The sequence below is a fragment of the Pedobacter glucosidilyticus DSM 23534 genome (genome assembly GCF_000425145.1).
Taxonomy (GTDB): Bacteria; Bacteroidota; Bacteroidia; order Sphingobacteriales; family Sphingobacteriaceae; genus Pseudopedobacter; species Pseudopedobacter glucosidilyticus.
The window spans coordinates 57,672-106,752 of the sequence record NZ_AULF01000016.1 but is presented as its reverse complement, the minus strand read 5'-3'; the positions used below and the strand labels follow the sequence as shown (position 1 = coordinate 106,752).

Annotated in this window: 41 protein-coding genes, 1 tRNA gene and 1 pseudogene (1 of these 43 running past the window's edge); 15 read left to right on the top strand and 28 right to left on the bottom strand. The window is 34.3% G+C overall.

What is annotated here, in order from left to right; translation table 11 throughout:
• Positions 1-551: 551 nt before the first annotated feature.
• Positions 552-3,131, bottom strand: coding sequence for a DNA mismatch repair protein MutS (mutS, locus tag H510_RS0107090; RefSeq protein ID WP_425413796.1), 2,580 nt, complete (start codon positions 3,129-3,131; stop codon positions 552-554).
• 228 nt (positions 3,132-3,359) lie between these two features.
• Between mutS and H510_RS0107085 the strand changes: the two genes are divergently transcribed.
• Positions 3,360-4,250 carry a polysaccharide deacetylase family protein gene (locus H510_RS0107085; protein WP_026903690.1) on the top strand — a complete coding sequence of 297 codons (891 nt, stop codon included), beginning with the start codon at positions 3,360-3,362 and terminating at the stop codon, positions 4,248-4,250.
• A 198-nt stretch (positions 4,251-4,448) separates the two neighbouring features.
• Here the strand turns inward: H510_RS0107085 and H510_RS0107080 are convergent, their stop codons facing one another.
• From H510_RS0107080 to H510_RS0107045, 8 genes are all read right to left on the bottom strand, one after another.
• Positions 4,449-5,237, bottom strand: a complete 789-nt coding sequence (locus H510_RS0107080) for a DUF4249 domain-containing protein (RefSeq protein WP_051291099.1) — start codon at positions 5,235-5,237, stop codon at positions 4,449-4,451.
• Between the two features lie 4 nt (positions 5,238-5,241).
• Complete coding sequence (locus H510_RS0107075) at positions 5,242-7,563, bottom strand: TonB-dependent receptor (protein WP_026903688.1); 2,322 nt, start codon at positions 7,561-7,563, stop codon at positions 5,242-5,244.
• Positions 7,564-7,626: 63 nt separating this feature from the next.
• Positions 7,627-8,034: a DUF2721 domain-containing protein gene (locus H510_RS0107070; protein WP_026903687.1), complete on the bottom strand. Its 408-nt coding sequence runs from the start codon at positions 8,032-8,034 to the stop codon at positions 7,627-7,629.
• Positions 8,035-8,037: 3 nt separating this feature from the next.
• Entirely contained in the window at positions 8,038-8,493 is a 456-nt protein-coding gene (locus H510_RS0107065; RefSeq protein WP_051291098.1) for a hypothetical protein, read from the bottom strand.
• Positions 8,494-8,835: 342 nt separating this feature from the next.
• The gene (locus tag H510_RS0107060; protein WP_026903685.1) at positions 8,836-9,447 is read right to left on the bottom strand and encodes a hypothetical protein; all 612 of its coding nucleotides are present in this window, start codon (positions 9,445-9,447) and stop codon (positions 8,836-8,838) included.
• A 4-nt stretch (positions 9,448-9,451) separates the two neighbouring features.
• On the bottom strand, positions 9,452-10,720 hold the full coding sequence (bioA, locus tag H510_RS0107055; protein WP_036692204.1) for an adenosylmethionine--8-amino-7-oxononanoate transaminase: 1,269 nt from the start codon (positions 10,718-10,720) through the stop codon (positions 9,452-9,454).
• A complete protein-coding gene (locus tag H510_RS0107050; protein WP_026903683.1) occupies positions 10,717-11,160 on the bottom strand; it encodes an NUDIX domain-containing protein in 444 nt (147 codons plus the stop codon). Before H510_RS0107050 ends, bioA begins: the two co-directional genes overlap by 4 nt.
• 11 nt (positions 11,161-11,171) lie before the next feature.
• Complete coding sequence (locus H510_RS0107045) at positions 11,172-12,149, bottom strand: cation diffusion facilitator family transporter (protein ID WP_026903682.1); 978 nt, start codon at positions 12,147-12,149, stop codon at positions 11,172-11,174.
• Between the two features lie 84 nt (positions 12,150-12,233).
• On the opposite strand from H510_RS0107045, the gene H510_RS0107040 reads away from it, so the two are divergent.
• A complete protein-coding gene (locus H510_RS0107040) occupies positions 12,234-13,430 on the top strand; it encodes a pyridoxal phosphate-dependent aminotransferase (RefSeq protein ID WP_026903681.1) in 1,197 nt (398 codons plus the stop codon).
• A 457-nt stretch (positions 13,431-13,887) separates the two neighbouring features.
• Positions 13,888-15,432, top strand: a complete 1,545-nt coding sequence (locus tag H510_RS0107035; RefSeq protein ID WP_026903680.1) for an alpha-L-fucosidase — start codon at positions 13,888-13,890, stop codon at positions 15,430-15,432.
• 56 nt (positions 15,433-15,488) lie between these two features.
• Here the strand turns inward: H510_RS0107035 and H510_RS0107030 are convergent, their stop codons facing one another.
• Positions 15,489-16,418, bottom strand: a complete 930-nt coding sequence (locus H510_RS0107030) for a sulfite exporter TauE/SafE family protein (RefSeq protein WP_026903679.1) — start codon at positions 16,416-16,418, stop codon at positions 15,489-15,491.
• A gap of 82 nt (positions 16,419-16,500) precedes the next feature.
• Positions 16,501-19,425, bottom strand: a complete 2,925-nt coding sequence (locus H510_RS0107025) for a TonB-dependent receptor (RefSeq protein WP_026903678.1) — start codon at positions 19,423-19,425, stop codon at positions 16,501-16,503.
• A 225-nt stretch (positions 19,426-19,650) separates the two neighbouring features.
• Between H510_RS0107025 and H510_RS0107020 the strand changes: the two genes are divergently transcribed.
• From H510_RS0107020 to H510_RS18415, 3 genes and pseudogenes are all read left to right on the top strand, one after another.
• A complete protein-coding gene (locus H510_RS0107020) occupies positions 19,651-20,526 on the top strand; it encodes a chromate resistance protein ChrB domain-containing protein (protein ID WP_026903677.1) in 876 nt (291 codons plus the stop codon).
• Positions 20,527-20,565: 39 nt separating this feature from the next.
• The gene (locus H510_RS0107015; RefSeq protein ID WP_036692200.1) at positions 20,566-21,090 is read left to right on the top strand and encodes a hypothetical protein; all 525 of its coding nucleotides are present in this window, start codon (positions 20,566-20,568) and stop codon (positions 21,088-21,090) included.
• A gap of 9 nt (positions 21,091-21,099) precedes the next feature.
• A pseudogene (locus H510_RS18415) lies at positions 21,100-22,262 on the top strand (chromate transporter).
• 4 nt (positions 22,263-22,266) lie between these two features.
• On the opposite strand, the gene H510_RS0107005 reads toward H510_RS18415, so the two are convergent.
• The 7 genes from H510_RS0107005 to H510_RS0106975 all read right to left on the bottom strand — a co-directional run bounded on the left by H510_RS0107005 (position 22,267) and on the right by H510_RS0106975 (position 32,315).
• Positions 22,267-22,337: transfer RNA gene (locus tag H510_RS0107005), tRNA-Cys, on the bottom strand.
• Positions 22,338-22,346: 9 nt separating this feature from the next.
• The gene (locus H510_RS0107000; protein ID WP_026903675.1) at positions 22,347-23,606 is read right to left on the bottom strand and encodes a YeiH family protein; all 1,260 of its coding nucleotides are present in this window, start codon (positions 23,604-23,606) and stop codon (positions 22,347-22,349) included.
• A gap of 3 nt (positions 23,607-23,609) precedes the next feature.
• Positions 23,610-25,037, bottom strand: coding sequence for a phytoene desaturase family protein (locus H510_RS0106995; RefSeq protein WP_036692197.1), 1,428 nt, complete (start codon positions 25,035-25,037; stop codon positions 23,610-23,612).
• Between the two features lie 8 nt (positions 25,038-25,045).
• Positions 25,046-26,491, bottom strand: coding sequence for a hypothetical protein (locus tag H510_RS18410; protein WP_036692194.1), 1,446 nt, complete (start codon positions 26,489-26,491; stop codon positions 25,046-25,048).
• Between the two features lie 17 nt (positions 26,492-26,508).
• Positions 26,509-27,840 carry a DoxX family protein gene (locus H510_RS0106985; protein WP_026903673.1) on the bottom strand — a complete coding sequence of 444 codons (1,332 nt, stop codon included), beginning with the start codon at positions 27,838-27,840 and terminating at the stop codon, positions 26,509-26,511.
• A gap of 12 nt (positions 27,841-27,852) precedes the next feature.
• A complete protein-coding gene (locus H510_RS0106980; protein ID WP_026903672.1) occupies positions 27,853-29,223 on the bottom strand; it encodes a RagB/SusD family nutrient uptake outer membrane protein in 1,371 nt (456 codons plus the stop codon).
• An 11-nt stretch (positions 29,224-29,234) separates the two neighbouring features.
• Positions 29,235-32,315 (bottom strand): SusC/RagA family TonB-linked outer membrane protein, encoded by a 3,081-nt coding sequence (locus H510_RS0106975; protein ID WP_036692191.1) that lies wholly within the window; start codon positions 32,313-32,315, stop codon positions 29,235-29,237.
• 751 nt (positions 32,316-33,066) lie between these two features.
• On the opposite strand from H510_RS0106975, the gene H510_RS0106970 reads away from it, so the two are divergent.
• Positions 33,067-33,522, top strand: coding sequence for an RrF2 family transcriptional regulator (locus tag H510_RS0106970; protein ID WP_026903670.1), 456 nt, complete (start codon positions 33,067-33,069; stop codon positions 33,520-33,522).
• 66 nt (positions 33,523-33,588) lie between these two features.
• Here the strand turns inward: H510_RS0106970 and guaB are convergent, their stop codons facing one another.
• From guaB to H510_RS0106955, 3 genes are all read right to left on the bottom strand, one after another.
• A complete protein-coding gene (gene guaB, locus H510_RS0106965) occupies positions 33,589-35,058 on the bottom strand; it encodes an IMP dehydrogenase (protein WP_026903669.1) in 1,470 nt (489 codons plus the stop codon).
• A gap of 114 nt (positions 35,059-35,172) precedes the next feature.
• Entirely contained in the window at positions 35,173-36,444 is a 1,272-nt protein-coding gene (locus H510_RS0106960; RefSeq protein ID WP_026903668.1) for a M16 family metallopeptidase, read from the bottom strand.
• A 6-nt stretch (positions 36,445-36,450) separates the two neighbouring features.
• On the bottom strand, positions 36,451-37,686 hold the full coding sequence (locus H510_RS0106955) for a M16 family metallopeptidase (protein ID WP_026903667.1): 1,236 nt from the start codon (positions 37,684-37,686) through the stop codon (positions 36,451-36,453).
• Positions 37,687-37,811: 125 nt separating this feature from the next.
• On the opposite strand from H510_RS0106955, the gene mqnC reads away from it, so the two are divergent.
• The 4 genes from mqnC (at position 37,812) to H510_RS0106935 (ending at position 41,032) form a co-directional block, all read left to right on the top strand.
• The gene (mqnC, locus tag H510_RS0106950; protein ID WP_026903666.1) at positions 37,812-38,933 is read left to right on the top strand and encodes a cyclic dehypoxanthinyl futalosine synthase; all 1,122 of its coding nucleotides are present in this window, start codon (positions 37,812-37,814) and stop codon (positions 38,931-38,933) included.
• A 21-nt stretch (positions 38,934-38,954) separates the two neighbouring features.
• On the top strand, positions 38,955-39,518 hold the full coding sequence (scpB, locus tag H510_RS0106945; RefSeq protein WP_026903665.1) for an SMC-Scp complex subunit ScpB: 564 nt from the start codon (positions 38,955-38,957) through the stop codon (positions 39,516-39,518).
• Between the two features lie 139 nt (positions 39,519-39,657).
• Entirely contained in the window at positions 39,658-39,837 is a 180-nt protein-coding gene (locus H510_RS0106940; protein WP_026903664.1) for a hypothetical protein, read from the top strand.
• Between the two features lie 73 nt (positions 39,838-39,910).
• Positions 39,911-41,032: a hypothetical protein gene (locus tag H510_RS0106935; protein ID WP_026903663.1), complete on the top strand. Its 1,122-nt coding sequence runs from the start codon at positions 39,911-39,913 to the stop codon at positions 41,030-41,032.
• A gap of 37 nt (positions 41,033-41,069) precedes the next feature.
• Here H510_RS0106935 and H510_RS0106930 read toward each other — a convergent pair whose 3' ends face one another.
• The 7 genes from H510_RS0106930 to mce all read right to left on the bottom strand — a co-directional run bounded on the left by H510_RS0106930 (position 41,070) and on the right by mce (position 46,540).
• A complete protein-coding gene (locus tag H510_RS0106930) occupies positions 41,070-41,411 on the bottom strand; it encodes a helix-turn-helix domain-containing protein (RefSeq protein WP_026903662.1) in 342 nt (113 codons plus the stop codon).
• 76 nt (positions 41,412-41,487) lie between these two features.
• The gene (locus H510_RS0106925) at positions 41,488-42,855 is read right to left on the bottom strand and encodes a UDP-N-acetylmuramate--L-alanine ligase (RefSeq protein WP_026903661.1); all 1,368 of its coding nucleotides are present in this window, start codon (positions 42,853-42,855) and stop codon (positions 41,488-41,490) included.
• 6 nt (positions 42,856-42,861) lie between these two features.
• Entirely contained in the window at positions 42,862-43,698 is an 837-nt protein-coding gene (gene prmA / locus H510_RS0106920; RefSeq protein WP_026903660.1) for a 50S ribosomal protein L11 methyltransferase, read from the bottom strand.
• 77 nt (positions 43,699-43,775) lie between these two features.
• A complete protein-coding gene (tpiA, locus tag H510_RS0106915) occupies positions 43,776-44,543 on the bottom strand; it encodes a triose-phosphate isomerase (protein WP_026903659.1) in 768 nt (255 codons plus the stop codon).
• 1 nt (position 44,544) lies between these two features.
• A complete protein-coding gene (locus H510_RS0106910; RefSeq protein WP_026903658.1) occupies positions 44,545-45,729 on the bottom strand; it encodes a GlmU family protein in 1,185 nt (394 codons plus the stop codon).
• Between the two features lie 68 nt (positions 45,730-45,797).
• Entirely contained in the window at positions 45,798-46,046 is a 249-nt protein-coding gene (locus H510_RS0106905; RefSeq protein ID WP_026903657.1) for a type B 50S ribosomal protein L31, read from the bottom strand.
• 92 nt (positions 46,047-46,138) lie between these two features.
• A complete protein-coding gene (mce, locus tag H510_RS0106900) occupies positions 46,139-46,540 on the bottom strand; it encodes a methylmalonyl-CoA epimerase (protein ID WP_026903656.1) in 402 nt (133 codons plus the stop codon).
• Positions 46,541-46,661: 121 nt separating this feature from the next.
• On the opposite strand from mce, the gene H510_RS0106895 reads away from it, so the two are divergent.
• From H510_RS0106895 to H510_RS0106880, 4 genes are all read left to right on the top strand, one after another.
• The gene (locus tag H510_RS0106895) at positions 46,662-47,876 is read left to right on the top strand and encodes an IscS subfamily cysteine desulfurase (protein ID WP_026903655.1); all 1,215 of its coding nucleotides are present in this window, start codon (positions 46,662-46,664) and stop codon (positions 47,874-47,876) included.
• 131 nt (positions 47,877-48,007) lie between these two features.
• Positions 48,008-48,421, top strand: coding sequence for a Fe-S cluster assembly scaffold IscU (gene iscU / locus H510_RS0106890; protein ID WP_026903654.1), 414 nt, complete (start codon positions 48,008-48,010; stop codon positions 48,419-48,421).
• A 73-nt stretch (positions 48,422-48,494) separates the two neighbouring features.
• Positions 48,495-48,821, top strand: coding sequence for a HesB/IscA family protein (locus tag H510_RS0106885; protein ID WP_026903653.1), 327 nt, complete (start codon positions 48,495-48,497; stop codon positions 48,819-48,821).
• Positions 48,822-48,940: 119 nt separating this feature from the next.
• Positions 48,941-49,081, top strand: partial view of an AMP-dependent synthetase/ligase gene (locus tag H510_RS0106880; protein ID WP_026903652.1) — the 5' end (the start) only. 1,773 nt of this gene lie beyond the right edge of the window; 141 of the gene's 1,914 nt are visible here — the first part of the coding sequence; its start codon is at positions 48,941-48,943; the stop codon falls past the right edge of the window.

Genomic DNA, 49,081 nt, shown 5'->3' with positions numbered 1-49,081 from the left:
AGGATCAAACTCTCCATTGTATAATGTGGTTTGATACTAACTTTCGTTAATATTTGTTTTCTTCCGTCTCTAGGTTACTGATTTCTCAGTGTCGCTACGTTATATGATATCTTTTTAAAGAACTTCTGCGCCGCCCTTCTCAGTTTGGCTTCTATTTCCTTCCAGATAATTGCTTATCTTTTTAGTTTTTCTCTTTTATTAACTAGCTACAATCGCTGTAACTCTTCCTCCCTTTCGGGGCTGCAAAGGTAATCATTCTAATTTTATTACCAAAATGTTTTTGAAAATATTTTCAGTTGTAAAAATCAACCCATTTAATACTTTTCAAATTTTCCTTCAACACTATTTGTTTGGGATTGCAAAGGTGAAAATATTTTTTCAATCTACAAATTGATTTTATTAAAACTTATCAACATTCTTTCTTAACATTTAACACAAAAAAATCGGTTTAAACTATAAGAGTAGCAGTTTTCAAAGTATCGCCTTCATCGCGAAAGCGGATGCAAAGGTGTGGTATTTTATTGGAGTATGCAAATAAATAAGTGAAAAAATCATGAATTTTTCAGAACACGCTGAATTTCATCAAGTTTCATTAAAGCTTCAACTGGAGTTAGGGTATTTACATCTAGATTATTTAGTACATCTCTTATTTTAATAAGTACAGGATCTTCTAAAGCAAACATTTGTAATTGCACTGCTTGTTTCTGCATTTTCATAATACTGGCTTTTATATGCTCGCCTCCTGTACGTTCGTTTTCTAATCTTTTTAAAATTTCATTAGCCCTGTTTAAAACTTTTGGGGGCATACCCGCCATTTTAGCTACATGAATACCAAAACTATGCTCGCTTCCACCTGGAACAAGCTTCCTTAAAAAAATGACTTTATTGCCTACTTCTTTGACAGTTACATTATAGTTTTTTACTCGGTTAAAAGAATTAGTTAACTCATTTAACTCGTGATAATGCGTAGCGAAAAGTGTTTTTGCTTTACAAGAAGGATGATTATGTAAATATTCTGCAATTGCCCAAGCGATAGAAATACCATCATAAGTAGATGTACCGCGACCTATTTCATCTAAAAGAATAAGGCTTCTATCGGATAAATTATTTAAAATACTGGCAGTTTCATTCATTTCTACCATAAAAGTAGACTCGCCAGAAGATAAGTTATCTGAAGCGCCAACCCTAGTGAATATTTTATCTACTATACCAATACAAGCTTCTTTAGCAGGGACAAAGCATCCCATTTGTGCCATAAGTACAATAATACCCGTTTGTCTTAATAATGCTGATTTACCGGACATGTTGGGTCCTGTTATGATAATGATTTGCTGAGTTTCATCATCTAAATAGACGTTATTGGTAATATACTCTTCTCCTAGAGGTAACTTATTTTCTATAACGGGATGTCTGCCTCCTTTAATGTCTAAAATTTTAGAGTCATTGATTACAGGGCGATTATAATAATATTTCTGGGAAATTGTAGCAAAACAAAGTAATACATCTAATTGGGCTATTAAGTGCGCATTTAACTGTATAGGTTTAATATATTCTGTGACTGTGACTAGAAGTTCATTAAAAAGTTGCGTTTCTAGAACATGTATTTTTTCTTCTGCACCCAGAATTTGATCTTCATATTCTTTTAGCTCGGGGGTAATGTATCTTTCTGCGTTTACTAGTGTTTGTTTTCTAATCCATTCTTGCGGGACTTTGTCTTTATGTGTATTGCTAACCTCCAAATAATATCCAAAAACATTATTAAAAGCTATTTTAAGTGATGAAATCCCTGTTATTTCTGCTTCTTTCTTTTGTAATTGTAATAGATAATCTTTCCCTCCATAAGATATTTTACGTAGTTTATCTAGTTCTTCATTTAAGCCATCTGCCATGACTTTACCTTTTGAAATGAGAACGGGAGGATCTTCTTGAAGTTCTCTTTCTATTTTTTCTTTGATTGAAGAACATGTATTTATTTGTTCGGCTATTCTTTTAACAGACTCTTGAGGGGTTTGCTCACAAATATTTTTAACTTCTTGAATTGCTGTTAAAGCTCTTTTAAGCTGAACAATTTCTCTTGGGTTGGCTTTTTGTAAACCTATTTTAGAAATTAGTCTTTCTAAATCGCCGATTTGACGGACAAAAGTTTGTAATTTTTCTCTAAGTTCTGGGTTATCATAAAAATATTGAACTACGTTAAGTCTTTCTTCAATTGGTTTTTTGTTTTTGAGTGGCATCACTACCCAGTTTTTTAGCATGCGAGCCCCCATAGCACATGAGGTTTGATCTAAGACATCTATTAAAGTTTGTGCATTATCATTAGATGAACCTATAAGCTCAAGGTTTCTTACTGTAAATCTATCTAACCACATATACCGGTCTTCCTCTATTCTAGAAATGTTGGTAATATGTTGAAGCTGCCTATGCTCTGTTTCGTTTAAATAATGTAAACAAACACCTGCAGCTATAATGCCAAGATTGAGCTTTTCTATACCAAAACCTTTTAGCGATTTAACTTCAAAATGCTTTAATAAAGTTTCTTGAGCATAATCTATGGTAAAAGCCCATTCATCTAGCGCATAAGTATAATATCTATCGCCAAAGAGCTCTTTAAATTCTTTTTGTTTACTCTTTGCAAAAATGATTTCATTAGGTTTATATCCTTGTAAAAGTTTATCTATATATTCTGCGTTACCTTGTGCTGTTAAAAACTCGCCTGTAGAAATATCTAAAAATGCTACACCTATTGTTTGTTTATCGAAATGAAGCGTTGCTAAAAAGTTATTAGATTTCTGCTGAACGATATTATCACTATAGGCTACGCCAGGGGTGATAAGCTCTGTTACACCTCTTTTAACAATTCCCTTTACGGATTTAGGATCTTCTAGTTGGTCGCAAATAGCTACACGCTGACCAGCCCTTACCAATTTAGGTAGATAAGTTTCTATTGAGTGATGTGGAAAACCAGCTAATTCTATGTGTGAAGCAGAGCCATTTGCTCTTTTAGTGAGTACAATACCCAGTATTTGAGCTGCTTTTACTGCATCTTCTCCGAAGGTTTCATAAAAATCTCCTACCCTAAAAAGTAATAATGCACCCGGATATTTTGCCTTTATCTGGTTGTATTGGGTCATTAAAGGAGTTTCTTTTATACTTTTTGTTGCCAATTTGCTAGCTTTTATCAATTTGCTAAGTTATAAAAGTATGTTGTGCCTTTAATATATGTTGAAAATTTGTAAAAAGTGGAAAGTATATTATAGTCTTATTATGATGGGAAGCACAAATGTTTAAAATTTAAAAATAGTATTGATTGATATTTAGTTGTAAAATGATTTACTTTCGTAAAAAAAAATCATCATATTATGAATATAAAACTAGGTCTGATTGGACTTTTAGCGACTACTTTGTTTTCAAACTGTAACTCTACAACTCCGAAGGGTTTATCTACAGATTCTTCTACCACTGAGCAAACCTCTGTAATTAATGAAACAGTTGATACAGAACCGGCAAAGAAAGAACGTAAACCCGCTGATGCAAAAACCATTTTAGCCAGAAAGCAAGTTCCTATCTTGTGTTATCACCAAATTAGAGACTGGAAAGCAACTGATTCTCAATCTGCAAGAGATTATATAACCCCCGTAGCTACTTTTAAAGAGCATATTAAAATGTTAGCTGATAGTGGCTATACCAGTATTTTACCTGAGCAACTGTACAATTATTTGGTTTATGGTGATGCTTTGCCTAAAAAACCAGTAATGATAACTTTTGATGATACTGATTTAGACCAGTTTGAAGTTGGGAAGAAAACATTGGATAAATATGGATTTAAAGGTGTTTATTTTATTATGACGGTTGCTATTGGCAAACGTGGTAAGGTGAAATATATGGATAAGGCTCAAATCAAACAATTGGCTGATGAAGGTAATACTATTGGTAGCCATACTTATGACCACCAAAATGTTAAAAAATACCAAGGTGAAGATTGGGTTACGCAAATTGAAAAACCAACTAAAACTTTGAAAGAAATAACCGGAAAAGAGATTACCTATTTTGCTTATCCTTTTGGTTTATGGAATAAAGAGGCTATTCCTGAATTGAAGAAAAGAGGTATGAAAGCGGCATTTATTTTATCAACTTCTAGAGATGAACAAGATCCTTTGTATACCATAAGAAGAATAATTGCCAGTGGCTTTTGGAGTGCTAAAACTTTACATAACAGTATGGTAAATTCTTTTTCTGAAAAGAGAAATTGAAAGTAGAAATTCAAAAGTAAAAAGTAAAAAGTAAAAAGTAAAAAGTAAAAAGTAAAAAGTAAAAAGTAAAAAGTAAAAAGTAAAAATTCAAAAGTAAAAAGTAAAAATTCAAAAGTAAAAAGTAAAAATTCAAAAGTTTGAAATAAAAAAGCAGCGTTTTATTGATAAAATGCTGCTTTTTTTATGGTTTTAATATTTTTATCTTACCCTAAAAACTCTTTTATCTGAAGTATGGGTACTAAAATAACCTAAAGCGCCATTACTTAGATTAGTGTCTGGATTTGAAGGTGCTACTGGTGGACCTCCATTGCCTCCTATCTGTGTGATTGCAAAAAAGTATCGATATATTTCTGGGGTAATATTTTGAAAGTCAATCATAATTTCATCGCCAGAAACAATTTCAGGATCATCAGTAAAAATGGTATTGTTTATATAATTACCATTATTAAACCTATCGTTATCAACATAAAAACTATTGATTTTTTTGCCGTTTATACTGATGACATAATTATAAGCATTTGTTTCTTGGGCTGGGTCTTGGTAATGTACTTTAACATATTTTCTAGTTTCTCCAAAAAAAGTTACTTCTGAAACAGACAAAGAATCTAGAGGGACTTTATTTGGCATTTTTGAACTCGCTGTATAAGTATTACCATTTACTGTTACTCTTAAATTATAAGTTTTACCATAGCTTCCCCTGAAAGTTGTAGAGCGGTAAACACCTGGTTGATCTTCTGTAAAGGTTAAAGTTGGACCACCTATTTCTGTTACTGTAACTGTTGCATTTCTTAATGGTACTGTTTGAAATGACTGATTAAAAGGCACTGTTTGCGATATATTTATGGTTTGTCGCTCTGTTCTATCCGTTATTGCGGCTTCTATAACTACAGCTGGTTCTTGCTCATTTGTCTCTATTTCAATAACTTCTTCACAAGAAGTGAATGCTAATATGCTTACAAAACCTAAGATGAATATATTGTTTCTCATGATTTTAAAATTTAAAATTCCAGGTTACAGATGGGATAATACCAAATAATGCGGTTTTAACGATTTGGGTTTGAGCTGGATTATTTGGGTTTTCTTCATAACTTAATGAGAAAACATTCTTCCTATTGTATACATTATAAATACCAAAAGACCAGCTAGATTGATATTTTTTACCCGGCTTACCTTCTAAAGTCGCGGAAAAATCCAATCGGTGATAATCAGGCGCTCTGTACGCATTTCGTTCTGAATAATAAAATACGGTTGTACCCCCTAATTGATATTTGCCTTCTGGAACTGTTATGGCGTTACCCGTGTTGTAAACAAAAGTTGAAGAAAGTGTCCAACGTTTACTTGCTTTATAAATACCTACTAAAGAAATATCATGGGTACGGTCTTGAAATGCGTTAAACCATTTTCCGTTATTGATTTGATCAAACTGTCTTTCTGTTTTTGATAAAGTATAACCAACCCAGCCGTTAAAATCTCCAAATCGCTTTTTCAGGAAAAGCTCTATACCATAAGCTCTACCATCTCCGTATAATAAATCTGCTTCTACGTTTTGATTTCCTCTTAAATCGGTACCATTCCTATACTCAATTTGGTTTTGCATCCATTTATAATAAACCTCAGCAGAGAACTCGTAAGTATTATCTTTAAAATTACTGAAATAGCCTAAAGCAACTTGGTCGGCAATTTCTGGTCGGGTGTTGTTACTACTTAAGATATAAATATCTGTTGGAGAAGTTGCTGTTGAGTTAGACATGAGATGCAAATTCTGTGTATTTCTGGTATAAGAACCTTTAACAGATTTAGTTTCGTTAAACTGATAGCTGGCAGAAAGACGAGGTTCTAGATTGAGATAGGATTGCACAACCTCTCCTGCACTAAAAAATGTAGAGCTTACTTCATTTCCATCTCTATCATATTCTTTAAAATTACCAGCACCAAGTAAAGCAAAGGAACTCAATCTTAAACCATAGGCTAGATTAAAATTATCTGATGCTTTCCAGTCATCAGAAACATAAATAGCAGTTTCTATTCCTCTTCTGTTTTCTACCGTGGCTGGGTTTACGCTTGAATTTTGAGTAGCCGTTATTCTGCCAGGCTCGATAGTGTGGTGGATAGCATTGATACCAAAACGTATATCGTGATTATTTAAAGCATACTGAAAATCTTGTTTGAGATTAAAATCTCTGATGATAGAGCTTACTTTAAAATCATTTCCCTCTAATTGATTTTCGATAACATAATCATAATTAGAATAAATAAAAGAGGTGTTAGAGAACAATCTGTTAGAGAAGATATGGCTCCAACGTAGTGTAGCTGTAGTATTTCCCCAATCAAAACCAAAAGCTTGGTTTAAACCTAATTTATCTCTACCAAAATAACCAGATAAGTAAAGGGTGTTTTTATCATTGAGTTTAAAATTGGTTTTAGCGTTTAAATCGTAAAAAAACAAGGTATTACCTCTTAGAGAGGTATCAGGTGCAAAAGCTAAAAAAGCATCGGCATAGGTTCTTCTTCCGCTAATCATGAAAGAACTTTTTTCTTTTTGGATAGGCCCTTCTACTTTTAAACGTGATGAAATTAAGCCAATTCCACCTTCTGCGGTGAAGTTATTTTTATTACCATCATTCATCCTGATGTCTAAAACAGAGGATAATCGTCCGCCGTATTGAGCTGGCATACCACCTTTATAAACGGTAACATCCTTAATGGCATCAGAATTAAAGGTGGAGAAAAAACCCAAAAGGTGCGAAGCATTGTAAACAGGCGCTTCATCCAACAGAATTAAATTTTGATCTATAGCGCCTCCACGAACATAAAATCCAGAATTTCCATCGCCAGCAGGCTTAATCCCAGGCAATAATTGCAGTGTTTTTAGGATGTCTCGCTCTCCAAATAAAACCGGAATACTTTTGATATCTTTTACATCTAATTTCTCTACCCCCATTTGTGGGTTGGTTACATTATCATTTCTTTTTACTGAGCTTACAACAATTTCTTCTAGTTGCGCTGCTGGTTCTAAACTAAAATCGAGTTTAAGATTGGCGTTTAAATCTATTTTTTTGATGATAGCTTTATAACCTACATAAGTAATAGCTAAATCATAAGTGCCTTGTGGTAAAGAAATAGAGAAATAACCATAGGCATTTGTTGTGGTACCAGCTTGTTTTACTCCGCCTAACTTTACACTAGCACCAATTAGTGTTTCGCCAGTTTGGGCATCCGTAATAACACCATTTAAGCTATATATTTTTTGTGCAGAAGCAGAAAAAGTAAGAACGAACAGAAATATGGTTAATGCAATATTTTTAAAATACATATTTAAAGGGCAAATAATTTTCATTGATAACTAAAAAAAAGGCATACAGTTTTAAGAAAAAATTTATTTCTGCTTGTGATTAATGTTTTCTAAATCCATAAGTTCTAGTTTTAGCGCATTTGCAGAGATTTGTATCTCTCTAAAAGACAAAAACAAAGAAATCATGAGTAAAAATAAACTTAAACCAAAAACATATTGAGCTAAAACCGTCAGGTTGTAATAAATAAGGAACATACATAAAACGCAAAAGAAAAAGCTTAGAATACCAAAACCTTGCATATTACGAATGAGAAAAATGCGTTTTTTAAGATTTATAAGCTGAGCTAATAGATTCTCACTTTTATTTTCTAAATAAATAGTTTTCATACTTCTTACTAAACTAGCCAAAGCTAAAAATCTATTTGTATAAGCCAATAAAAGCAATGAAATAGCAGAAAACAACAGAGCTGGTGTAGTTAAGGTAAACTCCATTTTTTAATAAACGTTTAAGATTTTAATCTCTTTGTTATTCATCACAAAGGTATCATTCATTTTTTTAGCTTGAAGATTTTTACCTAGCGGAGCTACTGGAGAAATAACAAATATTTTTGAGTTATTGATATTTAATTCTCCTAATGCTACAGCAATAAAAAAATTACCCATAGAGGTTTTAACGTAACTGCCAGATATAATTTTATCTGATTTTTTATTTATAGCAATATTTTTGAGTGTAAACAACTGCTGATTTGCATCTGCCAGTTGCTTCTCTAAACGATTAATTTCTTGTTGCAACATTTCTCTGCTGGTTTCATATTTATCGCCCATGCTGCTTTTGGTATCGTTTTTGGATGACTCTTTAACGCTTTCTATACTGTTTTTAATTTCTGTAATTTTTGAACTTAAAACAGTTAAACAGGCATTAAATACTTCTTCTTTTGTGGCTTCCATCATTTTTCTTAGAGGCTATAAAAGTGGCTAAAAATTAAATTAAAATCATCAACACTATGAAATCTTTTATTTTAATAGCTTCTTGCTTCATATTTTTGACAGCTTGCCAACAGAATAAGCCTAATAATCCAGGAATTCCGTCAAATAATATGCCTGCCGATTCTGTGCCTGGCGTAGATAGTTTAACGAGGGATAGTGTGTAGGTGGTTAGGTTGTTAGGTGGTTAGTTTGTTAGGTGCTGGTTAATCTCGAAGCTATCAGGAGTTGGTTGGCTGAATGGAAATACATAGCCTTTGAATTATCAAAGGCTATGAGTAGTATAATGAAAAAAATTCTAGAAAGCCCTTAGCTAGCTAATTCTAAATTTAGTTGTAGAATCCAATTATCAAATAATTCTTGTTCTATTTCTACGGCTTTTTTAGCGTGTATTTCCCAATCTGCCGAGAAAGTTTTCAATTGTGCCAACATTTCTTCTAGATGACCCTCTTCTTCTGCTATGATAGATTTCACATTTACTTTGCTCCCAGCTGCGCTCAACTCGTTTTGATAAATGGGGTAAATCTCGTCGGCCCTTACTTCAATAGCGTAAGTTACCAGTAAATAAGCTGCAAATTTTAAATCTTGTCCTTTTAAGTTTAAAGTATCTTTTAGGTATTTACAAACTTTAACATCCAATAAGCCTAAATAATATTTACTCGCTGCTGGAGCTAATAAATGCTGGTCGTGATAGTTGGGACAAATATCAGTAGCAATTTTATCTATTTGTTTTTTAAGATAATAAGCGTGTCTGTGTTCTTCCGCAGCATGTTTTAAGATAATTAAACTAACGTTTTTCTTATCTTCTGAGGCCGATATTTTTCTAGCCCCAGCATTTTCCATGAAAGAAAGCGTATTTAACCATTTAGCATGTGTTGTAGGGTTTGCTACTACTTTATTTAATATTTTTTGTAAAGCCATATCTCTAAAATTCTTCTAACGCTAATTCAATTTGTTGGTAAATATAATGCAGGTCATCATCACTTATGCAATAAGGAGGTAAAATATAAAGGATATTTCCTAAAGGTCTTAAAATGATACCTCTATCTAAAAAGAAATGATACAACTTATCTCTTAAGTTATTAAAATAAGAGGTTTTAGAATCATTTAACCATTCTAAAGCGATGATAGTACCTGTTTGCCTAACCTCTTTTAGTTTTGGGTGATGTTGGATTTTATCTTTAAACTTTTGATGGTTTTGCACTACCCTATTGATATTAGCTATTGTTTCTGGCTGAGTTAAAATATCAAAACTAGCACAAGCAGCGGCGCAAGCCACAGGATTTGCTGTAAAGGAATGCCCGTGAAATAAAGTTTTCAGTTTATCATCAGACAAAAAAGCATTATAAATATCTAAAGTACATGTTGTTAAACCCAGAGGCATGGTACCGCCGGTTATACCTTTAGAAAAACACATTAAATCAGCTTTATGCTGTAAATGGTCTGTTGCGAAGTATTTACCCGTACGTCCAAAACCTGTCATTACCTCATCGGCAATGGTTAAAACTTGTTCTTTTTTACAATGAGCGATAAGTTCATCCAAATGCTGGGCTTCATACATCAACATTCCTCCGGCACCTAAAACCAAAGGCTCAAAAATAAAACAAGCCAACTCAGATTTAAGACTGGAGATTATAGATTTTAGATTTTGTAAATTGTGTTTTGTGGGTAATTCAATAAACTCAACATCAAAAAGTAAAGCATCAAACGGGCGGGTAAAAGCACTTCTGCCACTTACGGCCATCGCACCAAAAGTATCGCCATGATAAGCATCGGCGAAAGCCAAAACTTTTTTACGCTTTACATCTTGGTTAAACCAAAATTGTATACACATTTTAATGGCAACTTCTACAGCCGTTGAGCCATTGTCAGAGAAAAAAACCTTAGCCTGATTAGACGGTAAAATACTGAGCAATTTAGTAGAAAGTTCTACCGCTTTTGGGTGTGTAAAACCCGCAAAAATCACATGTTCTAGCGTATTTAACTGCTTAAAAACTTCGTTTGCAATGTACGGATGACTATGGCCATGAATATTTACCCACCATGATGAAACCGCATCTATAAGTTTTTCTCCGTTTTCTTTAAACAGATGGGCACCTTCTCCCCTCACAATAGGGATTGGAGGCAAAGCATTTTTCATTTGGGTGTAAGGATGCCATATATTTTTTTGGTCTTCTGCAACTAAATCTATCATACAAAATGCTCCTTCATTAATTTGAGTACGTATTTATCAACCGGAAAGGTTAAATCTTCGGTTGATAAAGTTTTCAAATCTACCAGTCGGAAGCATTGTTTACAAGAATTTTGCTCATCAAAATCAAAAGCTGTTGATGTTAAATTTATATCAAAGTTATTTTTAGGTTTAACTAGATAATAAACAGCTATCAATTGCTCATCAGAAAATAAAGATTGCACAAAAAAATCAGTAGTATAAAAATGTGCAAGAACTTCTATTTCTAAATTGCACTCTTCTATAAATTCTCTTTTGAGGGCATCCATAAGACCTTCTCCTTTTTCTAAACCGCCACCTGGGAATTTGGTGAATTTAAAGTCGTCTAGCTGTTCATCAGTAATTAAAACCTTTTGCTCTTGATTTATTAACAAACCATAAACCCTCACATTAAACTTATTCATATCAGTATGACTTAAATTACTTCAAAATGTTTGTGGTTTTTGGTGACATTATCAATATCCCAGGCTATTTCTTTGGTTTTAGGTTCTTGTCTTACCGGGCAATTTGCTACGTTACAATAATGGCAACATTGGAAAACACAGGGATCTGTATGGATAAAAAGCTCGGTGTTGGCTACATTTTCATTAATAATTTTATCGATATCAGTAATCTCGGCATGTACCTTATTCAAATCAAAATAATAAGGTAAAGTAACATGGCAATCTATATGTATAGCATCGCCATAGCGTTGTATGCGTAGGTTATGAACATCTATCCAAGCTGTTCGTCTATTTTTAGAAAGCTGTTTGATCACATTTTCAACAACATTTACATCAGATTCATCCATTAAACCACCTACAGAAAGTCGCATTAATTTATAACCATTTGAAATGATGTACAAAGCTAAACCTATAGAAATAAGGCTATCTAACCAGTTTAAGCCTGTAAAAGCCATCACTAACAAACCTATCATCAACCCAAAGCTGCTAACAGCATCGGTTATAAGATGTTTACCATCAGCATGCAAGGTTAAAGAGTTTAAGACCTTTCCGCGGTTAACTAAATAAAAACCAAGAAGCCCGTTAACTAAACCGGTAAGCCCTATCAACAAAGAACCATCAAATAAATCTTTAATTTCTTGAGGATAAAAAGCGTTGTAAATACTTTTAAAAAAGATGATGATACCTGCTATAATGATTAAAACACCTTCTACAAAAGCAGAAAAAAACTCGACCTTACCATGTCCATAAGGGTGATTTTGGTCTTTTGGTTGTGAGGATAAGTAAATACTATAAAAAGCAAATGCACTTGCGATAACATTCACAATGCTTTCTGCGGCATCAGTTAAAATGGCATTAGACTGTGTGATAAAATAAGCGGTGAATTTTACCAGCATTAACAAAAGGCCAATGGCAAGCGATAGAAATATGAGTTGCTTTTTTGACTTCACCTTGATGATTTTTTACAAACTTAGACAATTTGCTATTGCCCTAAAGAAAAAACTATTCCTATATTTGCGCCCAAAGCTTAAATCATGACAATTTTATCAACCAGAATTCAGAATTTAACAGAGTCACAGACTATTAAAATGGCCAAATTAGGCCGCGAACTTGCTGCCAAAGGCGTTAAGGTTATTAACTTAAGTTTTGGTGAGCCAGATTTCCATACACCACAGTATATTAAAGATGCTGCAGTAGATGCGATGGAAAAAAACTTTACGTATTACTCTCCTGTTTCAGGTTATCCTGATTTAAGAAAAGCTATTTCAGACAAATTAAAAAGAGAAAATAACCTAGATTTTGCACCAGAACAAATTGTAGTTTCTACAGGTGCTAAACAAGCTTTGGCTAATGCATTATTATGCTTAATTAACCCAGGCGAAGAGGTAATTATTCCTACTCCATACTGGGTAAGCTACTCTGAAATGGTGAAATTAGCCGAAGGCGAATCGGTTTTCATTAATGCTACGGTAGAAAACAACTATAAAATTACGCCAGAACAATTAGAAGCAGCTATTACTCCAAAAACAAAATTATTCATGTTCTCTTCGCCTTGTAACCCTACGGGTAGTGTTTACAGCAAAGAAGAGTTAGCAGGTTTAGTTAAAGTTTTTGAAAAACACCCTCAGGTTTATATCCTTTCTGACGAAATTTATGAGCATATTAACTTTGTTGGTGGCCACGCTTCTATAGCAGAATTCCCTTCTGTAAAAGAAAGAGTAATTGTTGTAAACGGTTTCTCTAAAGGTTTCGCCATGACGGGCTGGAGATTGGGTTACTTAGCTGCAAGTAAAGAAATTGCTGCTGCTACAGACAAATTACAAGGTCAAACTACTTCCGGAACCTGCTCAATCACCCAGAAAGCAGGTTTAGCAGCTTTATTAGGCGGCTTAGAAACTGTACACCAAATGCGTGATGCTTTCTTAACAAGACGCGATTTAGTTTATGGTTTACTTTCTCAAATCCCGGGTGTAAAAGTAAATTTACCAGAAGGCGCTTTCTATTTCTTCCCTGATGTTTCTTCTTTCTTTGGCAAGAAAACAGCAGAAGGTGATGTGATTAGCAATGCAGACGACCTTTGTATTTACATTTTAAACGAAGCACATGTATCAACCGTAACAGGCGAGGCTTTTGGTAATCCAGATTGTATCCGTATTTCTTACGCAGCATCTGAAGAAGAACTAAAAGAAGCTTGTAGCAAAATTACAGCTGCTTTAGCAAAATTGAAGTAAATTATATTTAAGATAAGATTTTGGAAGAGGGTAATTTTATTGCCCTCTTTTTTTTTGCGCTATATGAGACGAGAAAGTTAAAAATTAATGTTTATCATCAATAGTATGGTGATTTACACTTTAAAACTGTTATACTTATTTTCCTTAATCATTATGAATTCTTGGTTTTTATAATTTTCAAATTACATAATGTTTTCTGTATCCTCTATCGAAGCCTCGACCATACTTTATAATCTTTGATATGGTTAAGCTATAAATTACTCAACCATATTCTTAAAACACATTTTTGGCAGGTTATTAATTTACGCTATAAAGTATTAAAATAAAAAATCGATTTCCGTTTTTATTAAATATTCATTTACAACACTTTACAAAATTTATTTTTTCGTAGATTTTAAAAAAAATAGCTACATTTAAAATTCCTAAAAACCAATTTTAAAAAGATAATATATAAGTTATGATGACCAGATTAAACTGTAAAATTACAGGAGTGCTAGCTTTGCTGCTCTTCTTTGTATCGTTCGCTAGCGATTTAAAAGCGCAAAAATTTGAAGCCAATCTTGAATCTTTTAAACAATATCAATATCCCGACTGGTTCAGAGATGCGAAATTTGGCATTTGGTCTCATTGGGGGCCGCAAGCTGTACCTAGACAAGGAGATTGGTACGCCCGCGATATGTATCAAAGTGATTATTATGACAGAAAAAAGAATGAATATACTGGTAAACCGCATCCTGCTTACCTTTATCATGTAAAAACCTACGGTCATCCATCAAAATTTGGTTATAAAGATTTACTTCCTCTATGGAAAGCAGAGAGATGGAACCCGAATGAATTAATGGCTCTATTTAAAAGAGTTGGAGCTAAATACTTTGTTAGTATGGCGGTGCATCATGACAATTTCTTTTTATGGGATTCTAAAATCCATAGATGGAACTCGGTAAACATAGGCCCTAAAAAAGATGTTGTTGGGTTATGGCAACAAGCAGCTAAAAGAGAAGGCTTGAAGTTTGGCGTTTCAGAACATTTAGGTGCTAGTTATAACTGGTTTCAAACGAATAAGGGTGCTGATAAAACTGGTCCTTTAGCTGGAGTTCCTTATGATGGCAACGACCCACAGTATGAAGATTTATATTATGCTAAATCTGATGAAAAGGCATGGTTAACTACAGACCCTAAAAACCATGCTCATTGGTTAAAAAACGTTAAAGAATTGATAGACCTTTACCAACCAGATTTATTATATTCTGATAGTGAATTACCTTTTGGTGAAACTGGCCATAAAATGCTAGCTCATTTTTATAATCAAGATATTGCAAAAAACAACGGCAAATTAGAAGCCGTTTACAATAGTAAGAGAAGACCATCTGAAGGACGTTGGGTGCAAGATATAGAACGTGGCGTGATGGATTCTATCAGTCCGTTTCCTTGGCAAACAGATACATCTATTGGAGATTGGTTTTACCGTACCGGACAGAAGTACCGTAGTGGAACAGAAATTTTGCAAATGTTGGTTGATATCGTAAGTAAGAACGGAAACTTATTAATTAACGTAGTACAAACACCAGAAGGAGATTTAGAACCTGATGTTTTAAACATCTTAGAAGAAATTGCCGCTTGGACACCAGTAAACGGAGAAGCAATTTATGGCTCTAGACCTTGGAAAATTTATGGAGAAGGACCATCAACCAGTTCTAATAAACCTGAGGGTAAGTTTGGTGGTGTTAGTGATGAGCGTTCTTTTGAATCTACCGATATTCGCTTCACAACAAAAGGCGAAACATTATATGCTTTCTGCATGAAAAATCCTCAAAATGAGATTAGCATTCAAGCATTAGGCAAAAGCACCAAATACAATAATAAAACCATTGCTTCTATAGAATTATTGGGAAGCAAAGAAAAGCTAAATTGGAAACAAGAAAATGATAAGTTGATTATCCAGAAACCAACAAAACTTCCAAACTGGCAGGTTACCACTTACAAAATACGGTTTAAAAACTAAGTTTAAAAAGCCCGAAATTGATGAAATTTCGGGCTTTTTTGTGATTAAACTTCTACCTACAACAACTTATCTATAGAATTCCATATAATCCGAATACTAGAAATTAATACAATTAAACCTACGCCAATAAACATCTTCTTTACAGGGAGTTTTCCTACCAATCTGGCTGCTATAGGTGCAGCTAATAACCCTCCTAAAATTAAACCTATAATGGTTTCTATATGGCTTGTACCCAACATGATAAAGAAAGTTACCGCACTGGCCATAGTAACAAAAAATTCGGTTAAACTAACAGAACCAATAACATATTTTGGACTTCTTCCTTTTGATATTAAGGTACTGGTAACTAAAGGCCCCCAGCCACCGCCACCAAAAGAATCTAAAAAGCCACCTGTACCCGCTAACCATCCTGCTCTTCTTACTTTTTTAGGTTTGATATCTGTTTTGAAGGCATTAGTTAAAATTCTAACTCCTAAAATAAAGGTATAAACAGAAAGTACCGGACGTACCCATTTAGAATTCTCTTCGCCCAGAGTTGTTAATAATAAAGCACCTACTATTGCACCAATAACACCCGGAATTAAAAGTGTTTTAAACAGCTTCATATTTACATTACCAAACCTGTAATGGCTAAAACCTGATGCGCCACTTGAAAACATCTCTGCCGTATGTATACTTCCAGAAATAACAGCCGGGTTTAATCCCCCAGATAGTAATAAAGTTGTAGAAATTACACCATAACCCATTCCTAATGCACCGTCTACCATCTGAGCAAAAAAACCAACAGCTACCATAAACAAAAATTGTTTATCTACCTGCTTAACTATATAGTCTTTAACCTCGTTAAAAGTAAAATATTCTACTACACTTACCCCTATTATAACTAAAGCTAATAGACCTAAGCTAAGTGTAGCAATGTTCTTCCATTTTCGTTCTTCTGCCTTAGGTAAGTTTGTTTTTGTTTGCGTTGTTTTTTGATCTGTCATTCTGAATTGTATAAATGGAAAAAATCTGGCCCTGTTTTTATTCAAAAACAGAAACCAGATTCACCAGCGTGTTAATAATATTCTAGTTTAAAAGCCCATCAAATGTAAGTGCCAAATAATACAAACCTCCTAAAGTTGGTCCGCCTGCATACTGCACATAATTTCTATTAAATATATTAGTGCCTCCTAATTTTATATTGGCTTTTGCCTGAGGAACTTTATAAGTAACCTGCGCATCAAAAGAGTGGAATGCTGGTACAGTACCATTTACAAGCGGACTTTCCCACAAGAAAGATTCTTGCCATCTCCAACCAATATTAAATCCTAAGTTTTTAACAATCTCTCTGTTTCCGAAAGATAAATTTGTAGCCCAATTAGGTGTATTAAAACCAGTTACAAATACATCTCTGTTTTTATTTTCAGTAATATCATTATAGTTAACATTACCTGCTATGGTAAACTTCTGATAGAAATTGTAGGTTAAGCCTAATGAAGAACCATAGTTTGTGTACTGGTTTTTTGCATTGGTATATACCCTGTAACGCACTTGCTGATTGTTTCTATTAGCTTGAACAACAGCTAAAACAGCTTCATCTGTACCAACAGTTACTTGCTGTGTTAAATTAGAACCTGCTCTGTAAGGCACAGCCACCTCAACCTGACCCAAGAAACCTTCGTACTCATTGATGTAGGCATCAATATCAACAACTAATTTATTTTCTAGTAAAACACTTTTATAACCTACCTCAAAAGAGTTAATACGCTCTGGGCGAGTTTCACCTAAATTGGTAACCTCTAAAAGATCTCTATTTTGCAATGCTGCTGCATTGGTAGTAGCCCCACCTGCTACACTTCTGTTTACTGCCGCATTAAATGCATTTATAGAGGCTAAAGTGTAAGAATTATCTAAATAATTTAAACCATTATTGATGTAAGATAAACCTCCTACCCTTCTGATATTACCATTATTTACATAAGAAATAGCCTCAAACAAGGCAGGGAAACGGTATCCATTTTGGAAAGACGCTCTAAAATTATGCTTTTGTGCTAAGGTATAAACAGCAGCTATACGCGGGTTTAATTTAGGGTCAAACTCTGGATTGTAGTCTAACCTTACCGAACCAAATAACTTCAATTTTTCATCAAAAAAGGTTTTTGTTACTTGCGCAAATGAACCAAATTTCTTGTAATAAACATTGTTTCCGAAGCTCCCATCAGCTAAAGGAGTAGTTCTTTCTGCTATTGGTCTAGAGAAGTCTACGAAGTTATTACCATCAGGGATAACCTCATAAACACGAGCATCGGCACCTATCAACAAATCAAATATTTTAACTTTTTCTGATAAATCCCACTGTGCATCGGTATGGTAAGTACGACTTCTCTGTGTTAAAAACGCCCCTCCGGTTGCTGGTGCACCCGGGATAACAGCGCCATGATCCCAATTGTTGATTTTAATAATCTGGCTTTTTAAAGCGTTAAATTGTGGGGTACCCGGCTCTACTCTTCCAGCATCTGCTGCGGCCCTGCCTATACGTAAAGCTTCTGCTAATGGTGTACCATTGTTTAAGGCATTTTGTAGAGCTGTTCTATATTTTGCTCCCCAAACACTATTTGTTCCGCCACTGGTGATATCCAAATTATCAACCAAAGGTTTAATATTATAAGAATCGCCTGTGTTTTCTACAGATAAGTAAGATTTAATAAAATAATTAGACCCCTTAAGCTCTAATTTGTGGTTTTGTACATTTACATTATCCATTTGGATTTTGTTACCACGCTGAAATAAACCATCTAGTTTACCAAAACGGTAACCATAAGAAAGCTCGGCATTATCGCCAAATCTGTAATGTAAAGCAGCATCAAATTTTAGGTTATCTACTGTAGGTTGTACCACATCTTTTTCAAAATAACCTGTTCTTCTTACGATGATACTTTGACTTCCTGTTCTACCTGGAATGCTTAATCCAGTAAGTGTTACAGCATTGCTACCATTATCATCACCATATTTATTCCATGCGTCATAAGCTGGGTTATCCGCATCAGCGTTAAGCTCTGGAAAAGAAGGATTTGCCGTATTTAAATTATTTGGATTTTGGTTGGTACGCGTATCAGAAACCCAATCTGTACCTCTCATATAACTTAAGTTAACTTTAAAAGCGAACTTATTATTGAATGCTTTAGCATAACGGATAGCTGTTTCAGATAAATTGCTAAGCTCTCTTCCTGTGCCTCCCAAATGGTTTATACCACTTTTTTGGTAAACACTTAACCCTTGATATAGAAAAGGACTTTTAGTTATTAAGTTGGCCATACCATTGATAGCATTCATCCCATAAAGGGCAGAAGCCGCACCCGGAGTAATCTCAACACTGGCAATATCTAATTCGGTTGGCCCGATAGCATTACCGAGCGGTACACCTAAGGTACCTGCTTGCATATCAACACCGTCTACCAATTGTACAAAACGAAAGTTATTAGGTATATTAAATCCCCTGGTGTTTGGAACTTTAAAAGTGATGCTTGAGGTGGTCATTTGCACACCTTTAACATTTTCTAAAGCATCATAAAAACTTGGAGCCGGAGATTCTCTTATGGCTCTGATATCTAATTTCTCAATAGCAACCGGAGATTTTAAGATACTCTCCTCTACCCTAGATGCAGTTACGACAACCTCTTTACCCAGTTGAGTTTGGGTAACAAGCTCTATATTAAGCTTAGAATCTGCATTTTCTATAAGAAATTCCTGAGTTTGAAAACCAACACTAGAAATAACTAAGGTAAAAGGAAATTTAGCTCTAGTTCTTAGTTCAAACTGACCGGCAGAATTGGTAGATGTTCCAGAGACAGTATTTTTTATAGTTACAGTTACGCCCGGAAGAGGTAATTTATCATCCTGCCCTAGCACAGTTCCGGATATAACAATAAAGTTATTTCCTTGAGCTGAAGTTGTTTTGGTACTGCCTATGAGCAGCAGTATAAGTAAGATAGTGGTATATAGTTTATTCATGATTTCTTTTTAATTCTTATTCATATTTCATTTTTTTCTTTTTTGCGGAGGTTGGCTCTTCTAACAACAACACATTTTTAACATCTTCATAGTCGACATAATTTACATAAACAATAAATCCTACTGATTTAGTCGACAATATTAAAACAAACTTTTAAACTATGCAAATAAAATCTATAGAATTTGTAGATTTTATTTTTACTTTAGTGATTTACTAGCTTAAAAATGAAGTGGATCACGCGAAATAGACCAAAAATTGATAGAATAGCCTGTCCATGGCTCATTAAAAGATTTATTGATACAGAAGCAGAAATCATTTATGTAGCCGAACAAGACGTACTTAGAAAGGCACAAGAATTAGGGGCTACTCCGTTTGATGTCCCTCATGTAGAGTTTACCCATTATCAAGACAAATGTACTTTCGATTATTTTATTGAGAAATACAAACTAGAAGACGAGGCGCTTACTACCCTATCTTTAATTGTTAGAGGTGCCGATACAGATGCCCATCATTTAGCGCCCCAAGCTTCTGGTTTATGGGCAATATCCGCCGGTTTGGCTTATAATTATAAAGATGATGATGAACTTTTAGAGATAGGATTGATTATTTACGATGCTTTATACAGTTGGGCAAAACATTTAAAACATGTTAAACATACCCAAAATACTACCGATAGTTTGTTTCTTGATGTTTATCATAAATATCTGAAACATCAAAAAGAGCAGGGTAAAAAAACACCATCTTGGGCTAAAGAAATCAAAGAAATTATTCAAGACCAAATAGACATTAATATGAATGTTAGTTTAAAAGATGTTTCAGAAGAATTAAAAGTAAACCCTGCTTATATATCCAGAGAGTTTGCTAAACATTTTGATAATCTTTCTTTTGGAGATTATATCAGAAAACTACGCATAGAAAAAGCTATATCTTTAATAGAAAGCACTGATTATAAATTATCAGAAATAGCTTTTCTTACGGGCTTTTCAGATCAAAGTCATTTCACAAGAATTTTTAAAAAAATTTATGACTTGAGCCCTGCTCAATATAAAAAAGCTTTAAAAAGTAAAATACATCCAAAAGGTAAAATCTCTTCTAAATAGTTTGTGCATCAGCCTTTATTCTTGCACAAAAAAGATATCATGAAATACTGTATTTATTTAAAATCGGCTTTAAGCCTGATATTAATTAGCGTTTGTTTTATTTTGGATGCTTATACGCAGGAAAATCAGACTACATTTCCTAAAATAACAGGTTATTTAGGCATTCTACACCCAATAGCTACTTTAAATAATGATGGTTTACATACCAATTTTACTGATTATTATGTAGTGGGAATGCCAACGGGTATTAATATCTGGAAAACAGAAAAAATAGGCTTTTCTTTTGAAATCGTTCCGTTTATTAGAACAGAAAACGGTCTAAGTAGAGCTAACAATATCCTCATTCACCCTGGTATATTGCTAAAACTTAAACATGGCTTTACTTTGGTTAACCGGATAGCTTTTGAAACTTCTGGTAGGTACGGTTTTACACCCATCCTTAATAAAGTAATTAAGAAAAATAAACACAGCAATTATTTTATAGCCATGCCATTACCTGTAAGATTTGGTAACAATAATCCGGCTTCTGCTACTGTAGCTTTTCAATTTGGAATTGGTTTTTAAATACATAGCATGCAAAAAAAATACACACTTAAAGATATTGTTATTTATTTCCTCAAACTTGGCACTTGGGGCTTTGGCGGACCTGTAGCTTTGGTAGAATACATGCAAAGAGATTTAGTGGAGGACAAAAAATGGATTTCTCAGGAAGAATATAAAGAAGGCTTGGCCTTAGCACAGTTAGCCCCAGGACCACTAGCAGCACAGCTAGGTATTTATTTAGGCTTTGTACATTACAGAATATTAGGTGCAACATTAGTAGGTTTGGCCTTTGTACTACCCTCCTTTTTAATGGTACTCACTTTAGGTGTTGCCTATAAGCTTTACAGTGGTTTAGCTTGGATGCAAGCTGTTTTTTATGGCGTTAGCGCTGCTGTTATAGGTATTATTGCATTAAGTGCTTATAAATTAACCATCAAATCTATTAGCAAAATCAACCTTAAAGGTTTACAAGATAACTGGCTTTTATGGGGATTTTATTTAGTTGGCGCTGTTAGTACGATTGTCTTACAGCGAGAAGAAATCCTATTATTCATTTTAACAGGGTTGATTTATATGTTGGTAAAAGCTAAGCCAAAAAAGCTACAAAACACAGCAAATTTACCCGTTATTGCGTTTTACTTTTTACCTGTAATTACCTATGCAAAAGGCACTTTACCTAAAATGGCCTTATTTTTTTTAAAAGCCGGAGCTTTTGTTTTTGGTAGTGGTTTAGCCATCGTTCCTTTTCTACATGCCGGTGTGGTGCAAGAATATAAATGGTTAACAGAAAATGAATTTGTTGATGCCGTTGCCGTAGCTATGATTACCCCCGGACCAGTAGTTATTACCGTAGGTTTTATAGGTTATATGGTGGCTGGTTTCTCAGGAGCTTCTGTTGCTGCCGGAGCCACCTTTTTACCTTGCTATTTGTTCACCATCTTACTAGCACCCTCTTTCAAAAGATTTCTCAAAATCAGCAAATTAAACTTTTTGTTGATGGCATTACTGCAACAGTTATTGGTGCTTTGGTGGGTTCGGTAATTGTAATTGCTAGCCGCTCTATAATAGATTTAACTACTGTGATGATAGCCTTAGCATCCGTTCTAGGATTGATATATTTCAAAAAACTAAAGGAACCTCATATCATTTTAATAGCGGCACTTATTGGTCTTATGATTAAGAATCTGTTTTAAATAGACGCCGGGAGCGGATTCGAACCGCTGTAAAAGGTTTTGCAGACCCCTACCTCACCACTCGGCCACCCGGCTTTATTAAATTTATCCAAACAAAAAGTAAGCAATCACAAGCGTTACCACTACATTAAATGCTTGTGCTATTAAAAAAGCATAAAACGGTTGTTTACTATTTTCGGCAAATAAATCTTTAAAATTTGTTTCTAAGCCAATACTGGTAAAAGCTAAGGCAAACCATAATCCTTGAAGATTTTTTAAACTCCCTTTCACGGTAGACACCGTTTCTGTAGGTACTAAAAAGGAGAAAATTAAAGATGCAGCTATAAAACCAATAACAAACTTAGGAAACCTATCCCAAATAATTTTTAAGGTTGGTTTTTCTGGTCTTCCTGCTTCATTATTTTTAGTTTGTGTAAAAGACCAATAAATACTGATGGCAAAAGCGGCTAAACCTAGCAATACATTCTGAGAGAACTTCACTATGGTACTTATTTTTAAGGCTTCCTCGCCCACCAAAGAACCCGATGCAACAACCGCCCCGGTGGTATCAATACTTCCACCAAGCCAAGCCCCTGTTACTTCTTGAGATAAACCGAGATATTGAGCTAAGTAAGGCATGAAAATCATCATCGGGATAGCTGTGATTAATACCATAGAAATTACATAAGACAATTTCTTAGAATTACCCTGAATAGCGCCAGATGTTGCAATAGCTGCTGAAACCCCGCAAATGGATACCGCACTAGAAATCATCATGGTTAACTCTTGATCTATTTTAAGCTTTTTACAGAGCCAGAAAGCAAAATACCAAACAGATAATACCACCAATAACGCTTGTACTAATCCTAGAGAGCCAGCTTTTAGGATATCAGAAAAAATAACACTGGTACCTAATAAAACTAAACCAATTTTCACGTAAAGCTCTGTAGCTAACGCTGCCCTAAACCAAGCTGGTATTTTAAAAAAATTACCGATAAGCAATCCAATAGATAAACTAAAAATAACAGCCTCTAAATTTATAGATTTTATAAAATCATTTCCTGCCAATAAAAGAGCAAGAATTGTTAACAAATACACCACAGGAAAAACAATAAGTAAATGTTTAATAGATTTCCCGGTAAGAAAAGCTCCTAGCATAGCAACCGCTATTACCAATACAAACTGTATAAGTAGTATTTCTAAATTTTTGGGATTAAAGATATCTGTATTTAATACGGATAAAGATTCCCAATTGAAATTAGGAACTGGTAATAAAAAGCCAAGAAGCGAAATAACAATGATGCTTGCTCCTAAAATAACAACAGCCCAATCTTCATGAACCCATTCTTTTTTAATTGTCGACATATTTTATAATAAATTGATTTTATAAATATCACTTAAAACAGTTTTTGCTGCATGATAACCACACATACCATGTACACCTCCGCCGGGTGGAGTTGATGATGAGCATATATAAATTCTTTTTGATGATGTACGATAAGGCGAAATTTTTACCGCTGGCCTCGTATACAATTGAGCCAAATCAATGATTCCACCATTAATATCACCACCAATATAATTAGGATTATATGCTTCCATTTGTACAGTATTCTTACTATGCTTTGCTAAAATAGTTTCTTTAAATCCAGGCGCAAAACGTTCTATCTGATTTTCTATAGCGCTCGTCATATCTTGAGTAGAGCCATGCGGAACGTGGCAATAAGCCCATGCGGTATGTTTTCCTTCTGGTGCTCTACTTTTATCAAATAAACTTTGTTGAGAGAATAAAACAAACGGCTTTTCTGGGTGGATACCTTGAGACGAGCTTAATTCTGAACTTTCTATCTCTTGATAAGTATTACCTAAATGTACGGTTGCTGCTTTTTTACAAGCATCGGCAGTAAATGGTGTAGGCTCGCTTAAAGCCCAGTCTACTTTGAAAACCCCCATACCATGTCGGTAGCGTTCTAATTGCCATTTGTAAAGACTCGAAAACTCTGCTCCTGCAATGCTTAAAAGTTGTTTAGGCGTTACATCAAACAATACAACCTGATGTGGCGGTAACTCTTTAATATTGTTAACCATAATGCCTGTTTCTATTTTGCCTCCTAAAGAAATAAAATAAGAAGCCAAAGCATGTGCAATAGCTTGCGAGCCGCCTTTAGGAATAGGCCAACCATGCTTATGCCCTACAGCAGATAAAATTAAACCAATAGCTGCCGAAGCCCAGTTACTTAAAGGTTGTATGGCATGTGCAGACATTCCGCCCCATAAACCTTTTGCCTCCTTGGTTTTAAATTTAGCTGCTATAGCATTGGCAGATTTGATGGCATTTAAGCCAAATTGAGCCAGCAAAAAAGGATGCGAAGGAAAGCTTAAAGGCCCCATGGTGTCTTCTGCTATTTCATCCCAGTGGTTAACAACTGGCTGAATAAGTTTTAAGTAGGTTTCTTTGTCCTTACCTAAATAAAATGCGGTTTCCTCAATAGATTTTGATAAAAAAGCGGCCTTTCCATCATCAAAAGGATGGGCTGCTGCTAGCGGAGCTTGAATAAACTCCAGTCCGTGTTTTGCTAAAGGTAATTTCGAAAAAAAAGGTGAACCCATTGCCATGGGATGAATAGCCGAACACACATCATGTTTAAACCCTGGCAAAGTTAACTCTTGTGTACGCATGCCACCGCCAATGGTATCTTTACCTTCTAACAACAAAACAGAAACCCCGGCTTGCTGCAGCGTTATTGCTGCAGCTAAACCATTGGGTCCCGAACCAACTATAATAGCATCGTATTTCATCCTACAGATTAAGGTGTTACAACCAAATTTTCTTTTTTGCCAGCATATAGTGGATAAATTTTATCTCTTTTATCTAAAACCACATAAATAGAATCTTGATATTGATTTTTACCCCATAAAATGATTCTATTTGCTGATGGTCTTTGGTAATGAAGGGTAAAATTTTCATCCTTATATACTTTATTCTTACTTTGGAAAGTAATCGTCTTTTTAATGGTATCAGCTTCATAATAAAAATGTCTTCTGCCGCCACCTGTCCCGGCAGATTCATAGGTTCTATCAATATCTTTAAATTGTTTTCCTCTGCCTGCTTCTCCATGAATTAAGAAGGTATTAAAAACGGTATAAGACATGGTAGACCATTTTTCAAAAGTTACATTTTGCCATCTTACTGAATCAACCGGAGAATATGGGACAATTTTATTATTCACTTTAAACTCTGTTACATCATACAAACCTCTTGAGTCCGCTAAACCGGGTCTTGATGGTACTTTATAAGAGTCGTATTTATAATTATGCCAATGTAAATAAGCACTCAACACAAAAAAGAACAGGAATACAAAGCTTTTAAAAGCTATTCTAAAGTACTTTTGTAGAGGCGTTTTAAAATCGTGGTAATATAAATTAGGCTTAACATCTTTTTGTAGAACAAGTAAAGTCCAAATATTTTTAAGATAAGGCCATAGTACAAATGCACCACCTAAAGTAAAAAAAGCAGCAGCCAAGTGTATGCCACCATCATAAGCATGATTAGCAAAAGTTATATTACCAATCATTGCTAAAGATAAAGCCGCCCCAACTGCTCTGGTAGGCTTAAAAAGTAGAAAAAGCATAATCAGAAGCTCGGCTAAGCCCGCAAAAACTTCGTAACCATGAACAAAGCTAAACTGTATCCAATACAGCTTTTGAGCAGTAAAATCGCCAAAAGGTGTATTCAACTGCGTTAACGCTAAATCTGGCATCTGTGTAGGAAAAACCTTGGAAAAAGTTAAACCTTGCAGCTTAATCAGCATGGCATAACTTACACCTACCAATAAAAAATAGTATAAATTTCTGTAATGCTTTCGATTTTGATCAAAAAAGCCCCAAATAAAGGCCCCAATTATCCCAATACCTAAAGCTAAAAACCAGTTGATATAGCTTGCTAATCCATAGATTCCGTCTTTAGCAGTTATGGTTAAAAAAGAAGTATTGGCATCTTTTAAAGAGCCTTTGTCTGCTGCACCATCAAAAAGGGGTTTTATTTTGATGGGATTAAAAGACGAACCACTTAACCTACCAATATCTCTAATATGTAAATTGGCCCAATCTGTAGTGAACCATCCTTTATAATAATCTAGCTCTAAAGGCACTATGAGCAGGAAGAAAAAAATAAATGACACCCTGAAAACCCATTTTTCAAAGGCTGACCAAACAGGTTCTTTGTTTTCTAAAAATATATCTGTTGTATTCATTTTGATTGATGTTGGGATTATAGTTTAACAGATTTTCTTCTGCCTTCTAATAACATATACTTCCTGTTTATTTTATCTAAAACAGCATAAACAGAATCTTTCTTCTCATTTACACCGCTTAAAACCAAAGTAGAATCATTTAAAAAGCGATAACTTAACTGGAATTTTTCTGAAGCATGGTTTTTGTTTTTATTTTGTAGAGAGAGCTTTTTAGAAACAGTATCTGCCTGATAGGCAAAATAATGTCTGCCTCCAACACCAGCCGATTCAAAATTTCTATCTATATCATTTGTCTGATAAACATCCCCGAAAGAAGTATCTATTTTTATAGGCTTAGCTATTTTAATACTTATGGTAGCCCATTTTTCAAAAACAACATTTTGCCATCTATTTGTATCTGAGGTAGTGTAAGGAATAACTACGCCATTGTACTTAAACTCTCTTACATTATAAAAGCCGTAAGTTCCTTTTAAACCTGTTGTTTTAGGCAATTTATATGGCTCTTGAATATAATTAGCACAAGTGCTTACTCCCAAGACTATTAGAAATATAAATACAAATCCTTTTAATGTTGTTCTTAATCTTTTAAGCCCAAGAGAAGTATAAATAGGCTCAAACTTGCTGGCTATGGTGTATTGCTCTAAAACCAATAAGCTGTAAAGTCGCTTAGCATCATAAATCAATAAAAATAATGCTATCACAACTAAATATAAACTATAAACCTCTTCGCTAGCATCGTAAGCTATATTAGCTGCAAAAACATTTCCTGTAAAACCGGCAATAATACCTGCGCCAAAAGTGGTAGTTCTTCTAAATAACAAGAGTATACCAGCTACTACTTCTATCGCACCTAGAAAAATTTCATAGCCTTGAGTGATACCTAACGTATGAAAATAAATCTTCCACGCTAAGAAATCACCATAATTGGTATGCATATTACTTAGCGAAGGAAATGGCATTTGTAGCGGAAAAACCTTTAAAAAACCATAAGCGATGATACCAATAGCTAAACGATAGCGCAAAATTACCCTTAACCAATAGTACAGACTATCGTAATTGCAATTAGTATTGCTAAAAGTCCAAATTATAGTAGCTAGAGCAGCTATGAAGCCAGCGAAAAGCCAATTCTGATAACCTACTAATCCAAAAAATTGTGGAGCATATTTGGTTAAACTAAATAGGCTATAGAAGTTAAAATTTACCCAATTGATATTAAAAAGTTCTTGATAAAACTTCCAATCTATGGGTACAACCAAGATAAAGAAGTAAATAAAGAAAAATCTTAGTAGTATTTTTTCATAACCTTTCCAGTCGGACGAGTCATGATTTGAAATATTTAGAAAACTCATAGGTTTTTATAATTAATAGTCAGGGTTTTGTTCAAGATTTTTATCTAATTGAATCTGAGACACAGGGATAGGAAAAATATATTCATGCTCTTCCACTTCAATATTGCTATCTAAAGCTTCTAAAACTGTTTTAGCCCTGCCGGTTCTGGCTAAATCAAACCAACGGTGTGGTTCAAAAGCAAACTCATACCTTCGCTCTTCTTCTATTGCTTGTAATATTTCTTGCTGCGTAACCGCTATTGAAACGGGAAGTTCTGCCCTGTCTCTTACCAGATTTAAATCTGCTAAAGCACCATTAGTAATACTTAAATTATTTTGTTGAGCTCTTGCCTCTGCTCTTATCAAATACATTTCTGAAATTCTAAAGATATAAGCAGGATCTGTAGCTGGTAACCTATAATATAAATTACCAAACCAAATACGGGTATTATTTTGTACGACACTACTGATTAAAGCACTTCTTCCACCGCCAATAGCTGGATTATTAAGAAGTGAAACAAATCTATCATTTGGTGCATACCTGTAAGTACCACCTCTTGTAGGATGTTGCATTTGGGCTCTGGTAGCATTAGGGTTAATAGCGCTATATTGCAGTTCAAAAATAGACTCTCTGGTACCCACAACATTATTGGCAAACCAAGCACTATAAGGCTTAACCAAGGTATAATCTGCTGATTTTTCTATCAGCTTGGTGGCATATTCCTCGGCTAAAGCCCATTCTTTTTTGTAGAGGTGTAATCTCGCTCTTAAAGCCCAAACTGTTCTTTTTGTGGCTCTTATTCTATTAACCGCATCAGGTAATAATGCTTCTGCATCTTGTAAATCTGCTAGTACCTGCGCATAGGTTTGGGCTAAAGTACTTCTTCTAATATTTGGCCTTTCTTGTAAAGATACCGTAGGCTCTAAAAATAATTGTACACCACCCCAAGCTCTAGCCAAATCAAAATAGGCTAATGCTCTTATAAACTTGGCTTCTCCTATAATTTGATTTTTTAGGTTTGTGGTAAGCGTAGGGTCTTGTACTGAAGGTACTTTAGTGATAACATGATTAGCTCTGTTTATCGTATTATAAATAGCAGACCAAGCTGTATTAAACAATACCTCATCTGTACGGAAATTGATATTAACTAAATTTGCAGCTCCGCCAGTAGTAAGATTTTTAATATCAGCACTCGGGAAAAAACCTAGTGTAACATAAGTTTCTCCGTAATAACCTGAAGAACTTAATTGCCTATAAACACCTCTTAAAGCTGTTTCGCTAGAACCTTTATCAAAAATAGGATCTAAATCTGATACGGCATTTAAGGGCTCTGTCTCTAAAAAATTCTCGCAAGAAGATAATAAAATAGAAAAAGAGAATAATATATATTTTAAATGTTTCATGATACTCATATTTAAAGGGTGAGATTTAAACCAAACTGAACTGTACGTGGTTGTGGAGGTGTACCATAATCGTAACCTTGGATATTTCCTGTTCCTAGGTTAGATTCAGGATCAGCCCCAGTATACTTCGTAAACAGAAGCAAATTATTACCCGTTACGTAGAATCTCAACTTATCTATTTTAGCTTTTGCTGTAAGTGTTTTAGGCAGGGTATATCCTAAGGTTAAGGAACGCAACCTTAGAAAAGAGGCATCTTCAAAAAACCTACTGTTTTCTTGTCTGGCGTAATTAGCTGCCGTTAATCTAGGTACATCGGTAACTTGTCCTGGGGCTGTCCAACGGTTTAGTTGACTTGCTAGCAAAACACGATTAGCATCTAAAGTACCGCCTGTTTCGCCCAACATTCTATTATGGTTCCATAGATTATTTCCGTAAGAAAAAGTAAAGAACACTCCTAAATCAAAGGTTTTATAATTAAAATTATTCGTAATCCCTCCAAATAATTTAGGCCAAGTACTTCCTAATATTTGTCTGTCATCAGCAGTGATTCTACCATCCTTATTAAAATCATCAAAAACAGCATCGCCAGTATTTGGGTCTACATAAAGCTGTTTATACAACCAGTATGAGTATAACTCTTTTCCTTGTTGTAGCCTTATTAAATCTCTTCCTGCAAAAGGGATATCGGCTGGAATTCTTTCTATCGTATTTTTATTCTGAGCCAGATTTAAATCGGTTTTCCAAGTAAAGTTTTTAATCTTGACATTGGTAGCATTTATACCTAACTCGAAACCTTTATTGCTAATTTCTCCAAAATTGGTGATGTAAGATGAAAAGCCAGATGTAGCAGGAGTGGCAACCAGTAACAAGGCATCTCTGGTATATTTATTATAATAGTTAAACTCTATGTTAATTCTATCATTTAACAACCCTATATCTAAACCTGTACTAAACTGACTGGTTGTTTCCCACTTTAAATTAGGGTTAGCAATTTGTAAAGGAGCAGTTCCGGGTAATTCAGCACCACCTAAAGCATCGGCATAGCCAAAACCACCTGTCCATAATCCATTTAAGGCAAAATCATTTATCCCTCCTTGGTTACCAGTTGTTCCGTAGCTTAGCCTTAGTTTTAGATTAGAAATTGTACTTAAATCTTTTAAGAAATTCTCTTCATGAATACGCCAAGCCCCACCAACAGAAGGGAAATATCCCCATCTGTTATTTTCTCCAAACCTTGACGAACCATCTGCCCTGATGGTAAATTCGAAATAATACTTTCTTTTAAAATTATAATCTGCCCTCGAGAAAAACGATGCTAACGTACTATTAGTCGTAAACTGAGATGCTGTTTGTATAGCTGCTGATGATATTTGTGTATAAGAGTTATTAGGGAAATTTGTTCCCGTAGCCGATACGTTTTTAATCTCAGCGCTTTGCAAAGTATTACCAATCAATACACCAAAACTGTGTTCTTTTAATTGATTACGATAAGATAGGGTTTGCTCATTAATAACAGTGGTAGATTGAGTAATACTTTGTGTACCTCTGCCTCCACTTGCTCCTAAAATTGTTCGAGTATCCCAATATTCGTTCTCTTCATAATTATTATAATCCGCACCAAAAGTAGAACGAAACTTAATTTTGGGTGTGATATTATAATCCAGATAAACATTACCAACATAATGGTAGCTGTTAGACCAAAGATTAACTGTATTGGTTAATACAGCAATGTTATCAAAATTTACCCACCTTAATGGCGAACCATCTGCAGCAAAAATTGGTAAGTAGGTTGGGATATTTAAAGATGCTTGTAGTAGCGTTCCGTTACCACCGTTTGCAGGTCTTGCTTGGTCTCGATAGCTTTTAGACAAGCTATTACTTGTACCAATGGTAATTTTATCATTTACTTTTTGATCTAGATTTACTTTAAAACTTGCCCTATCAAAACCCATAGGTTTCCATATAGATTCTTGATCTGTAAACCCAGCACCTAAATAATATCGTGTTTTTTCTGAACCACCGTTAATAGATAAATCATAGTTACGTAAATTAGCTGTACGATTTAAATAAGCCATCCTATCAAAAGTGGGTTGCTCCTGAGGTAAACCTCTTCCCGGTACATTATTGATGATTTGATTAACAGGCCTGAATGGTTCTGGTAAACCTGCATTTCTGCTGTACTCATTCACTAAAATTGCATGTTGCTCGCCTGTAGTTGTTTTCCAAACCCTATCAGCCGGAGCCCAACCCAAACCTTCGGAAGCGTTAAAAGAGATACTTGGTTTTTGCCTGTAATTACCTCGTTTTGTAGTAACAATAACTACCCCATTAGCCCCTCTAGAACCATAAATAGCTGTTGCTGTGGCATCCTTTAAAATCTCTATACTTTCTATATCAGCCGGATTTAGATCTGCCAAAGGCGATGTTCCTCTATCTTGTGATATATTTTGAAGACTTACATTATTCACAAATACGCCATCTATTACATAAAGAGGATCATTACTAGCATTTATAGAAGTAGCACCTCTTACCCTAATAAATATGTCAGAACCAGGAACCCCTGTATTACTGCTGATTTGTACGCCCGCAGCTTTACCTTGCAACTGCGCATCAAAACTTACTTCTGGTATGGTTTTAACATCAGCAGGATTAATTTTAGAAACAGAACCTATTAAGTCTTTTCTATTTTGCGTAGCATAACCTACTACAACAACATCACTCAGTTGTCTTCTATCTTCTTGTAATTCTATCGTTATAGGGGTTGTGGTAGCTACTAATCTTAGTTTCTGATAACCTAGATAACTAATAATAAGTGTTACCGGAAGTTTCTGACCAGTTACAAAATTAAACCTACCCGCTGCATCAGTTTGGGCATTATGGGTAACCCCTTCTAGTTGAACCAACGCCCCTGGCAAAGGCTCTTTAGTTTGAGCATCTACAACCACACCGCTTAAGGTTGCATTTATAAGAGGCTTTGTTTGTACTTGAGCTTTTAAATAACTCGATGTAAATAAAATAAAAAGAGATAATATGATTTTTTTGGACAAAGCTATAACATTAAAAGACTGTATAGCTTTTTCATAATTTTGCATACTTTTACTAAAGTTTAATGAACATTTATGCAGGCGACAACGCCAATTGAGAACCTGCATGATTAAGTTTAAGCTAGGGGGAATATGTTATCATCTTCCCCTTTTTTGTTTTATGTATCAACACATCATCTTACATTTCCTCCTAACATTTTTAAACACCATTTTTTTAATTTCATGATGCAAATATATAACAAATCTAATAATCTACAAATTTTATAGATTATATAGTTAAATAAAAATATCTCAAAAAAACGAGTGTATACAAGTATAATAGCAATTCTAAAATCAGTCTAAAAAAACTAATGAATTACACCTTATAAAATCTCTAAATTCTATATCAAAAAGACAAAAAATCTCACTCCAAAATTTGATACAATAATACACTAAGCCCCCTTACTTACCGCTTGCTTACAGCAACCTTACGGCTACCTTACAGCTACCCTACAGAAAGTTTATTTAAAAAAGTGCGTTTCCAGCGTTTAAACGAGGGTCAAAAATCAGTTCTTTTGTTAAAAGAATACACTAAGCCCCCCTTTACTCTAAAATTTCTTTAAATAATTTCAGTACCCCTTCTCCTTTATTTTATACTTTGTAATAATTCTTTCTAGCAACCTCCAGAATAAAAAAAGGTATCTGCCATAAATACTTAAACACCTAAAGTTTGATGTAAACAAATTTTCTTATCATCTTCTATTTTAGTAGTTTTATGCCAATAAAAATCAATTTAGTTCAATCCTTTAATTGTATACTCTTGCTCACAAAAAAAACTAAATACGCGGTAAAAGCACTTATTGCTTTAGCCAGAAACGAGGATAACAAACCCATGTTGATTGCAGAAATTGCAAAAAATGAAGGTTTACCCAAAAGATTTTTAGAAGCTATTTTGTTGGATTTAAAACGCGGACAAATTTTAGGGAGCAGAATGGGTGCTGGCGGCGGTTATTTTTTAATGAAGCCAGCATCAGAAATTATGGTATCATCCATTATCAGAATATTAGATGGTCCTATTGCACTATTACCTTGCGTAAGCTTAAATTTTTATCAGCGTTGTGAGGAATGTAAAGATGAGGTTACTTGCAGTATACGCGAAATGATGCAAAAAGTAAGAGAAGCTACTGTAGGCATCATGGATAATACCAGTGTTGCTGATTTAGTAAGAAGAGAGAAAGAAATGTTAAGTCAGAAGTCCGAAGACCGAAGTTTATGAGTTTTCGACCGTTTTAAAAATTGGCAATCTTCGGACATCGGTCCTCGGACTGCCAACTTCTAAATTCTACCTACTATAATTAGGTGCTTCTTTTGTAATCGTAATATCATGAGGGTGTGATTCTCTGATACCTGAAGCTGTTATTTTCACAAATTTTGCTTTTTGTAAAGTCTCTATATCCTTAGCTCCACAATAGCCCATACTTGCTCTTAAACCACCAACATATTGGTGCATCACTTCCATTAAAGTTCCTTTATAAGGCACTCGGCCCACAATTCCTTCTGGTACTAATTTTTTAATATCATCTTCCACATCTTGGAAATACCTGTCTTTAGAACCTTGTTCCATAGCCTCAACAGAACCCATACCACGGTAAGATTTAAACTTACGTCCTTCGTAAATGATGGTTTCGCCTGGCGATTCTTCTACCCCTGCAAATAAAGACCCGGCCATAATAGAACCCGCTCCTGCTGCAATGGCTTTGGCTATATCTCCAGTATGTTTGATACCACCATCTGCGATAACAGGAACACCAGTTCCCGCTAGACCTTTTGCTGCCTCGTAAACGGCATATAATTGTGGTACACCCACCCCGGCAATAATTCTGGTGGTACAAATAGAACCCGGCCCAATACCAACTTTTACAGCATCTGCACCAGCATCAGCCAAAGCTTTAGCACCTTCTGCTGTAGCTACATTACCTGCTATAATTTGTAAATCAGGAAAAACCGCTTTAACTTCCTTTAATTTATCGATAACACCTTTAGAGTGACCATGGGCTGTATCAATGGCGATAACATCAACACCAGATTTCACAAGGGCTTTAACACGGTCTAAAGCATCAGGCGTAACACCTACTGCTGCACCTACACGTAAACGGCCATGCTCATCTTTACAAGCTTTAGGGAAATTCTTAAATTTTTGGATGTCTTTGAAAGTGATTAGTCCGCTTAGTTTACCATCTTTACTAATAACCGGAAGCTTCTCAATTTTATAATCTTGTAAAATGATTTCGGCCTGACCTAAAGTTGTACCTTCTGGAGCTGTTACTAGATTATCTTTAGTCATCACTTCTGTGATGTTACGATTCATGTCTTTTTGGAAGCGTAAATCGCGATTGGTGATGATACCTACCAAAACGTTATCAACAGAAACTACCGGAATACCACCAATCTGATATTCTTTCATAATTTTAAAAGCATCTGCAACTTTAGCATCTTCTTGTAAAGTAACAGGGTCTTGTATCATCCCACTTTCTGATCTTTTAACCTTACGCACTTCATCAGCCTGAGCTTCAATACTCATGTTTTTGTGTAGAATACCAATTCCCCCTGCCTGTGCTATAGCAATAGCAAGGTTAGCGTCTGTAACGGTATCCATAGCCGCAGAAACAATAGGAACATTAAGCTTTATTTTTTTGGTGAGGTAGGTTGAGGTATCAACTTCACGTGGTAAAACTTCTGAATAAGCCGGTACCAAAAGTACATCATCATAGGTTAAACCTTCGGCTAAAAATTTATGTGGATCTAATTGCATAGCAAATAAATTAGGGTGCTTTATTTGCCGCACAAAGGTAGATTATTTTTTTGGGATTAGAAGAAATAATTTAACTAAAGGTGATTAAATGAATCATCACCTTTAGTTAGATATCTAAACCTTCCCCACAATTACCTTATAAAATTGGTCAAAATCCCAATATTTATTGGCTAGCTCTAATAATTGTGGCGCATTAATAGTTTTAATGGTGTTGATATAATTGGTATAATATTCATAATCCTGATTAAAGAAGTAAATATTCTTAAACTTATCAGCATGTGAAAAAGCATTCTCTAGGCTACCTAATAAACTTCCTAGAAGATAATTTTTAACCAAGGCTAGCTCTTCATCACCAATTAATTGGGTTTTAAGTATATCAACTTCCTTTTCTATTTGCACCAAGGTATCAGCACAAACATCGGTACCTACCTCAGAAGCAATAAAAAAGTATCCGGCTTGTTCTAAAGATACATTTGCAGAGCCTATTCCGTAGGTATAACCTTTATCTTCTCTAATATTAGCCATCAATCTGCTGCCAAAATATCCGCCTAAAATTGTGTTCAGCACTTGTAAAGCAGGAAAATCCTGATGTTTCCTATTGATAGAAGGCATACCAATTCTTATGGCAGATTGCAAAGCTTGGGCTTTTTCTATATAATGATATTTCTCATCCGCAGCTTTAAATTCAACCGTGTTAGGTTTAAAAGCAACATCGCTTTTCCATGCACCAAAAAGACTATTTAAAAGCGTCAAAATATCTTCATTTACTTTTCCAGAAACCACTATGGTACAATTTGTAGGATGATAAATTTGCTCAAAATGCGCCCTTAAATCTGCTTGATTTAAAGCGTCATAATCTTCCAAGTTTGATGAAAAACCATAAATGGTATCGCCAAAAATAGCCTTGCTAAACTGTCTTCTTGCTAAAAAATCGTTCTTTTCTAAGCTTACTTTTAACTTTTGCTTTTGGTTATTGATAAAAGTATTCACTTCCTTTTCAGGATAAACAGAATCTGTTAAAACTTCTTTGATAATAGGCAAGGTATTAGGCAGATGCTTGTTTAGAGAGTAAAGCACAACTGCAGAGCGGTCTAAGCCAAATTCCGTTTGAAAAAACGCTCCATAATAATCTATTTTATTAGCAATCTCTGCCCCGCTTAAATTACTGGTGCCATCATTTAACATGGTATTGGCAGCTAATGATAAAAGTGGTTTTTGAATATCCCAATTAACATTTTTGAAGATAAACTCTATCCTTACCAATTCTTGCTCACCAGCATTGATGATAAAAACAGGAATCTCATTAGCTAATTGATGCTTGCTGGCTTGTATAAAATTTATATCCTCAATATTTTTAAACTGAGGCGTTGTGGTTCTATCTAACATGGTTCTTTATTTAGCTAAATAATATAACGTAGTGGCTTGTTCTTTGGTAAACAATTGCTGTGCTTGCTGTTGGATATGAGCCGCTGTAACACTTAAGTATTTATCAACTTCGGTATTAAAAAGTGAAGCATCTCCCATCAATTCATAAAAAGCAATATTCATGGATCTATCTAACAAACTCATTTCAGAGAAAGTTAAGGTAGATTCAAACTTATTTTTCACTTTAGTTAATTCATCATCATTAACTAATTGATTTTTAAGTTGCTCTAACTCAATCCAGATAGCTTCATCAGCAGTTTCTACACCGATACCTGGGTTTAATCTACCCTCTAAAATGAACATACCCGTATCCAGACTTCCATAATTATAAGCGTTAACATCACTAAACAGCTGTTGTTCTTTAACCAGATTACGGTATAATCTGGATGATTTTCCTTGCGATAAAATATCAGAAATTAAATCTATAGCAGGGTAACGTTCATCCATTTTTCCTGGCATTTTAAAGACTTTATAAATAGCATTTAAAGGAACATCAGCAAAAACAGTTTCTTTAACTTCTGCTAATTGCTTAGGTTCTTCTGGCAAGTTTCTATGGTATTTTTCTCCTGCCGGGATGGGCCCAAACCATTTTTCTGCCAGCTCTTTAACTCTTGCTTTATCAACTGCACCACCTACTACCAAAATCGCATTTTGTGGGTTATAATGCTTTTTAAAAAAAGCTTTCACATCAGCCATTTCAGCATTTTCTATATGAGATAGTTCTTTACCTATAGTGGGCCATTGGTACGAGTGTTTTTTATATACCAACGGACGCAGTTTCAACCAAACATCGCCATAAGGTTGATTTAAATAACGCTGTTTAAACTCCTCGCAAACTACATTTTTTTGCACCTCTAAGCTTTTTTCAGAAAATGCCAAACTCAGCATCCTATCTGATTCTAGCCAAAAAGCAGTTTCTAAATTTACAGCTGGCAAAGTAATATAGTAGTTGGTGATATCATTACTGGTAAAAGCGTTATTTTCTCCTCCAACACGCTGCAAAGGCTCGTCATAAGAGGGTATATTGATAGAGCCTCCAAACATCAAATGCTCAAACAAATGGGCAAAACCCGTTTTATCAGGATGCTCATCCCTCGCTCCTACATCATATAAAATATTTAAAACAGCCATAGGTGTGGTATGGTCTTCATGTACCAAAACTTTTAAACCGTTTTCTAAAGTAAATCGCTCAAAATGAATCATAAAAGAATTTATAAACAAACAGCAAAATTGTGTATATCTGGTGGATTTGTTGTCAAGACATAGTCAACAAAGTTTAAACTTAATGATTTCTAAAACAAATCAAACTGAATAAAGTATTTTTGTATATGAATGTTGCTGAATTATTAAGCAGAGCGTTAAACTTTGAGTTTTTATCGCTTCAGGAAGGGGTTTACTTATATCATCATGCAAGCACTCCAGAGCTCATGTATGTAGCTAACGAATTAAGGAAAAAACAAGTTCCGCATGGTAAAGTTACTTGGCAAATAGACCGTAATGTTAACACTACCAATGTTTGTATTGCCAATTGTAAATTTTGTAATTTCTTTAGAAGACCGGGTCACGAGGAAAGTTATATCACCGATATAGAAACCTACAAAATAAAGATAGAAGAAACTTTTCGCTTAGGCGGAGATCAGTTATTACTTCAAGGCGGGCATCATCCTGATTTAGGTTTACAATTTTATGCTGATTTATTTAAGCAATTGAAAGAACTGTATCCTACTTTAAGATTACACGCTTTAGGACCTCCAGAAATTGCTCACGTTGCTAAATTAGAAAGTATGAGCCATTACGATGTGCTTAAAGCTTTAAAAGAAGCTGGTTTAGACTCTTTACCGGGTGCTGGTGCAGAAATATTAAACGACAGAGTAAGACGTTTAATATCTAAAGGTAAATGCGGCGGACAAGAATGGCTGGATGTGATGAGAGCTGCTCATAAATTAAACATTGCAACATCTGCAACCATGATGTTTGGCCATATAGAAACGATAGAAGAACGTTTTGAACATTTGATTTGGATAAGAGAAGTGCAAGCAGAAAAACCCGAAGGACATTATGGTTTTACCGCTTTTATTCCATGGCCTTTTCAGGATGATGGTACCTTGCTTAAAAAAATCAGAGGTATTACCAATGATGTTACCGGCGATGAATACATCAGAATGATAGCTTTATGCAGAATCATGCTGCCTAATATTAAAAACATTCAAGCATCATGGTTAACCGTAGGCAAACAAGTTGCTCAATTATGCTTACATGCAGGTGCTAACGATTTTGGCTCTATCATGATAGAAGAAAACGTTGTAAGTGCTGCTGGCGCTCCACATAGGTTTACATCAAATGGCATCAAAGAAGCTATTAGAGAAGCTGGTTTTGAGCCACAACTAAGAAATCAGTTATATGAATGGAGAACGGAAAAAGATTTCCTTCAGCAAGAAATTAACTATTAATTTTATATTTCTTTGTAGCCCATGAGTATGACAGAAAAATATATCGAAGCACTGATTTTCGCCTCTGATACCAGCATCCGCTTAGAAGAGATTTTGGCTTGTTTGCAAATAACTTTACAAGAAGATATTAGCGATGCAGAAGTACTTACTCATATCAATAATATTCAAAATAGATATGCTCAAGAAGAATCTGCTATTGAGCTAGCTAAAACTGGCGGTGGTTACCAATTTCTAACAAAAAAAGAAACGCAACCAATTTTACAACAACTTTATATACAACGTTCTAAGAAAAAGCTAAGTCAGGCAGCTTTAGAAACCTTAGCAATCATCGCCTACAGACAACCTATAACCAAACTAGAAATAGAACAAATAAGAGGAGTAAGCTGCGATTATACCATCCAAAAATTATTAGAAAAAGATTTTATTACCATAGCAGGCAAAGCTAATAGCCCGGGCAGACCACTTTTATATCATCTAAGTACTTATTTCTTAGACTATTTCGGTATAAACTCTGTATTAGACCTTCCACAGTTGAAAGATTTAGAAAGTACAGAATCCTCAGAAATAGGAGAAAAAAATGAATAATTTATGCTTTTGTTTTTTTGGAATTAGAATTTCCTTCTATTTTTGAGCTACAGTTTGACAATAAAAACAAAAAAATTATTGTTTAAATATTTATAAAATCTTATTAACTTTAATAGAGCTAAGAGTAAAATTTAAATTCATGAAAACTCCTAAAAAACCATTATCAAAGAACAGTGAGAATCCAGGCATAGAAAAACCTGAAGATGCTAAAGCAAACAACAAATTCATGGATGAAGAAGAAGATGAGTTTGATCTTCCTATAGATGATTTGGGAGGAATAGACGACTTTAATGATTTTGATGACGATGACGATTTTTAATCCTCATTAATTAAATATTTCTATAAGCATTTCTATATGGAATGCTTTTTTTATTTCTGCTTAATATTTCATAATGCTAATAAAAGAGGTAAGCTCTAAAAAAGATAAACAACAGTTTTTAAACGTTGCAAAAGCGATTTACAAAGATGATGAACACTGGGTTTGCCCATTAGACCAAGATATTGAAGCTGTATTTGATCCTAAGAAAAACAATTTTCATAACCACGGTAAAGTTATCCGCTGGCTTTTATATGATAACAACCAAACTTGTATTGGCAGAATAGCAGCTTTTATAAATGATAAAAAAGCCCATACTTTTGAACAAACAACTGGAGGTATAGGATTTATAGAGTGTATTGATAATCCAGAAGCTTTTAAACTATTGTTTGATACTGCTCAAAATTGGTTGAAAAGCCATGGTATGGAAGCTATGGATGGTCCTATCAATTTTGGTGAAAATGATAATTTTTGGGGCTTATTGATAGAAGGATTCTCACATCCATCTTATGGCATGAATTACCATAAACCATATTACAAAAAGCATTTTGAAGATTATGGTTTTAAAACAATTTATGAACAAATCACCAATCATTTAGCAGTAAAAAAACCTTTTCCAGAGCGATTTACAAAAATTGCAAATTGGGTTGCAAAAAAAGATGGTTATAGCTTTAAGCATTTAGATACCAAGAACTTTGAAAAGTTTGCATCAGATTTTATGGAAATTTATAATGATGCCTGGAAAAACTTCCCTAACTTTTCTCCCATCAAATACGAAACAGTTCTGGAAAGTTTCAATAAAATGAAATTAATTATGGACCCTAAACTGATTTGGTTTGCTTATGTTAATGATGAACCAGCCTCTTTTGTGGTTATTTTACCAGATGCTAATCTCATGATTAAGCCCCTTAAAGGTAAATTGGGATTTATAGAAAAACTTAAATTTCTTTATTATAAAACAAAAGGGGTAAACAGAATGAGAGCTATTGTAATGGGAACAAAAGAAAAATTCCAGAAACACGGGTTAGAATCAGCTCTTTTTATAAAATTGAAAGAGTATGTTTTACCATTAAACCAGTATGATGAGTTAGAACTATCTTGGGTAGGAGATTTTAATGATAAGATGCTGGCTATCCATGAAGCTACCGGAGCTACATTTGGTAAAAGACATGCCACAATGAGATTTAAATTCCCATAAAAAAACAGAGAGGGCTTTATTGCCCTCTCTAAAAATTTTATGCAAAAGATTTCATATTTCTAATCTCCTCATAAAGCTCTATTACTTTTTTCTGAAGATCGATAACTTCTGACTCTCTTTCTTGCAGCTTTTTAGTAATCATTTCAAGATCAGATGCATACTTTAATTCCTGCTCCGGATCATTGTAAGTTAATAACTGAACCACAGTCATATCAAATAAAGCAGATATTTGCTCTAATCTTGATAAATTCACATCTGTAATTCCTGTTTCAATTTTTGAAAAAGCAGGAATAGAAATATCTAATTGCTTAGAAACATCTTCCTGGCTCCACCCTTTTTGGTGTCTTAATAATCTGATTTTTTTTCCTAATAACTTCATCTTTAACCTTACTAAAAAACTTTTTTAACCTTTAAATTTATTAAAAATTTAACAGGTGTCAAAAATAATATAAAAATTAATTGTGTAGCAATTTTTTTGCTAATGTAACTAAATCAATACCTCCAAAATTACCTGAGCTCATTAATAACAAATTAGCATCTCTTAATTGAAACGTTAACAGGTATGCTTTTATTTTTTCAGGCTGATTAAAAAATTTTATATCTTTTGATTTAAAAGCATCAAAAATTTCTTGCTCTGTAAAAGCCTCCATACCTTTTTGTTTTACCACTTTGTCATCTATTAAGACTATTGCTTCATCTGCATGGTTTAATGTATACGCATATTCATTTAAAAAGTTTCTGTTTAAACTAGAAAAAGTATGCAATTCTATACATGCAATTAATTTTCTTTCTGGATATTGTTGCTTTACAGCCTCAACAGTAGCTTTAAGCTTAGATGGCGAATGGGCAAAATCTTTATAAATTACTGCATCATCATTTTCTGCTAGCTTTTCTAATCTTCTGGCGGCCCCTTTAAAAGATTTTATGGCCTCATAAAATTCCTTTTCATTAATTCCAGCTTCTAAACATGCTAATTTAGCGGCGTTTAAATTCATTAAATTATGTGCACCAAATATTTCTAAAGGCAACTGCTCTTTTTCACTATCCAACAGAAATGTTTTCCCAAATTTTATGATAGCCTCATGAGCCACATAAGGGAGAATTTTTAAAGATTTGGTATTGCTATAATTATTTACCAAAGCTTTAAGATCTGCATCATCTTCACAATAAATTAATGTCCCATCAGGCTCTATCGTATCTATAAACTTCGTAAACTGCTCCTTATAATTCTCAAAAGTGGGAAACACATTGATATGATCCCAAGCTACACCGCTGATTATACCCACATGCGCTTTATACAAATGAAACTTTGGTCTTCTATCAATAGGTGATGCTAAATACTCATCTCCCTCAATAATGATCAATGGAGCATCAGACAAGCCTACCATATTATCAAAACCTTCTATTTGTGCGCCTACCAGATAATCAAAATCTTTTTTATGATACTTTAATACATGAAGAATCATGGAAGTTATGGTTGTTTTGCCATGACTGCCACCAACTACAATACGCTTCTTCTGTTTTGATTGCTCATAAATATATTCAGGATAAGAATAAATAGGAATGTTTAAGGCCTGAGCTTTTAAAAGTTCAGGATTATCAGCTTTAGCATGCATCCCTAAAATAACAGCGTCAAGATCGTCACTAATATTAGTTTCATGCCAACCTTCTGCTACAGGCAACAAACCATGTTTCGCTAATCTGGATTTTGATGGTTCAAAAACAACATCATCAGAACCTGTAACCTTAAATCCTTTTAAATGTAGTGCAATAGCTAAATTATGCATAGCAGCACCCCCAATGGCGATAAAATGTACTCTCAAAATTTTTTACTTTATAAATTTAGCTGAAACCCAATTATTTAACTCCTTATGCGAAATAAATTTCAAATCATGCTTTCTTGCTTCATCCACAATGATTTCTAAATCGGGTTCCTGATAGAAACCACTCATAAACAGCTCTCCACCTACTTTTAACGCAATAGCATAGCGCTCTATTTGGTCTAGCAGAATATTTCTATTGATGTTAGCCAAAATAATATCATAAGTTTTGCTTGGAATAACCTCTTTAGAACCACAAATGGCTGTAAGATTTTGAATATCATTTAAGACAGCATTTTCTAAAGCACTATCATAACTCAATTCATCGTAATCAATAGCATCAACTGATTTAGCACCTAGTTTAGATGCCAGAATAGCTAAAATACCCGTACCGCAACCCATATCTAAAACAGTTTTATCTTTCAACTCCGTTTCTAATAACCATTCTAACATTAAAACTGTAGTTTGGTGATGACCGGTACCAAAAGCCATTTTTGGGTCTATCACAATCTCATAAGGAAAATGCGGCTTAGGCTCGTGAAAAGTTGCCCTAATGTAAATCTGATCTTTTAATTCTATCGGAGAAAAATTGCTTTCCCACACTTCATTCCAGTTCTTCTGAGGAATAAGATTGATTTCATAATTAAAAGTAAACATTTCATGGTAAGCCTTTAAAGCCTGATCTATTTGCTCTTTATCAAAGTCTACGGATTTTATGTAAGCTTTAAAGCCTAAATCTGTTTCTTCAAAAGTGTCAAAACCTATTCCTGCAAGCTCATTAATCAGTAAATCTTGATGGAAATCTTCGGCAGAAATAAGGGTAAATACCAATTCGTAATAGTTCATGATGATGAATTTATGGCAAAAAAAAACTTACAGCTATTGATAAATATACTGTAAGTTTTGAAATTTTAAGATGAAGGTTATTGATTGAAAACTTTTACGATATCTAAAAAGTCTCTTGATTTTAAAGATGCACCACCAATTAAACCTCCATCAATATCTGCTTGGGAAAATAATTCTGCCGCATTTTTAGGATTACAACTGCCACCATATAAAATCGTTGTCGCCTCTGCAACAGCCTCTCCATATTTTGATGCTATTTCTTTTCTGATAAAAGCATGTACTTCTTGTGCTTGTTCAGAAGAGGCTGTAACGCCTGTACCAATTGCCCAAACAGGCTCGTAAGCAATCACTAATTTCGAAAAATCTGCTGCTGATAAATGGAAAGTTGCTTCCGCTAATTGTGATTTAATGATATCGAAATGCTTTCCACTCTCACGTTCTTCTAAAGTCTCTCCTATACAAAATATAGGCTTTAAGTTGTTCTTTAAAGCGATATCAGTCTTCTTAGCTAGAAGCGCATTATCCTCACCAAAATACTGTCTACGTTCTGAGTGACCTAAAATCACATACTGAACGCCTATAGATGTAAGCATACCAGCAGAAATTTCTCCTGTATAAGCACCTGCTGCTTCTTGATGACAGTTTTGTGCACCAACAGCAACCTTTTGATTACCTTTACCTAAAGCTACTAAGCTATGTAAATGGATATAAGGTGCACAAACAACAACCTCTTGCTGGCCTTGTACCTCATCATTTACCATATTTACTACCTCAGAAAATAAACTCATTCCCTCGGTATAATCTTTATTCATTTTCCAGTTTCCTGCAACTATTTTTTTTCTCATGTTAAAATCTTCTGTATGCTTCTGTATAATTGAAAATATGTGTTAATATATCTTTTTCAACATCATTAAAGATGTGATCTCTTCTTTTAAAAACTTCCTCTGCGGTAATAAACATTTTTTTTAATTGGTAAACCTCAAAACCATGTGCGCCACCCCAGGCAAAATCCGGCACAAAGTTTCTAGGGAAACCCGCACCAAATACATTAGCGCTAACACCTACTACAGTTCCTGTATTAAACATGGTATTGATACCGCATTTGGCATGGTCTGCCATAATTAAGCCACAAAATTGCAAACCAGTTTTTCTAAATCTTTGGCTGTTATAATCCCATAGTTTTACCTCGTCGTAATTATTTTTGAGATTAGAGTTATTAGAATCCGCACCTATATTACACCACTCTCCTACAACAGCGTTTCCTAAATAACCATCATGCCCTTTTGATGAGCGCCCCCAGATAACAGCATTATTAATTTCTCCACCAACTCTACAATAAGGTCCAATAGTTGTTCCTCCATATATTTTACCTCCCATTTTAACCTGAGAATCATGGCAAAGCGCAAAACTTCCTCTTATATGTGTACCTTCCCAAACCTGAGCATTTTTACCCAAATATATAGGACCATTTTTAGTATTAAATGAAGAGCATTCTGCTTCCACACCTTCCTCAATAAAAATACGCTCGCCTATAATGGTATTGGTATTACTTAAAGTAGCTGATGTTCTGTTTTTGGTTAACAAATCAAAATCTGCTCTTATCTCTTGGTCGTTATATTTAAAAATATCTTCAGGATAAGCCAATTTGGTAAAAGCACCTTCAAAATTTACCTTAGCATATTTACCTAAATCATGAAGATTAAAAGTTTTTGCATCTGTTTCAGCTAATTTAATAGCCAAAATAATATCATCCTTAATCAAAAGCTCTGCCTCTTTTAAAGCATCAATAGCTTCTAATAAGGATTTATTTGGAAGAACAGAACCATTAATAAAAATATTCTGTGCTTGAATTAGCGTTGGATATTTGATCTGAAGATAATCTTTGGTTAAGTAAGATGATTCTTGTTGGAAATAATGCTCCCATTTTTTTGAAATGGTGAGTATACCAATTCTAAGGTCTGCTACTGGGCGGGTAAATGTCAAAGGGAATAAACTTTCCCTGGATTGATCATCAAATAGAATGACTGCCATGCTGCAAAAAAACAAAAAAGTCCCGACAAACTAGCCGAGACTTTATAAAAAATATCTTTTCTATGAAATTATTTTTTTGCGTAACGATTTTTGAATTTATCAATACGTCCGGCAGTATCTACCAACTTCATTTTACCAGTGTAAAAAGGGTGTGAAGTATGAGAAATCTCTAATTTTACTAGAGGGTACTCATTACCGTCTTCCCATTTAACGGTTTCGTTTGTATTGATACAAGATTTAGTTAAGAAAGCATATTCGTTAGACATATCTTTAAAAACAACTAATCTGTAGTTTGATGGATGCAAATCTTTTTTCATTATATTTCAGTTCCTTTCAGTCCCATTTTTAAGAGGGGCAAATATATTAATTTATTATCTGAAAATTCAAATGAATTCTACTTTTTTTTGAATTACCCTATTTGCTGGCAAATTTCTATCAAAACACCCTTAGTATTTTTAGGATGTAAGAAGGCAATCCATTTATCATCAGCACCTTTTCTGGGTTCAGGATTAATCAGTTCATAACCTAAAGCTTGCAGTCTTTTAATCTCTTCAAAAATATCATCAACTTCAAAAGCCAAATGATGCACACCCTCCCCTTTCTTATTTATAAATTTAGCAATAGCACTTTCATCACTTAATGCTTCCAAGAGTTCAATTTTACTTTCTCCGGCTTGTAAAAAAACAGTTCTCACTTGTTGTTCTGGCACATCTTCCTCTTTGTAAACTTTCGTATTCATAACAGCTTCGAAAACCGGGATAGCATCTTTCAAATTCTGTACTGCAATACCTACGTGGTCTAATTTCTTCATACTCAAAATTGCATTTTTATGACTAATTTACCTATAGCTATATAGACAATATATATACCCTCTCCAAAACTTTTTTCTTATCTTTGTTATTGATTTAAAATAATTCTAAATAATACACAAGATGTTAACTACACCCATATATCTAGATAATAATGCTACAACGCCTATGGACCCTAGGGTACTAGAAGCGATGCTACCTTATTTCACTCAAAAATTTGGAAATGCTGCCAGCAGAAACCATCCATTTGGCTGGGTTGCAGAAGAGGCTGTTGATTATGCTCGTGAACAAGTTGCAAAATTGATTGGTGCTTCAGAAAAAGAAATCATTTTCACTTCTGGCGCTACAGAGTCTGACAACTTAGCTATCAAAGGCGTTTACGAAATGTATAAAGACAAAGGTAATCATATCATTACCTTAACAACTGAGCATAAAGCTGTTTTAGACACTTGTAAACACTTAGAAAAATTGGGCGCTCAGGTTACGTACCTTGAAGTAGAGTCTGATGGCTTACTAGATTTACAAAAATTAGAGGCAGCTATGACTCCTCAAACCATCTTAGTTTCTGTGATGTACGGAAATAACGAAATTGGTGTTATCCAACCTATAAAAGAAATATCTGCTATAGCACACAAACACGGAGCCTTATTTTTCTCTGATGCTACACAAGCAGTAGGTAAAATACCTGTTAATGTAAATGAAGATGGTATTGATTTGATGGCTTTTACAGGTCATAAAATGTATGGACCAAAAGGTGTTGGTGCACTTTACGTAAGAAGAAAAAATCCAAGAGTTAAAGTAACCTCTCAAATGGATGGCGGTGGCCACGAAAGAGGCATGCGCTCTGGCACATTAAACGTTCCTGGTATTGTGGGCTTTGGTAAAGCTTGCGAACTTTGCCAATTAGAAATGGAACAAGATGCTAAAAGGCTTTCTGCTTTAAGAGATAAACTAGAGAACAGTTTGATAGAATTAGAAGAGTCTTACGTTAATGGTAACAAACAAAATAGATTGCCTCATACAACTAATATCTCTTTCAAATACGTTGAAGGTGAAGGATTAATGATGGCTATGAAAGACATGGCAGTTTCTTCTGGTTCTGCCTGTACATCAGCATCTTTAGAACCTTCTTATGTGTTAAAAAATCTTGGTTTATCTGATGATTTAGCACATTCTTCTATCAGATTTGGATTAGGACGCTTTACAACAGAAGAAGAAGTTGATTTTGCAATAGAAAACACTAAAAAAGCTGTTAACCACTTAAGAGAACTTTCTCCGCTTTGGGAAATGTTTAAAGAAGGAATAGACTTAGATTCTATTGAATGGGCAGAACATTAATCTTAATTACGAATAAATGAATTACGATTTTGGATTTTCACTTATGAAATCTAAAATTAGATTAACATAAAAATGTAAACACTGATTTACGGCTCTAGATTGAAAGTCGTAAATCTTAAATCTTAAATAAAATGGCATATTCAGATAAAGTAATCGACCACTACAGTAACCCAAGAAACGTGGGTACTTTAGATAAAAGCAAAAAAAATGTAGGTACAGGTTTAGTTGGTGCACCAGAGTGTGGCGACGTAATGCGCTTACAGATCGAAGTTGATGAAAACAATATCATTACTGATGCAAAGTTTAAAACTTTTGGTTGTGGTTCTGCAATTGCTTCTTCTTCTTTAGCTACAGAGTGGTTAAAAGGCAAATCTATTGATGATGCTATCACTATTGATAACATGGATATTGTAGAAGAACTTGCTTTACCTCCGGTAAAAATTCACTGTTCAGTTTTAGCAGAAGATGCAATCAAGTCTGCAATCAATGATTACAGAGTTAAAAATGGTTTACCAGCTTTAGAGTTGGAAAAATCACATCATTAATTTGTATTGCGTTTAACGTATTGCGTAATGAGACTTCGCAGTACTCATTACTTAATACCCAATACTAAAAAATATGGTTACAATAACAGATAAAGCAAAGCAAAAAGTAGAGGAGCTGATGTCAGAAGCTAGCCTAGATAGTTCTTATTTTTTAAGAGTTTCTGTTAAAGGTGGTGGTTGTTCTGGTTTATCTTATAATATGGATTTTGATAACGAAACTCAAAAAGGAGACCAAGCTTTTGAAGATAAAGGAGTTAAGATTGTTTTAGACATGAAATCTTTTCTTTATTTAGCTGGCACCGAACTTGATTTTTCTGATGGTTTAAATGGCAAAGGATTTAACTTTATCAATCCAAACGCTAGCAGAACCTGCGGATGCGGCGAAAGCTTCTCTGTATAAAGTATTATTGATATTACAATATTAAAAGGCATTCTATAAAGGATGCCTTTTGTTGTTTTATTACTTTAAATAACATAATATTGTCTTTAAACAACCAGTTATAAAAAGTCTTTATTAAAATGAATTTAATAACAGAGAAAACTACTATACCGCATTTATTAAGAAATGTTGTCGATAAAATTCATCCTGCTGACCGTACCTTTCTTAAAAGAAAGGTAAAGGATTATTGGGAAGAAATATCTTACCAAAAAACCTTAGAA

Bases quoted from the DNA above. Each gene is read 5' to 3' on its own strand.
- H510_RS0107065 (WP_051291098.1), bottom strand. From the start codon at position 8,493: ATGATGGAAGCCACAAAAGAAGAAGTATTTAATGCCTGTTTAACTGTT.
- H510_RS18410 (WP_036692194.1), bottom strand. From the start codon at position 26,491: ATGAATACAACAGATATATTTTTAGAAAACAAAGAACCTGTTTGGTCA.
- H510_RS0107000 (WP_026903675.1), bottom strand. From the start codon at position 23,606: ATGTCGACAATTAAAAAAGAATGGGTTCATGAAGATTGGGCTGTTGTT.
- H510_RS0107085 (WP_026903690.1), top strand. From the start codon at position 3,360: ATGAATATAAAACTAGGTCTGATTGGACTTTTAGCGACTACTTTGTTT.
- bioA (WP_036692204.1), bottom strand. From the start codon at position 10,720: ATGATAGATTTAGTTGCAGAAGACCAAAAAAATATATGGCATCCTTAC.
- H510_RS0107060 (WP_026903685.1), bottom strand. From the start codon at position 9,447: ATGGCTTTACAAAAAATATTAAATAAAGTAGTAGCAAACCCTACAACA.
- H510_RS0107075 (WP_026903688.1), bottom strand. From the start codon at position 7,563: ATGTATTTTAAAAATATTGCATTAACCATATTTCTGTTCGTTCTTACT.
- H510_RS0106960 (WP_026903668.1), bottom strand. From the start codon at position 36,444: ATGTTAGATAGAACCACAACGCCTCAGTTTAAAAATATTGAGGATATA.
- tpiA (WP_026903659.1), bottom strand. From the start codon at position 44,543: ATGAGAAAAAAAATAGTTGCAGGAAACTGGAAAATGAATAAAGATTAT.
- H510_RS0107030 (WP_026903679.1), bottom strand. From the start codon at position 16,418: ATGACAGATCAAAAAACAACGCAAACAAAAACAAACTTACCTAAGGCA.
- H510_RS0106975 (WP_036692191.1), bottom strand. From the start codon at position 32,315: ATGCAAAATTATGAAAAAGCTATACAGTCTTTTAATGTTATAGCTTTG.
- iscU (WP_026903654.1), top strand. From the start codon at position 48,008: ATGGCATATTCAGATAAAGTAATCGACCACTACAGTAACCCAAGAAAC.
- scpB (WP_026903665.1), top strand. From the start codon at position 38,955: ATGAGTATGACAGAAAAATATATCGAAGCACTGATTTTCGCCTCTGAT.
- mutS (WP_425413796.1), bottom strand. From the start codon at position 3,131: ATGACCCAATACAACCAGATAAAGGCAAAATATCCGGGTGCATTATTA.
- mce (WP_026903656.1), bottom strand. From the start codon at position 46,540: ATGAAGAAATTAGACCACGTAGGTATTGCAGTACAGAATTTGAAAGAT.
- H510_RS0107080 (WP_051291099.1), bottom strand. From the start codon at position 5,237: ATGAGAAACAATATATTCATCTTAGGTTTTGTAAGCATATTAGCATTC.
- H510_RS0106940 (WP_026903664.1), top strand. From the start codon at position 39,658: ATGAAAACTCCTAAAAAACCATTATCAAAGAACAGTGAGAATCCAGGC.
- H510_RS0107025 (WP_026903678.1), bottom strand. From the start codon at position 19,425: ATGAATAAACTATATACCACTATCTTACTTATACTGCTGCTCATAGGC.
- H510_RS0107020 (WP_026903677.1), top strand. From the start codon at position 19,651: ATGAAGTGGATCACGCGAAATAGACCAAAAATTGATAGAATAGCCTGT.
- prmA (WP_026903660.1), bottom strand. From the start codon at position 43,698: ATGAACTATTACGAATTGGTATTTACCCTTATTTCTGCCGAAGATTTC.
- H510_RS0107070 (WP_026903687.1), bottom strand. From the start codon at position 8,034: ATGGAGTTTACCTTAACTACACCAGCTCTGTTGTTTTCTGCTATTTCA.
- guaB (WP_026903669.1), bottom strand. From the start codon at position 35,058: ATGCAATTAGATCCACATAAATTTTTAGCCGAAGGTTTAACCTATGAT.
- H510_RS0106930 (WP_026903662.1), bottom strand. From the start codon at position 41,411: ATGAAGTTATTAGGAAAAAAAATCAGATTATTAAGACACCAAAAAGGG.
- H510_RS0107035 (WP_026903680.1), top strand. From the start codon at position 13,888: ATGATGACCAGATTAAACTGTAAAATTACAGGAGTGCTAGCTTTGCTG.
- H510_RS0106955 (WP_026903667.1), bottom strand. From the start codon at position 37,686: ATGATTCATTTTGAGCGATTTACTTTAGAAAACGGTTTAAAAGTTTTG.
- H510_RS0106980 (WP_026903672.1), bottom strand. From the start codon at position 29,223: ATGAAACATTTAAAATATATATTATTCTCTTTTTCTATTTTATTATCT.
- H510_RS0106905 (WP_026903657.1), bottom strand. From the start codon at position 46,046: ATGAAAAAAGATTTGCATCCATCAAACTACAGATTAGTTGTTTTTAAA.
- H510_RS0106935 (WP_026903663.1), top strand. From the start codon at position 39,911: ATGCTAATAAAAGAGGTAAGCTCTAAAAAAGATAAACAACAGTTTTTA.
- H510_RS0106895 (WP_026903655.1), top strand. From the start codon at position 46,662: ATGTTAACTACACCCATATATCTAGATAATAATGCTACAACGCCTATG.
- H510_RS0107040 (WP_026903681.1), top strand. From the start codon at position 12,234: ATGACAATTTTATCAACCAGAATTCAGAATTTAACAGAGTCACAGACT.
- mqnC (WP_026903666.1), top strand. From the start codon at position 37,812: ATGAATGTTGCTGAATTATTAAGCAGAGCGTTAAACTTTGAGTTTTTA.
- H510_RS0106910 (WP_026903658.1), bottom strand. From the start codon at position 45,729: ATGGCAGTCATTCTATTTGATGATCAATCCAGGGAAAGTTTATTCCCT.
- H510_RS0106885 (WP_026903653.1), top strand. From the start codon at position 48,495: ATGGTTACAATAACAGATAAAGCAAAGCAAAAAGTAGAGGAGCTGATG.
- H510_RS0107015 (WP_036692200.1), top strand. From the start codon at position 20,566: ATGAAATACTGTATTTATTTAAAATCGGCTTTAAGCCTGATATTAATT.
- H510_RS0106985 (WP_026903673.1), bottom strand. From the start codon at position 27,840: ATGAGTTTTCTAAATATTTCAAATCATGACTCGTCCGACTGGAAAGGT.
- H510_RS0107050 (WP_026903683.1), bottom strand. From the start codon at position 11,160: ATGAATAAGTTTAATGTGAGGGTTTATGGTTTGTTAATAAATCAAGAG.
- H510_RS0106995 (WP_036692197.1), bottom strand. From the start codon at position 25,037: ATGAAATACGATGCTATTATAGTTGGTTCGGGACCCAATGGTTTAGCT.